Annotated in this window: 37 protein-coding genes, 1 pseudogene and 1 riboswitch (1 of these 39 running past the window's edge); of the genes and pseudogenes, 21 read left to right on the top strand and 17 right to left on the bottom strand. The window is 35.4% G+C overall.

The window, feature by feature from the left end:
• Positions 1–1293, top strand: partial view of a TonB-dependent siderophore receptor gene (locus tag AAYQ05_RS10580; RefSeq protein WP_343543204.1) — the 3' portion only. The gene continues 1143 nt to the left of window position 1, outside the view; only the last 1293 of its 2436 coding nucleotides appear in the window; its start codon lies off the left edge, out of view; its stop codon occupies positions 1291–1293.
• Between the two features lie 334 nt (positions 1294–1627).
• Here the strand turns inward: AAYQ05_RS10580 and AAYQ05_RS10575 are convergent, their stop codons facing one another.
• The 3 genes from AAYQ05_RS10575 to AAYQ05_RS10565 form a co-directional block, all read right to left on the bottom strand.
• Positions 1628–2650: an LLM class flavin-dependent oxidoreductase gene (locus tag AAYQ05_RS10575; RefSeq protein ID WP_343543203.1), complete on the bottom strand. Its 1023-nt coding sequence runs from the start codon at positions 2648–2650 to the stop codon at positions 1628–1630.
• A 158-nt stretch (positions 2651–2808) separates the two neighbouring features.
• Complete coding sequence (locus AAYQ05_RS10570; protein ID WP_343543201.1) at positions 2809–3216, bottom strand: DUF1634 domain-containing protein; 408 nt, start codon at positions 3214–3216, stop codon at positions 2809–2811.
• Positions 3203–4039, bottom strand: a complete 837-nt coding sequence (locus AAYQ05_RS10565; RefSeq protein WP_111376937.1) for a sulfite exporter TauE/SafE family protein — start codon at positions 4037–4039, stop codon at positions 3203–3205. The genes AAYQ05_RS10570 and AAYQ05_RS10565 overlap by 14 nt, the downstream gene beginning before the upstream one ends.
• Positions 4040–4329: 290 nt before the next feature.
• Here AAYQ05_RS10565 and AAYQ05_RS10560 point away from each other — a divergent pair, with 290 nt between their 5' ends.
• Together AAYQ05_RS10560 and AAYQ05_RS10555 are read left to right on the top strand one after the other, a co-directional pair.
• Complete coding sequence (locus AAYQ05_RS10560) at positions 4330–5193, top strand: helix-turn-helix domain-containing protein (RefSeq protein WP_343543197.1); 864 nt, start codon at positions 4330–4332, stop codon at positions 5191–5193.
• Between the two features lie 100 nt (positions 5194–5293).
• Positions 5294–5797: a hypothetical protein gene (locus AAYQ05_RS10555; RefSeq protein ID WP_343543195.1), complete on the top strand. Its 504-nt coding sequence runs from the start codon at positions 5294–5296 to the stop codon at positions 5795–5797.
• 87 nt (positions 5798–5884) lie between these two features.
• Here AAYQ05_RS10555 and AAYQ05_RS10550 read toward each other — a convergent pair whose 3' ends face one another.
• Together AAYQ05_RS10550 and AAYQ05_RS10545 are read right to left on the bottom strand one after the other, a co-directional pair.
• The gene (locus AAYQ05_RS10550; protein ID WP_343543194.1) at positions 5885–6319 is read right to left on the bottom strand and encodes a DoxX family membrane protein; all 435 of its coding nucleotides are present in this window, start codon (positions 6317–6319) and stop codon (positions 5885–5887) included.
• Between the two features lie 7 nt (positions 6320–6326).
• Positions 6327–6884: a GNAT family N-acetyltransferase gene (locus AAYQ05_RS10545; RefSeq protein ID WP_343543193.1), complete on the bottom strand. Its 558-nt coding sequence runs from the start codon at positions 6882–6884 to the stop codon at positions 6327–6329.
• Positions 6885–7141: 257 nt separating this feature from the next.
• On the opposite strand from AAYQ05_RS10545, the gene AAYQ05_RS10540 reads away from it, so the two are divergent.
• From AAYQ05_RS10540 to AAYQ05_RS10510, 7 genes are all read left to right on the top strand, one after another.
• Entirely contained in the window at positions 7142–8155 is a 1014-nt protein-coding gene (locus AAYQ05_RS10540; RefSeq protein ID WP_343543191.1) for a zinc-binding alcohol dehydrogenase family protein, read from the top strand.
• 143 nt (positions 8156–8298) lie between these two features.
• Positions 8299–8685 (top strand): DoxX family protein, encoded by a 387-nt coding sequence (locus AAYQ05_RS10535; protein ID WP_343543189.1) that lies wholly within the window; start codon positions 8299–8301, stop codon positions 8683–8685.
• 128 nt (positions 8686–8813) lie between these two features.
• Positions 8814–11018, top strand: coding sequence for a TonB-dependent receptor (locus AAYQ05_RS10530; protein WP_343543188.1), 2205 nt, complete (start codon positions 8814–8816; stop codon positions 11016–11018).
• Positions 11019–11223: 205 nt separating this feature from the next.
• Positions 11224–11952, top strand: a complete 729-nt coding sequence (locus tag AAYQ05_RS10525; protein ID WP_343543187.1) for a CPBP family intramembrane glutamic endopeptidase — start codon at positions 11224–11226, stop codon at positions 11950–11952.
• A gap of 49 nt (positions 11953–12001) precedes the next feature.
• Positions 12002–13168, top strand: a complete 1167-nt coding sequence (locus AAYQ05_RS10520) for a sensor histidine kinase (RefSeq protein ID WP_343543186.1) — start codon at positions 12002–12004, stop codon at positions 13166–13168.
• The gene (locus AAYQ05_RS10515; RefSeq protein WP_343543185.1) at positions 13168–13875 is read left to right on the top strand and encodes a LytR/AlgR family response regulator transcription factor; all 708 of its coding nucleotides are present in this window, start codon (positions 13168–13170) and stop codon (positions 13873–13875) included. Before AAYQ05_RS10520 ends, AAYQ05_RS10515 begins: the two co-directional genes overlap by 1 nt.
• 612 nt (positions 13876–14487) lie before the next feature.
• Entirely contained in the window at positions 14488–14901 is a 414-nt protein-coding gene (locus tag AAYQ05_RS10510) for a 3-hydroxyacyl-ACP dehydratase FabZ family protein (RefSeq protein ID WP_177209863.1), read from the top strand.
• 290 nt (positions 14902–15191) lie between these two features.
• Here AAYQ05_RS10510 and AAYQ05_RS10505 read toward each other — a convergent pair whose 3' ends face one another.
• From AAYQ05_RS10505 to AAYQ05_RS10480, 6 genes are all read right to left on the bottom strand, one after another.
• A complete protein-coding gene (locus tag AAYQ05_RS10505) occupies positions 15192–17123 on the bottom strand; it encodes an OmpA family protein (RefSeq protein ID WP_343543182.1) in 1932 nt (643 codons plus the stop codon).
• Positions 17124–17135: 12 nt separating this feature from the next.
• Positions 17136–18059, bottom strand: coding sequence for a PorP/SprF family type IX secretion system membrane protein (locus tag AAYQ05_RS10500; protein ID WP_343543180.1), 924 nt, complete (start codon positions 18057–18059; stop codon positions 17136–17138).
• Between the two features lie 55 nt (positions 18060–18114).
• A complete protein-coding gene (locus tag AAYQ05_RS10495) occupies positions 18115–30111 on the bottom strand; it encodes a PKD domain-containing protein (RefSeq protein WP_343543178.1) in 11997 nt (3998 codons plus the stop codon).
• Positions 30112–30524: 413 nt separating this feature from the next.
• Positions 30525–31592 carry a BamA/TamA family outer membrane protein gene (locus AAYQ05_RS10490; protein ID WP_343543176.1) on the bottom strand — a complete coding sequence of 356 codons (1068 nt, stop codon included), beginning with the start codon at positions 31590–31592 and terminating at the stop codon, positions 30525–30527.
• Positions 31593–31714: 122 nt separating this feature from the next.
• A complete protein-coding gene (locus AAYQ05_RS10485) occupies positions 31715–32905 on the bottom strand; it encodes an FAD-dependent oxidoreductase (protein WP_343543175.1) in 1191 nt (396 codons plus the stop codon).
• 30 nt (positions 32906–32935) lie between these two features.
• Positions 32936–33694, bottom strand: a complete 759-nt coding sequence (locus tag AAYQ05_RS10480) for an AraC family transcriptional regulator (protein WP_343543173.1) — start codon at positions 33692–33694, stop codon at positions 32936–32938.
• Positions 33695–34004: 310 nt separating this feature from the next.
• Here AAYQ05_RS10480 and AAYQ05_RS10475 point away from each other — a divergent pair, with 310 nt between their 5' ends.
• Positions 34005–34523 carry a hypothetical protein gene (locus AAYQ05_RS10475; RefSeq protein WP_343543171.1) on the top strand — a complete coding sequence of 173 codons (519 nt, stop codon included), beginning with the start codon at positions 34005–34007 and terminating at the stop codon, positions 34521–34523.
• A 210-nt stretch (positions 34524–34733) separates the two neighbouring features.
• Here AAYQ05_RS10475 and AAYQ05_RS10470 read toward each other — a convergent pair.
• From AAYQ05_RS10470 to AAYQ05_RS10460, 3 genes and pseudogenes are all read right to left on the bottom strand, one after another.
• Positions 34734–35180: pseudogene (locus AAYQ05_RS10470) on the bottom strand (transposase); the annotation flags it as partial.
• A gap of 286 nt (positions 35181–35466) precedes the next feature.
• Complete coding sequence (locus AAYQ05_RS10465) at positions 35467–35844, bottom strand: hypothetical protein (RefSeq protein ID WP_177209854.1); 378 nt, start codon at positions 35842–35844, stop codon at positions 35467–35469.
• A gap of 269 nt (positions 35845–36113) precedes the next feature.
• Positions 36114–36746, bottom strand: coding sequence for a nitroreductase family protein (locus tag AAYQ05_RS10460; RefSeq protein ID WP_343543166.1), 633 nt, complete (start codon positions 36744–36746; stop codon positions 36114–36116).
• A gap of 109 nt (positions 36747–36855) precedes the next feature.
• Here AAYQ05_RS10460 and AAYQ05_RS10455 point away from each other — a divergent pair, with 109 nt between their 5' ends.
• Positions 36856–37212 (top strand): winged helix-turn-helix transcriptional regulator, encoded by a 357-nt coding sequence (locus AAYQ05_RS10455; RefSeq protein ID WP_035690806.1) that lies wholly within the window; start codon positions 36856–36858, stop codon positions 37210–37212.
• Here AAYQ05_RS10455 and AAYQ05_RS10450 read toward each other — a convergent pair.
• From AAYQ05_RS10450 to AAYQ05_RS10440, 3 genes are all read right to left on the bottom strand, one after another.
• Positions 37209–37688 (bottom strand): MarR family winged helix-turn-helix transcriptional regulator, encoded by a 480-nt coding sequence (locus tag AAYQ05_RS10450; RefSeq protein WP_343543163.1) that lies wholly within the window; start codon positions 37686–37688, stop codon positions 37209–37211. The genes AAYQ05_RS10455 and AAYQ05_RS10450 overlap by 4 nt on opposite strands.
• Positions 37689–37690: 2 nt before the next feature.
• A complete protein-coding gene (locus AAYQ05_RS10445; RefSeq protein WP_343543161.1) occupies positions 37691–38176 on the bottom strand; it encodes a GNAT family N-acetyltransferase in 486 nt (161 codons plus the stop codon).
• 126 nt (positions 38177–38302) lie between these two features.
• Entirely contained in the window at positions 38303–38896 is a 594-nt protein-coding gene (locus AAYQ05_RS10440) for a hypothetical protein (protein ID WP_343543160.1), read from the bottom strand.
• A 246-nt stretch (positions 38897–39142) separates the two neighbouring features.
• On the opposite strand from AAYQ05_RS10440, the gene AAYQ05_RS10435 reads away from it, so the two are divergent.
• The 9 genes from AAYQ05_RS10435 to AAYQ05_RS10395 all read left to right on the top strand — a co-directional run bounded on the left by AAYQ05_RS10435 (position 39143) and on the right by AAYQ05_RS10395 (position 57607).
• Positions 39143–40207: an NAD(P)H-dependent flavin oxidoreductase gene (locus AAYQ05_RS10435; RefSeq protein WP_343543159.1), complete on the top strand. Its 1065-nt coding sequence runs from the start codon at positions 39143–39145 to the stop codon at positions 40205–40207.
• A 211-nt stretch (positions 40208–40418) separates the two neighbouring features.
• Positions 40419–41330 carry a YybH family protein gene (locus AAYQ05_RS10430; RefSeq protein WP_343543157.1) on the top strand — a complete coding sequence of 304 codons (912 nt, stop codon included), beginning with the start codon at positions 40419–40421 and terminating at the stop codon, positions 41328–41330.
• A 100-nt stretch (positions 41331–41430) separates the two neighbouring features.
• Positions 41431–43056 (top strand): tetratricopeptide repeat protein, encoded by a 1626-nt coding sequence (locus AAYQ05_RS10425; protein ID WP_343543155.1) that lies wholly within the window; start codon positions 41431–41433, stop codon positions 43054–43056.
• A 413-nt stretch (positions 43057–43469) separates the two neighbouring features.
• Positions 43470–49586 (top strand): M4 family metallopeptidase, encoded by a 6117-nt coding sequence (locus AAYQ05_RS10420; protein WP_343543154.1) that lies wholly within the window; start codon positions 43470–43472, stop codon positions 49584–49586.
• Between the two features lie 64 nt (positions 49587–49650).
• Complete coding sequence (locus AAYQ05_RS10415; RefSeq protein ID WP_343543152.1) at positions 49651–50298, top strand: porin family protein; 648 nt, start codon at positions 49651–49653, stop codon at positions 50296–50298.
• A gap of 105 nt (positions 50299–50403) precedes the next feature.
• A riboswitch (cobalamin riboswitch) is annotated at positions 50404–50607 on the top strand.
• A gap of 110 nt (positions 50608–50717) precedes the next feature.
• Positions 50718–52766: a TonB-dependent receptor gene (locus tag AAYQ05_RS10410; protein WP_343543150.1), complete on the top strand. Its 2049-nt coding sequence runs from the start codon at positions 50718–50720 to the stop codon at positions 52764–52766.
• Entirely contained in the window at positions 52763–53908 is a 1146-nt protein-coding gene (locus AAYQ05_RS10405) for a DUF5074 domain-containing protein (RefSeq protein ID WP_343543149.1), read from the top strand. The genes AAYQ05_RS10410 and AAYQ05_RS10405 overlap by 4 nt, the downstream gene beginning before the upstream one ends.
• 26 nt (positions 53909–53934) lie before the next feature.
• Positions 53935–55134 (top strand): cell surface protein, encoded by a 1200-nt coding sequence (locus AAYQ05_RS10400; protein WP_445709713.1) that lies wholly within the window; start codon positions 53935–53937, stop codon positions 55132–55134.
• A gap of 184 nt (positions 55135–55318) precedes the next feature.
• The gene (locus AAYQ05_RS10395; RefSeq protein ID WP_343543145.1) at positions 55319–57607 is read left to right on the top strand and encodes a T9SS type A sorting domain-containing protein; all 2289 of its coding nucleotides are present in this window, start codon (positions 55319–55321) and stop codon (positions 57605–57607) included.
• Positions 57608–57671: the final 64 nt, after the last annotated feature.

The raw sequence follows: 57671 nt of genomic DNA, 5'->3' as shown, positions 1-57671 counted from the left end.
ACAGCTCAAACGTCTTATTTTAAATATATTCAGCAAGGATACAGCTCTTGGCCAAGTTTAGTTGGACCAGCTGAAATAGATACTGATGGAGACAAAATTCCAGATGTTTTTCTTGATAAAGGAGATATCATTAGAAATGTTGGTATTTGGGATGCGGAAAGTAATATGTATCTAGGACAGATCTTTTTGAATGGAAAATTCAGTACAGGAAATGTTTCTCATAAAGTATTGGGTGGAGTAGATTTAGGAAGTAAAGATTATATGGCAGATTGGGGACAATCTCATGATTTGGATACTTATGCAAATCCGTTTAATGTTTACAATCCAAATTATGGCACGCCATCTAATGGTTTACCGCAATTTGATCACGATACTCCGTTAAGCCAAAGAGCAGTAGGACGTTATGGTTCGAAATACGCGGCTGGATATGTGCAGGATGAACTTGGTTTTTTAGAGAATAAATTGAGATTGACTCTTGCTGCAAGATATACTTGGATTAGCCAAACGAGTAGTTATGATGAGCCACAAGAAGATAGCCATATTACACCTCGTGCGGGTTTAAGTTATTCTATTACTGATGATTTTGCGATTTACGGGTTATATGATCAAGCTTTTACGCCTCAATCGGGTGTAGTAAGAAGTGGTGATGTAAAACCGCTTACAGGAAATAATGTTGAATTTGGACTTAAAAAAGATTGGTTTGATGGTTCTTGGAATACCAGTTTGTCTGTTTATAATATCTTAAAGAAAAATGAGCTAACGGGAGATCCTAATAATCAGCCAAATGAACAATATAAAATAGTTTTGGGTGAAAAAAGAGCTCGCGGTGTTGAATTCGATTTAAGAGGAAAAATATTTGACGGACTAAATCTTATTGCAAATTATGCGTTTACAGAATCAATTGTAACTAAAATTGATCCAGCTGTTTCTGAAGCTAATAAAATTAATGTAGGAGATGTTGTGCCTGGATATGCTAAACATACGGCTAATGCATGGTTGAATTATACGCTTCAAAATGGTAAACTGAAAGGTTTTGGTGCTTCGATCGGTGGAACTTTCCTTGATGGACGCCAGACTGATACTTGGAGTCCAGGGGTTGTAAAACTTCCAACTTACTTTAAACTAGACGGTGGATTGTCTTATGAAACGGGTAAAATTAAAGTTACGGCAAACGTATTCAATATTTTAGACAGATATCTTTACAGCGGTTCGTACTACGAGTGGCTAAGTGCTTATTACTGGCAAACTGAAGCGCCAAGAAACTTTAGAGTTGGTGTGACTTATAAATTTTAAAGGTGCTAAGGTTCTGAGGGACTAAGATTCTAAGGTTTAAGGAACAAAGAGTCAAAGAGTTCAAAGAGTCAAAGAGTTCAAAGAGTCAAAGATTTTGAGATACATACTTCTTTTGAATTGCCTCCAGTTTTAACTGGAGGTAACAAATAAAGATTGAAAAAAGGCTTTAGCCAAACTAGTGATGTTTGGCTAAAGCCTTTAATTTTTTATTTATATTTTCATCCAGCTAAAGCTGGACGCTATTCAATTTCTAAAAAAAATCCTTTAATCTGTGGCTTTAAAAAAGGTTTTGTGTCTTAGCTCCCGATAGCTATCAGGATTGCGAGATTAATTATTATGCCTTGCGTATCAAAGGAATCAATTTTGTACCAATCAATTCAATCGCATTCATTAATTGTTTATGCGTTAATCCAGCATTATCCATTTGGAAAGTAAATCGATCTACACCTCCAAGCGCTTCACTATGGCGAAGAATTTTCTCTGCAGCTCTTTCTGGACCTCCAACAATTAAAACACCCAAATCATCAATTAAACCATCAAATTTGCCTTTTGTTACTGGTGGCCAGCCTCTTTCATATCCTAATTTGGTCCATAATTCGGCATAACCAGGATAATATTCTTCAATTGCTTTTTCAGTTGTGGTGCCAACATATCCAGGTGAATGCAAACCGACTTTTAATTCATTTGGTTTATAGCCCGCAGCTTTTCCAGCTTCACGATATAAATCAACTAAAGGTTTAAAACGATGTGTTTGTCCGCCAATAACAGCAACCATTAACGGAAGTCCAAGTGATCCAGCTCTTATAAATGATTCTGGCGTACCGCCAACTCCAAGCCAAATAGGCAATTTCTCTTGTATTGCTCTCGGATAAACAGGTAAATTATTTATGGCAGGACGAAATTTCCCTTCCCAGTTTACAAACTCGCTGTCACGAATCTGTAAAAGCAAGTCTAGTTTTTCGCTGAAAAGCTTATCATAATCATTCAGATTAAATCCAAAAAGGGGATAAGCTTCAATAGAAGAACCGCGACCCACTACAATTTCTGCTCTTCCTTTTGAAATTAAATCTAAAGTCGCAAAACTTTGATAAACCCTAACAGGATCTGCAGCGCTTAAAACCGAAACAGCACTTGCCAGTCGGATATTTTTTGTTCTTGCTGCTGCTGCACTCAAAATAACAACCGTAGCAGAATCTAAAAACTCTTTTTTATGATGTTCTCCAATTCCGAAAACATCTAGACCAGCTTGATCTGCAAATTCAATTCGCTGTAAAAGCTGTTCCATAGCATCAACACTGCTCAGAGTATTGTTATCGCCATACATTGCCGAAGCAAAACTGTCTATTCCTATTTCCATATTTTTTTTAGCTTTAAGCTTTACGCTATAAGCTGTAAGCATTTTAGAGAGCCTAAAGCTTACGGTTTATAGCTTAAAGCGATATTATTTTTTTGCTTTAGGCAATAAGCTTTAAGCATTTTGAAGCTTATTGCCTAAAGCCTATAGCTTACAGCCAATTAATGTGAGAAACCAAACGAAATACTGATAATTATAATCATGATTACGATCAGCGTAATGCCAACGTACAAGTAGTCTTTTTCCAATAAAAACGAAAATAACGAAAGCAGTACACGTAAAACAGGTGTCATGAACAAGAAAATAATTCCTGTAAATATTAATGATTCTCCGTTTCCTTGAATTGCTCCGTTGTAAATTGCAGCGATTACTTCAAATATATTTCGGTCGTTTTCTTTAAAAACAGAATAATCCTCAATCTGATTTCCGTTATGAAGCAAATAAACAATTCCGCCAATGAAGGCTACCGATAGCGAAATCCAAACTCCGTAACGAAGCAGGTTTCCTATAATTGTCTGAAAATCTTTTTCTCCAAATTTTTCTTCCTGTATCATATTAGATTTTTCCATTTAGTCCGTTATAAATCATATTGATTGCCAAAACAAAAATTAAGCAGGCAAAAAATATTCTCAATTTCTTCGGATTTGTTCGTACCAATATTTTGGCTCCAGCCATAGCTCCAAACAAAACTCCAATTACAACCGGCATACAGATTCCAGGTTCAATATATCCTTTCTGAATATAAATTACAGAACTTGCCATTGCCGTAACACCCATCATAAAATTACTGGTTGTGGTTGAAACTTTAAAAGGAACACGCATAATATTGTCCATTGCAATTACTTTAAAAGCACCAGAACCAATTCCGAGCAATCCAGACATCATTCCGGCAACACCCATCATACTAAAACCGCCAATAACATTTTTGGTTCCGTATTTTACAACTTCGCCGTCATGAGTAGGATAAGTTCCGTCCAATTTTAGCTTTTTAGCCAGCGGACTAGATTCTAGAACGATATGTTCTTCTTTTTTTCGAAGCGAATTAATAGCAGAGAAAATCAGCGTTAAACCAAACAAAACGGCTATAAAAGAAGTAGGCGCAATAGTCGAAAGCAAAGCTCCGCAAACCGCTCCAATTGTAGTGGCTATTTCGAGAAAAATTCCCATTCGCATATTAGTAATTCCTTCTTTTACATAGGCTGCCGCAGAACCCGAAGAAGTGGCGATAACAGAGACTAAAGCAGCTCCAATAGCATAATGAATATCGACACCGAGAATAATGGTGAGAAGCGGAATGATAATAATTCCTCCGCCCAAGCCTGATAATGAACCGATAAAACCAGCTAAAAAAGCTCCTAGAATCATTATAAGCGTAAAGGTAAGTATTGTCATTTAAGATATATTTTTGTATTTGCTAATTTACGAATACATATTTGTTCGAAACAGCTTTATGACCTTAAATATACCTTAAAAATATTTTTAGTGTTCAGTCTCAGTCTCAGTGTTCAGTTTTTAGTTTAAGTTAGTTTGAGAGTCTAGAAGCTTTGTCAAAGTTTCAAATTTTGACAAAGCTAACTGTTCTTACCGCAAAGACTGTAAACTGAGACTGAGACTGAACACTGCGACTGAAAACTAAAAAAAAAGGTATATTTGAAATGATAATGATTACTAAAAAAGCAGTCTTGAAGAATAAAATCCTCACTTATTCCTTAACGCATCATAAGAGTTTGTTTTCTAATGCAGATCAGAAAGAGTATTTCTATATCCAGACAAGCGAGCATCCTTATATCAGCGAACCTTATCGTGCAGAAAGTTATGCAATTGAGTTTCTAAGAAAAGGAAGCATGATCATGCAGACTGGACTCGAGAAGAAAGTAGTTCATGCTCCGGCTCTTATTACTTTGGGACCATCTGTGATTAGGAGTTTTTCTAAAAACGATAATGAAATTTTAATTGATATTATATTTTTTAAACCGCATTTTTTTCTCGAAAATCAGACAAATGTGTTTTTTCTTGCCCAATATGATTTCTTTGAAAACCATCATAGTCATTTGTCTCAACTTGCAAAAACAGATGAAAATAAATTTGAACGCATTTTTAATCTAATTAAAGAAGCATCAGAAAACAGATCTAAGAATCAAGCTTCTATCTTGAGAAGTTATCTGTATATTTTAATTTATGAAATTGATGCTATTCAGGAAGAAAAGAGTATTACAGAAACGCACAATCCTTTATTTGAACAGTTTAAAGAACTGCTATTTAAGGACTTTTTGAATTTTAGAACGGTACAGCATTATGCTGATAAACTAAATGTAAGCCGAAAATATTTGTCTGAAGTCATTAAAAAACACAGCGGAAAGACTGCGAGTGACTGGATTAGCGAAATGGTGATTCTGGAAGCCAAAGTTTTATTGCAGCACAAAAAAATGTCCATCAATCAGATAAGCGATTTGCTCCATTTTACTGATCAATCTGCTTTTGGAAGATTCTTTAAAAACTACGAGGGAATTTCGCCTTTAGAATATCGGAAAAAACAAAACGATTAAAATAAAGTTTCCGACATTTTGCACAATTTTGAAGCCGTATTGCTCTTTTTTTTAACCTATAATCGATAGAATTTTGCTCTTTTATTAAAAAGGAAAAGAAATGAGTAAAATTGCAAAATTTGTTGTCATCATTAATGATAATGTCTCTTGGATGGAAGACAAAGCCGTTCAGTTTTATACCAATTTATTTAGGGAAAAAGGTTTGGGAGAAGAATATGCAGAGCAGTATCTTTCTCAAAAAGAATTGTTTCGAATTCAGAATGATTTTTCGATTGAAATTCTAATGGCATATCTTGGTGAAGCACCACAATCGTATTTAAAATTGGATTCGTCGAGAATATTAAACGAAAATCTAGGAGCGTCAAAAGCAATCAATCTAAGTGAGATTATTTATTTTGATGAAGAAGATTTAAAAGCGCTTATTAAACGTGCCGAAGAGATTGCTTATCAGCGAAAACATGATCTAATTTGGGTGAAAGCTTTTGCCATAGATACTGCTTTGATCGATATATTACGATTATTGAATTACGAAGAATTTGATTTGGAAGAAAAAATAGAAGATCAATTTCCAAAACGAATTTATTTCCGAAAAAATGTGAATTGATTTTTTTGGTTGATAGTTGATAGTTTTGATTGTTAGGAAAAATTTTTACCCCATCAACTATCAACCAAAAACCATCAACCTAAAAAACTATATCCTATTGTCAACAGCGTAAGATGTTTTTCCAATATTAGCCAATAGTAAAGCCGCCGCACAACTTGTCCAAACAGAATAATCAAGAGGCGCTTTTACAGAAACGGAAACCGACATAGCAAAAGCAAAAAAGAACATTAAAAAGGTAGTTCCTAAAGCGGCAAGTCTGGTTTTGAAACCAAATAATAGTAGAAGACTCAGTAAAACTTCAAAGAAAGTGGCAATTCCTGCAAGAATTTCTGCTGTGGCTTTGTTGGCAAAAGAATTTAGGGTTTGTGTGTAGATAACAAAGTTTTCCCAATTTCCCCAAGCGACTGCGTTAGATCCCGGTGCGCCCCAAACTCCAAATCGGTCTGCTACGGCCGAAAGCATTGTGATTCCTAAAACTATTCTTAAAATTAAACCTGCTTCTAATATTGTGATGTTTTTCATTCTATAATTAATTTTTGATTTGAAGATGTTCCAGGTTCTTCTTAACCAAAGTTTTGTTTCCAACTACTTTAAAACCAAGCTTTAAATACAGTTTTTTAGCATTCGGATTGTCTTCTTCAACCAGGAGACCTAAAACCTCTTTATTTTTATGAACGTATTTATCAATCAAAAATTGCAATAATTGAGAACCAATTCCTTTTCCCTGATATTTCGGATTCACTCCTAAAGAGTCAATGTAATACTCTCCATCGCGTGTTTCCAATTCTGGATCAAAGTCAGGATTATGGTGTTTGCGAACGTATTCGATTATCGGCGCGCGCAATTCTTCAATATCTGCACCATTATAAATATTTACTGCGCCAATGATTTCGTTATTTTCTTCTGCCACAAAACAGTTTTGATAAGAATACTGATTGTTATCACTTTCGACAAAATGCTGCAGAAAATCTTTCGCTACAGCGTAATCTTCCTTTGCAATAAATTTATAGATAATGTCTTCCATTGCTAATAATAATATAGGAGCAATATATTTTGAGTCTGATTTTTCGGCTTTTCGTATATTCATAGTGTAGTATTTTTAGCAAATTTAAGGCTTTATTTAAATACATAGTCGCGAAGCTATTGGGACTATATGTTTAATTTCTCAGCAAGCATTAAATAAAATCTGCTTAAAAAACTTAGCCTCTTAGCAACTTAGTCCCGATAGCTATCGGGATAGCATCTTTGAAAAAAATATACAAATATACACTCAATATATACCAATTAAGAGATTTCAAGTCGTCTTATATTTGTAGTATAGTTTTAATTTAAATATTAAAAGAAATGAAAGCAATAGGATTTAAAACATCATTACCCATAGAAAACCCAGAAAGTTTTATCGAATTTGAAGCCGTAAAACCAATTCCAGGGCCACACGATTTATTAGTTAAAATTGATGCGATTTCTGTAAATCCAGTCGATTTTAAAATTCGCCAGAATAGCGCAATAGATACTGTTCTCGAAACTCCCAAAATTATTGGCTGGGATGCTGTCGGAATCGTTCAGGCTGTCGGACAAGATGTTACTTTGTTTGAAGTGGGAGATCCCGTTTATTATGCAGGAGATATTACCAAACAAGGAAGCAATGCCGAATATCAAATTATCGACGAAAGAATTGTGGGCCGAAAACCTAAATCGTTAAGCATCGAAGAAGCTGCTGTAATTCCGCTAACCGCTTTAACTGCTTGGGAAATTTTATTTGACAGAATCAGAATTACGGCAGATAAAGACAAAGGAAAATCGATTCTGATTATTGGCGGAGCAGGAGGAGTAGGTTCTATTGCTATTCAATTGGCTAAAAAAATAGCGGGTTTAACGGTTATTGCAACAGCGTCGCGTCCAGAAACAATTGCTTGGTGCAAACAGCAGGGCGCTGACTTTGTAGTAGATCATAAAGACCTTGTTTCATCTGTTCGAGATGCTGGTTTTGAGTATGTTGACTTTATTTTAGATTTTGTAGATACCAATGCTTATTGGGATACAATGGTCGAATTGATAAAGCCGCAAGGTCATATTGCCTCCATTACCGGAAGCAGCGATCCAGTTGCATTAACCAAATTAAAGAGCAAAAGTGTGTCTTTTTCTTGGGAACTAATGTACACTCGTTCAATGTTCCAAACAGAAGATATGGTAGAACAGCATAATATCTTAAACATCGTGGCTGATTTGTTGGATGATGGTATTTTGAAAACAACTTTAAATACAACCTTAAACGGACTTTCAGCCGAAAATCTTAAGAAAGCGCACGAACTTTTGGAGTCTGGACGAACAATTGGAAAGATTGCCATTAAGTTTTAAAGGTCAAAATGAGCTTTGTGATAGCCTAAAAACGGTTATTTGGAATTGTTTTAAATAATATTGTTTTAAAATAGGAAATTTTTGTATTTTAGTCGGCTTACAAACCCAATTGATATAAATTTTTAACCTAAACAAAATTATTTATGATTTCAAAAAACACAGACCTTGGATTATTGCTATTGCGTTTAAGTACTGGCGGATTAATGCTTTTTCACGGTGTTTCTAAACTGATTCACGGAATTTCGTTCCTTGTAGAAAACATGGGCGCATTTGGCTATGCTGTTTACATTGGCGAAGTTTTAGCTCCAATTGCCATTTTATTAGGATTTAGAACTAGAATTGCGGCTGTTCTTTTAACAATAACGTGTGTGGTAGCAGTTGCAACAGCACATGCTCAGGAGATTTTCTCTATCAGCGATCATGGAGGTTACGCTTTAGAATTATTAGGGCTTTATCTGTTTGGTGCTTTAGCCTTATTCTTTACAGGAGCTGGTAAATATGCCGTTTCTAAAACCAATAAATGGGATTAATTTTCTCAAAGTAAAAGGTTTACTATATAGAAAAGCTCTAAATTTTTGATTTAGAGCTTTTTTTATGGTTATTCTTTTAATTATGCTATTTTTGTGTCCATACTACCCCAATAATTATCAAAATAGCAATGAAGTTCTTATTCTCCTTTACCCTTTTTATTTTTTCTTTTGCAATTAATGCTCAATCTCTAAATGGTATTGTAAACGACGCTGACGGAAAAGCGGCGTCAGAAGTTTTAATTCGAAACCTAAATTCAAAAACACACGCACATACCGATGTAAATGGAAAATTTACCTTAGAAGGCGTTCAGGTAAATGATAGTTTGGTTGTTACCAAAAAGGGATTTTCTACTCAGAAAATAAAACTGGCTTCTTTAGATTTTCTGACTATTTCTTTAGAAGAAAAGCCATTTTTGCTAGAAGAAGTTAAGATTGGCAATAATTTAAAATATCTGAATACGATTTCTAAAATCGATTTTGAAATTCAGCCTATTTCAAATTCTCAGGATTTATTGCGTAAAGTTCCAGGACTTTTCATAGGTCAGCATGCTGGTGGAGGAAAAGCTGAACAGATTTTCTTAAGAGGTTTTGACTGTGATCATGGAACCGATATCAATATTACTGTAGACGGTATGCCAGTAAATATGGTTTCGCACGCACACGGGCAAGGTTATTCTGATTTGCATTTTGTGATTCCAGAAACGGTTGATAATATTGATTTTGATAAAGGGGCTTATTTTGTAGATAAAGGCGATTTTACCACTGCAGGATATGTTGGTTTTAATACCAAAAATGCGTTGCAAAATAGCTCTATTTCTTTTGAGGGCGGACAGTTTGATACTTTTCGTACTGTTGCCATGTTTAATTTATTGAATAAAGAAAACCAATCGGCTTATTTTGCTGGAGAATACATGATGACCGATGGTTATTTTGATGCTCCTCAGAACTTTAACCGAATAAATTTATTTGGAAAATACAATGCTAAAATGGAAAATGGAGATCGTTTGGCTATCTCGGTTTCGCATTTTAAAAGCCAATGGGATGCTAGCGGACAGATTCCGGATCGTGCTGTAAACGATGGAACTATTTCGCATTATGGAGCAATCGATCCAAATGAAGGAGGAAATACCGATAGAACCAATTTTAATTTGCAATATGATGCAAAAATTGACGAAAATACGCATATCAAAAGCAGTGCTTATTTAAGCAAATATGATTTTGAACTGTATTCTAATTTTACTTTTTTCTTAAACGACCCTATAAACGGCGATCAGATCAAACAGAAAGAGAATAGAGCCATTGTAGGTTTTCAGTCCGAATATGATCAGAAATTAAACGAAAAATGGCGTTTTAAATTAGGCGCTGGACTTCGCAACGATAACAATAAAGATGTAGAATTATCGCATACTTTAAACAGAAAAACGGTTTTAGATTATTTGAGTTTAGGAACTGTAAACCAAACTAACTTATTTACGTATTCAAGCCTTGATTTTACATCAGGAAAATGGTTGGTAAACGGAGGTTTGCGTTTAGATTATTTCAAATTTGGGTACGAAGATCAATTGGCGGCAACCTATACGAATCAGACACAGACAAAAGCAATTGTGAGTCCGAAATTGAACTTTTTGTATACTCAAAACGATAAATTAAACTATTTCCTGAAATTAGGAAAAGGGTTTCATAGCAATGATACGCGTGTAGTAGTGGCGCAAAGCGGTCAAAAAATTCTTCCAGAAACCTACGGCGCAGATTTAGGAATTAACTGGAAACCATTTCCACGCATGATTATTAATTCAGCAATTTGGTATTTGTATTTAGCGCAGGAATTTGTTTATGTTGGAGACGAAGCGGTTGTTGAACCAAGCGGAAAAACAGAAAGAAAAGGTTTCGATTTTGGTTTCAGATATCAATTGACCAATTGGCTGTTCTGGAATACCGATTATACGTATACGCACGCAAGAGCAATAGATGAACCTAAAGGAAATGATTATCTGCCATTGGCTCCAAAAAATACTTTAATGAACGGAATTTCGGTTAAAGATTTAAAAGGATTTTCAGGAAGTATAAGAACTCGTTTCTTAGGAGACAGACCAGCAAACGAAGACAATTCGGTTGTGGCAAAAGGCTATTGCATTACCGATTTCTCTGTGAATTACCAGATTAAGAAAGTTTCGATTGGCGTAAACATCGACAATATTTTCAACACCAAATGGAAAGAAACACAATTCTTAACCGAATCAAGACTGGCAAATGAAACGGATCCTGTAGAAGAAATTCATTTTACCGCAGGAACGCCGTTTAATGCGAGATTGATTTTGAAATATGCTTGGTAGAAATTGATCAATGTGCCAATTAGAAAATGTGCCAATTAGATAATTACTCTCATTATCTAATTGGCACATTTTCTAATTATCTAATTCTATTATCGTCTAAAATGACATTTTCACCGAGTAGATTCTTCATTCTACCGATCACAATTTTAATTGATATACTCCCGATATACTTTTGATCAAAATTAAAACCTTAAAAATCAAAATTATGTCATTATTTACACCTCTTCTTTGGATTTTGTTAATCGCTCCGCTTATTGTTATTGCGTATTTCAAATCGGAAAAAACAAACTTAAAGTATTTACTATTTTTCATTTTATATTTCCTTGCCGATGTGTTTTTACAGGCTTCAGGGAAACAATTAATAGATCTTGATTTGAAATTCAATTGGGCAGGAAAAGTTCTGAGTTTAATATTAGGATTGATTATAATCTTTTCGGTTTCAAAAGAAGAAAGAATCAAAATCGGATTTACTTCTAAAACCAATTCGCCAGCAAACTTGAAATTTGGATTACTGGTTTTCTTCGGATTTACTTTGGTTGATATTGTTTTTAAACTGATTTTATTTCCAAAAGGAAATGCCTTCGATCTGGAAACTTTCCTTTTTCAAGCCACAATGCCTGGATTAACAGAAGAAATTCTTTTTAGAGGAATCTCTTTATGGCTTTTAGACAAAGCTTTTGCGCCAAGATGGAACTATCGAGGCATCAAATTTGGCTGGGCGTTTGTTATTGTAACGGTTTTGTTTGGTGTTTCTCACGGAGCAGTTTTAGACCAAGATTTGCATTTGAAATTTGATATTATTACAATGGTCTACTTAACATTAATTTCTTCTTTGAGCGTTGGTATTTTAAGACAGTTTTCAGGAAATCTTATTTATTCTATCTTGGGTCATAACACGATTAATTTGATCAATGCGGTTATCAGAATTTTATAAAACCTGCCAAATTAAAGTTATATTTGAAACTGCTTTACAAATCTATTACATGCCAAATACCACATCAACTTCGGGATATTTTTTAGATAAAATTACTTCGCTGAATTTTGATCACTTTTTTACCAGAAGAAATCGAATTCTACTCCACGTTTTTATGTGGTTAGGTTTTTCCATTTTGCTTTTTTTGAGCTATGTAATTGGCTATAAATTAGTTTGTTTTGATGCTGTTTTGCTAACAATAAGAATGGCATTAGTAAATATGATTGTATTTTATATGCTGTTTTATTTACTATTGCCAAAGATATTCTCAGGAAGCAAAACCCGAATTATAATACTGTTGCTATTGGTTTTTCCAGTTTCAATATTTGTCTGGATGGCGTCAACGTATTTTATTTCGTTGTTTTATTATGCTTTAGGTTTTGAAATTACTTTTGGAGAACTGAAAGGCGTCATTAAAATGAGTGCAAATCAAACTTTTCTGGAAGCGGTTTCTCCAAAACGAATGCTTTCCCAAACTATAATTATTATTTCATTGCTTTCACCTTTTTGTTTTGCTAAAATATTGGTCGAAATCACGAAATTGTATAATAAGAAATTTCAAATTGAAAGAGAAAAAACAGCTTTGGAAATTCAGAATATTCAAATTGAAAAAGACTTTCTAAAAGCGCAGTTAAATCCGCATTTTTTATTTAATACCTTGAATAATCTTTACGGACTAACAGTTAGAAAAGACAATCTGGCTCCAGAATTAATCTTGAATCTTTCTGATATTATGAGCTATACGCTCTATGAATCGAATACCGAAATTGTCCGTTTGGAAAAAGAATTGGATTTTATCAAAAATTATGTCACTTTAGAAAAAATGCGTTATGCAGCTGATACTGATATTCAAGTTAACATTGCAGGGGAAAGAAATACAGCGGGATTTTTTATAGCACCGCTTTTGACCTTTACTTTTATAGAAAATGCATTTAAATATGGTTTAAAAACCAAGAACGCTTTTATAAAACTAGATATTAAGATTGAAAAGAGCGTATTTTGGTTTAGTTTAAAGAACGATTATGAAGAAATGGAACATGATATAGTCTTTGGCGGAATAGGGTTGGAAAACGCTCGTAAACGCTTAGAGTTGCTATATCCTGATAGGTATGAGTTAGAAATTGAAAAACTGGAAAGTTCGTTTAGAGTCGATTTAAAAATAGTTTTAAGGAAATAATGGAAAAATTAAAATGCATTGTCGTTGACGATGAGCCGATTGCAAGAGATATTATTGAATCGTTTATTGCTGAAATTCCGTTTTTGGAACTGAAGGATTCGTTTGCAGAAGCCTCTAAAGCATTATTATTTCTGCAGGAAAATGAAGTTGATATTGTTTTCAGCGACATCGAAATGCCTAAATTTAATGGCTTAGAATTGGCGCAGTCCCTTACCAATGCTCCGGTTATTATTTTTATTACAGCACACCGCAATTTTGCTCTCGAGGGATTTGAAACAGGTGCGGCAGATTATCTCTTAAAACCCGTTCGTTTTGATCGTTTTCTAAAAGCGGTAAATCGCGCTAAAGAATATCTTTTGTTGAAGAAAACAACTTCGGTGCATCAAATTAACTCCGATCGCATTTTTATCAAATCAGAAGGAAAATTGATTAAGATTCTTTTGAATGAAATTCTATATGTCGAAGCGCAAGGCGATTATCTGAAATTCGTCATCAATGGCGCATCATATACAACTTTAGGAACTTTAAAGTCTATGGAAGAAGTGCTGAAGCTTCCGATGTTTTTTCGCATTCAGCGTTCTTTTATTATAAATCTGGAAGCGGTGAGAAGTCTCAACGGAAATTTGGTTGAACTAACTGATGGGAAAACTATTTCGGCAGCTCTAAATAAGAAGGACGAATTGTATCAGTTATTGGGAATACGGTAAGTAGAAAATGCGATGATTAGAAGATTCGATAATTAGAAAATGCGAGTTTTTCATGTGTGAATTTTTGACTGAAAAACTATAAGATTTAAATTGAAAATTATGGATTGAAGAATGTTCTGGCAAAGATTTTTTTTATCTCTTTTTTAGAAATTGATAAATAGATTTTTAAAGTAAAACAATTGTTTTTTAAGTAGATTTTCTATTATAGAGGTTTTCTATTGTAATGGTTTAAATTGTTGGTTATTAGGTTTTAAATTGGTTTAATTAAACAATAAGTTTAACGCTTAAAAGTAATGAGTATTTTATGTGAGGAAGCTAGTTTTTGCTTCTTTTTCTAGTTTTTTAGAAGAAGAAAAAAAATAAAATACCTTTAAAAGACCAATTTATTTACTGATAGATCTGATCATTTTTTTATCTGAATTGATCATTTTTTTAAATTGATTCAGAAGAACAACAAGGTGTCTGTAAATTCAATTTTTATGCTATTAATTAGTTTTAGAAAACCGAACGAAGAGTTCTTAATTTTAACATTTTAACCCGCTTTTAACACAGATGCCATTTTAATATTGTCTATTTCGGTTCAGATTCGTACATTGTTGAAAATTATAAATCATGACTAAAAAAATAGAAGACTTAATTCCGCATCGTGCTCCATTTCTCTTTGTTGATGAAATTATCTCTTATACAACAGACACAATCATTGGTTTAAAGACATTTACAGATAAAGATGCTTGGCTCCAGGGCAGTTTTCCAGATTTTAATTTTGTTCCTGGAACTATTTTGATCGAAGCTATGGCGCAATGTGGTGGTGCAGGAATAAAGCTTTTAGGAATCGCAGATGGAGTTTTTGGCTTAGTTAGCTTAGATAAAGTGGAGTTTTTTGGAGGTGTTGAATTCAATAAACTCGTTAAATTTGTGGTAAAAAACATTCGTACAAGCGAAAAAATCATAAAACAGTCTGGTGAAGCCTTTGATGAGGATAAATTGATTATGAAAGGCGAATGGATGTGTGTGAAGCTTCAGTAGTGTGGGATAGAAGAGAGAGGTTAGAAGCAAGAGGCAAGATTATAGAAGCAAGAGGCAAGACTATAGAAGAAAGAAGCTAGATATAGAATATGCAGTGGATGTATCGAAAAGAGGTTTTTTTAAAGCTTCGGAGAAGCGAAATATTTATAGTTTAGAATAAAGTTTTAGAGTAAAAAGCTCCAGAGGAGCGACATATCTATTTATGAAATATGTCGCTCCTTCGGAGCTTTTTCTATTTATCTTACGGTAATTCTATAAATATTTCACCCCACTGGGGGTTTACATTTTTTTTACATTTTTGTTATGATGAATTCGCTTCGGCGATTGACTTGATGTTGCGCTTCTGTACATGGGACTCCGTTAGAACAATTATTGATTAGCTGGGTTTCGCCGTAGCCAATTGCGCTTTCTATTCGTTCGGGAGCAACTCCTTGAGAAATGAGATAATCTCTTGTGGCTTTTGCTCTTCGATCAGAGAGTTCGAGATTGTACTGGTCGTTGGCGCGGGAGTCGGTATGCGATTCGATTTTGATTACAATGGTGTTATACTGATGCATTAAGAGAACTACTTTATTTAGTTCTATAGCAGCATCATAACGTATATCTGATTTGTCTAAATCAAAGAAAATAATTCCGATTTTTATTTTCAGAACTCCATTTTCCCGTGCAATTAAAGCAGGATCTAAACCTACAAGAGCTTCTGTTTTTCCAGAACTGTTTGCGGTAACAATTGCCTTGTTATTTGCGTTATAATTTTCTTTTGAAACTTCAATGGTATAAGGCGTGTTGCAATTTACATTGTTATTAAAATCGTATTTTCCGTCAAGCTGAGAAACGGTTTCTGCCACTTTTATTCCGTTTGCATTTTTCAGCGTTACCATAGCACCTGCAATTCTGTTGTTTGAAATGGCATCATAAACATAACCGCTAATGGCTTGGTTGCATGATCTTTCAAAAGAGTAAATATCATCATCGCCTTTTCCTGTTTTTCTGTTAGAGCAGACAAAACCTTTGTTGGTGGCTTCGTTAACGATATATCCAAAATCATCTCTATTGCTGTTTAAAGGTGCACCGAGATTGGCTGGTGTGTCAAAAAAGCCATCGTTTAATCGGCTTTCGAATACGTCTAAGCCTCCTAAGCCTAAAAATCCGTCAGAAGAAAAATACAGCGCCTGATCGGTAATGTATGGAAACATTTCACGTCCTGTCGTATTTATTTTTTCGCCTAAATTTTTGGGTTCCGAGAATTGATTATTGCCCAAAATATCAACCACAAAAATATCGGTAGAACCAATTGTTCCAGGCATATCTGAAACGAAATACAGCTTTTTGCCATCTTTGCTTACAGAAGGATGTCCAACTGAATAATTATCGCTGTTAAAAGGGAGTTCTTTAATATCTTTCCAAGAAACTGTACCATTACTGTTCTCTGTTGCTGTAGCAGAAAAGATTTTTAGGTTGTTAATGCCTTTGCTGTCACGTTTCAGTTTTCCGTTATAATTATTTCGCGTAAAATAAATGGTCTTTTCATCTGGAGAAAAAGCGATGCAGGCTTCATGATATTTTGTACTGATATCTTTGCCGAAACGTTCTTTAAAAGTAACATTCGATTGCGTTTCGCTTATTTTTCCCAATTGCATATTCAGATAAGGCTGATCATTCCATCCGTATCTATCTGTTTTCCAATAAGAAGAATCGATTGTAGTGGAGTACACTAGATCGCCTTTGTAGAACATTGGACCAAAATCGGAATAAGCAGAATTAATTTCTAAGTTTTCAAGCAAAAAAGAGGGTTTTATATTTTCAATATCTTCGAGTGTGACATTCTTAAGCGAAAAATTCTTAGCTCTTGTCGCATCGATTGATTTTTCTTTTTCTGCAAAAGCCTTCATCCATTTTTTTGCCAAGTCATAGTTTTGAATTCCTTGCAGCGACTGTGCATAACGAAATAAATATTCGGCTGAAACTTCATTCGGATATTCAGCAATTAGCTTTCCATACCATTTTGAAGCACTAGACATTTTTGTATTGAAATAATAAGCGTCTCCAAGTCGCTGAAGCGTTTCTTTGGAAACATCTCCATTATTAATGGAAAGTTCATACGATTTTGCGGCTTCAACATAATACATCTTATCAAAAAGAGCATCGGCAGTTTTGTTTTTGGTTTGCGAATAAATTAGCTGTAAAACCAATAATGCGAGTATAGTAATTGTTCTTTTCATAGACTATCCGTATTAAAAGAATCTTGGTGATTTTAGTCCTTTTTTGCGTGAAACCAGTTCAAAACGAAGCATAATTTCGTGCGTGCCGCTATTGTAATTCTGCAATGCGGTTGTAGTGTAATCGTAAGCGTAACCTGCCATAATCATTGGCGTAATCTGTATTCCAACCAAACCGCTCACAGAATCAGATGTACGATAGGAAACACCTAGAGTTAGAGCATTGTTGAACATAAAATTGGCAGATATATCGGCAATCATTGGAGCACCAGATACATATTTTAGAAAAACAGCGGGTTTGAATTTGGTATGTGCTGAAAGGTCAAAAACATAACCACCGATAAGATAAACGTGTATTCTCTGATTGACCAAATCTTCGCTGATATCATCATAAGTATAACGTTCGCGGGTCATAAAATTCGGAATCGAAAGTCCGATATAATCTCTTTCTCCATGCCAATACAATCCAGCTCCAATAACAGGCAGGAATTTGTTTGTAATGTTTTCACGAAATTGCACATCTGGATCTTTGTAACTTCCTTTAGACCAATCGATATTGATGACACGTCCGCCTCCTTTTACTCCAAAAGAAAGTTTATGATTTTCTCCCGATTTAATGGTGTAAGAGAAATTGGCATCTAGATATTGCTCATCTGTTGGCCCAATTTCTTCGTTTACGATTGAAATTCCAAGCCCCACATTTTTCCCGACAGGAGTATCTAATGAAAAACTTTGTGTGTCTGGAGCACCTTCAATACCAACCCATTGAGTTCTGTAAATTCCTGTTATAGCTAAATGTCCCAGCGAACCGGCATAAGCCGAGTTTACGGTGAGTGTGTTGTACATATACTGCGTGTATTGCGGGTCTTGCTGTGCAAAGGCTCCATATACCGAGAATAGAGTTATTATCGCGAAAACCTTTTTTATATTTTTAATCATAGCCAATTTTATTTTGGTTAATCCTATTCTTAAATTTTCTTTTTTCTGGATGGTTTTATTTGAGGTAAACCCATCCAGAGGTTTTTTTAGATCCGTCTCCTAAATCAAGGATATAGAAATAGGTTCCTTCAGGAAGCGTTTTAGCAGAACCTTCCGCTTTTCCGTCCCAGGTATTTTTATAGCCTTTTTGGTAGTAAACCAGATTACCCCAGCGGTTAAAAATTTCCAGCTGATTATTTGGATATCTTTCAATACAGTCAATATAGAAGAAATCGTTTTGGCCGTCATCATTTGGTGAAAACTCATTATAAATTTTCAGACAGTTTGGTGAAACGGTAGCGCTATCCTGATTGTTTGCCGAATTGGTGTCTATCTGATCTAATTTAACCAAATGAGCATTATTCAAATAATCATTAAAATCAATAACCTTAACCGTTAGCGTTAATGTTTGGGTAGTTCCCTTATTGATCGTTGGAATGCTCCATATTCCTGTTTTAGAATCATAAGTTCCAGAAGTTGTCGCTGAGTTTACTAATGAATATCCTTTAGGCAGTGCATCTTGAACTTCTACATTTGTAGCGGTTAAATTGCCTAAATTCTCTGCTGTTATGGTAAAGACTACTTGGCTATCCATTGGAACATCTGTTTTATCTACTTCTTTATTGATGGCTATATCAGTAGAAGGGATGTTGATAGACTCAGAATCTTCATCATCTTCGCTCTGGTCTCCGTTATCATTGTTTGGAGTTGAATCTGGATCAAATTGATTGCTGGCTGTTACTTGAGCAATGTTAACATAATCCACACTTTCCAGTCCAAACGGATTGGCTACAGTTGCTTGGTAGGTTAATGTAATACCTCCCACAGGAACAGTTAGATTTACCCATTTTATAATATCCTTACTGAAGATACCTCCATTATTGATATTTGAGATATTCTTGAGTCCAAGCGGTATTAAGTCTTCAACAGCGACACCAGTAGCAACGCTCGGGCCTTCATTGTTAAGCTGTAAAGTGAATGTGACAACTTCGTTTACATTTGCATTTTGGTTGCTAGCTGTTTTCTCTAGACTTAAATCGGCAACGGCAATTTTGATCTGTAAGCTGTCATAATCGTCTTCTGTTGTGACCCCGTTATTTGGAGTCGAATCTGGATCGGGCAGATTACTGGCAATAACCTCGGTGATATTTGTATATTCGCCTGGTATTCCTGACGGCTTATTTACGGTTGTATAAATATCTAGCGACTGATCTGTTCCAGTAGGAATATTTCCGACATTCCAAATACCTGTAATGTAGTTGTACAAACCACTTGTAGGACTGCTGGTCTGATAGGTAAATCCAGGAGGCAGCAAATCTTTAACTCTTACGCCAGAAGCATCCGCTGGTCCATCATTGGTAACAGTAACAGTAAAAATAACTGTTGAACCAACATCATGAACTGCATCTTGGTTAAGTGCTGTTTTTTTAATAGATAAATCTGCCATTACAATTACTGGTGTGACAGAAATACTGTCATAGTCATCTTCAGTCGTAATTCCATTTCCTGGTGTACTGTCCGGATCATGCTGATCTGCAGTCATGATTTCGGCTGTATTTAAGTACTCATCAGGAGTGCCAGTCGGATTTTTTACAAAAACGTTTAAAACCAAAGTATGGCTATTTCCTGGCAGTATAATTCCAGGAGACCATTCACCAGTTGCAGGATTGTAAGCTCCCGAAGTCGAATTATAGAAAATATAATCGTATCCAGAAGGCAATACATCTTTTATGGTAACACCTGTAGAAATACTTGGTCCCGAGTTGGTTACTGTAATAGAGAATGAGATCTGCGATCCTACTGCAGGAGTAAGTATGTTGTTGATTACTTTTTTCTCTATCGAAAGATCGGCTACTGCTGGAACTGGCGTTAATAATACAGAACTCATATCATCTTCACCGCTGACATTATTATTTGGAGTAGAATCAGGATCCAATTCGTTAGAAGCATAAACTTCTGCAATGTTTTGGTAAACACCTGTAGTTTTTACTCTAGCCCCAATTAATAAAGATTCGGAACTACCATTTGGAATTGTTCCAACATCCCAGATTCCGGTTGAATTATGATATTGTCCAGCTGTCGAAGCGTATACAACATATTCGTAACCGCTTGGTAGCATATCTATTACTTTGACACCTGTTGCATTTTGTGGCCCACTGTTTTTTACTGTTATTTCAAAAGTAACGGTAGCACCAAATATAGGATTAAGATTACCGCCGACTATGGCTTTTGTCAATGATAAATCGGCCATAGGAACAACAGGAGTTGTTGCAACTTCAGCATAATCATCTTCTGTTGTGATTCCATTATTCGGAGTCGAATCTGGATCAGGAAGACTGCTGGCAGTAACTTCTGTAGTATTTAAATAATTACCTGTCGCGTTTACAGTAGCAGTTAATTGAAGTGTTTGCGCGTCTCCGCTCGCTAATGAACCAATAATCCATTTTCCATTTGTGTTGGTATAGGTTCCTTTTGTTGCTGTGAAACTACTAAAAGTATAACCAGAAGGAAGTAAATCGGTTACTTCTACGCCTGTTGCATTCTGCGGTCCTTGATTAGTTATGACTATTTCAAAAGTTACAGGTGTTCCAATTAATGGAGTGGCATTGTTAACTGTCTTAGTTAAAGATAAATCGGCTGTTTGTCCTAAAGGAGAAGTAGTTGCTGTACCGTAATCATTTTCGGTTGGAACGCCGTTGCCAGGAGTTGAATTAGGATCTGGTAGGTTACTAGCAGTTACTTCGGCAACGTTCACATAATTTCCTGTTGGATTTACAATAGCAGTTATACGTAATACGTGCGAATCTCCGTTTAAGAATGTGCCAATTGTCCATTTTCCAGTTGTGGAATTGTAAGTTCCTTTTGTAGCACTGTAATTGGCAAAAGTATATCCAGAAGGCAATAAATCGGTAACTTCAACTCCAGTCGTATTCTGAGGGCCATTATTAGTTGCAATTACTTCAAATATTACTGATGACCCTACTAATGGTACCGTATTATTAACTGTTTTAGTTAAAGATAAGTCTGCCGCTTGTGCGTTTGGAGTAACAGTCGCTGTTGCGTAATCGTCTTCTGTGGTAACTCCATTATTTGGCGTTGAGTCTAAATCAGGAGCATCTGCAGCAGTTATTTCTGCAATATTGAGATAATTCCCAGAAGTATTTACGGTAGCTGTAATTTGAAGTGTTTCTGATTTTCCGCTTATTAAATTACCAACATTCCAGATTCCTGTTGTAGGGTTGTAAGTTCCTGTTGATATATTGTAAGAATTGTAAGTGTATCCTGAAGGAAGTAGATCAGTTACTTCTACGCCTGTATTATTACGTGGACCATCATTTTTTACAACGACTTCAAAAACTACCTGAGAACCTACAAGCGGTGAAATAGCATTGACTGTTTTCGTTAATGATAAATCAGAAAATAGTCCTGATCTATCAGGAGTAACGATAGCTGTTGCATAATCATCTTCTGTCGTAACACCATTATTTGGAGTAGAATCTGGATCAGGAAGTGCCGCTGCTGTTATTTCTGCAATATTCTGGTAATCGCCTGTTTCTTTAACAAGCGCTATTACTTGAAGCGTTTCTGATTGGCCCATTGCTAAATTACCAACATTCCACAATCCGTTAGTTGTGTTGTATATTCCTGTTGAATTACTGAAACTGACAAGCGAGTACCCAGAAGGCAGTAAATCAGTTATTTGCACTCCATTGTTATCTTGTGGTCCATTATTGGTCACTACAATTTCAAAAGTTACAAGTGAATCTACTTCGGGAATAGTGTTATTTACTGTTTTGGTCAAAGACAAGTCAGAAGATTGAGATGTCGGGGTAGTTGTCACGGTCGCATAATCGTCTTCTGTAGTAACTCCATTATTTGGCGTTGAGTCTGGATCCTCAAAATCAGCGGCAGTTATTTCTGCAATATTGGTATAATTTCCAGTTGCATTTACGGTCGCTGTAATCTGTAAAGTTTCAGATTTTCCATTTATAATATTGCCAACGTTCCATAAACCTGTTGCAGGTGTATACGTTCCTGTAGAGATTGTATATCCAGTAAGTGTATAACCAGAAGGAAGCAAATCTGTAACTTGAACACCTTTATTATCATCTTTTCCGCTGTTGGTAATGATAACCTCAAAAGTAACTTGTGAGCCAACTAGTGGGGTTAAATTATTTACAGTTTTAGTTAATGATAAGTCAGAAACTGGCGGAGGAGGAGGTATTTCTGCTCTTGTTAGAACAGCTACACTTGCATAGTCATCTTCAGAAATTACTCCATTATTAGGAGTAGAATCTGGATCAGGAAGACCAGCTGTGGTTACTTCTGCGATGTTAACAAAATTTCCAATTGCATTTGCTATTGCTGCAATTTGCAATGTTTCTGATTGATTTTTTGGTAAGTTTCCAATATTCCATAAGCCTGTCGCAGGATCATAAGTTCCTCTTGAAACGGTATATCTGGTAAAGGTAAACGCTGCAGGGAGTAAATCGGTTACCTGGACCCCCGTATTGTCTTCTGGCCCGCTGTTAGTAACAATTATTTCAAATGTAATTTCTGTGTTAACAATCGGAGATGAATTACTAACCGTTTTGGTTAAAGACAAATCTGAAGAAAGTGCTGTTGGGGTAGTCGTTGCTGTTGCATAATCATCTTCTGTTGTAACCCCATTGTTTGGAGTAGAATCTGGGTCGGGCTGATTGCTTGCTGTAATTTCAGCATTATTGGTATAATTTCCTGTTGCATTTACTACTGCTGTGATTTGTAAAGTGTGAGTAGATCCAATTGCTACATTCCCAACTGTCCATAAACCTGTTAACGAATTATAGCTTCCAGCTGTTGCACTATAAGATGCGTAAGTATATCCAGAAGGCAGTAAATCGGTAACGGCAACAACATCTGCATCTTGAGGTCCAGCATTGCTTACCTGAAGACTGAATATTACCTGGGAACCAACAAGTGGAGCAGCATTATTTACGGTTTTAGTTAAAGATAAATCTGCCGATGCTAATACCGGAACTGTTATGGCTTCTGCATAATCATCTTCTGTCGTAACCCCATTGTTTGGAGTAGAATCTGGATCAGGCTGACTGCTTGCTGTAATTTCAGCAGTATTAGTATAATTTCCAGAAGCATTTACTGTAGCTGTGATTTGTAAAGTATAAGAATCTGAAATAGGCATGTTTCCAACTGTCCAAAGACCTGTTGTTGGATTATAACTTCCTGTCGTTGCGCTATACGACACATAGGTATATCCAGAAGGCAGTAAATCGGTAACAGCAACGCCATTAGCCTCTTGTGGTCCAGAATTAGTTATTTCTATACTGAAAGTTACCTGCGAACCAACAAGTGGAGCAGCATTATTTACGGTTTTGGTTAAAGATAAATCTGCCGATGTAGGAATAGGAGTTGTTATGGCTTCTGCATAATCATCTTCTGTTGTAACCCCATTGTTTGGAGTAGAGTCTGGATCTGGAAGATTAGCAGCTGTTACTTCAGCCTTATTAAGATAATCGCCACTCGGATTGACTCTTGCCACAATCTGAAGTGTTTCTGCATCACCCGTTACCAAATTACCCACATTCCATATTCCTGTAGCGGTGTCATAAGTTCCTGTTGAAACGGTAAATCCAGTGAAAGTATATCCAGACGGAAGCAGATCTGTAACTTGTATGCCAAGATTGTCTTGTGGACCATTATTGGTCACAACTACTTCAAAAGTAACTAGTGAACCAACTAATGGAGTTGCATTATTAACAGTTTTAGCTAAAGATAAATCTGAAGACTGCTGAATAGGAGTGGTCGTCGCTGTTCCATAATCGTCTTCTGTTGGCACTCCGTTATTTGGAGTTGAATCTGGATCTGGAGTATCGCTATTAGTAACCTCTGCAATATTTGTATAATCTCCTGTTGGATTCACTATTGCATTAATTTGTAAGGTTTCAGACTCACTGCTTTCTAATATGTCCAGAGTCCATAAACCAGTTGTACTGTCATAAGTTCCACTTGTTGCGTTGAAAGTAGCAAAAGTATACCCAGAAGGCAATAAATCGGTTACTTGGACTTGAGCGGCATCTTGTGGACCGCTGTTTGTAGTGATAATAGTAAATGTTACAAGAGAACCAACTAGAGGAGTAGCGTTACTTACCGTTTTAGTCAATGATAAATCTGCAGATGGAGGTATAGGAGTTACCACAACATTATCTTCGTCATCTTCACTCTGATCTCCATCATCATTATTAGGTGTACTATCAGGATCAGGAAGATTGCTGGCTGTAACTTGTGTTATGTTTTTGTAATCTCCTGAGGGCAATACTTTTGCATCTAGAATAAGAGATTCTGTAACACCAACATCGACTGTACCAACATTCCATATTCCAGTAGTGCTGTCGTATGGTCCTGCAGACGAACTATAATTTACGTATTGAAAGCCAGAAGGCAATAAATCTGTTACTTGCACTCCAGTTGCATTATTTGGACCGTCATTTTTTATTTTAAGTTCAAATGAAACTTGACTTCCAACCACAGGACTTGTATTACCCGTAACTACATTTTTGGTTAACGATAAGTCGGCAGAAGGCCCAATAAATGTAATTTGAGCATCATCTTGATCATCTTCAGAGGCGACATTATTATTTGGTACGCTATCTGGATCTGGCAAATCGCTTGTTATGACTTGAGCAATATTAAGGTAGTTTCCTAAAGGATTAACAAAAGCATTAAAAGTAAGATTGACATTGGAGTTTGCAGGCAATACTAGATTTCTCCATTCTAGTGTCGCCGTTGCAACTTGGTAGGTTCCACCAGCAGATACTGATCCAGGGATAAGCGTATATCCTACTGGAATAACATCTTTTACACCAACGCCAGTAGCATTTCCGGGACCTTTGTTTACTACGTTAATTGTAAAGCTAACTTGGTCTCCAGCCGCGGCAGAAGTTGGCGTTACTGTTTTAGTAAGTTCCAAATCAGCTTGTTTTAGCGAGACAGAAGCGGTTGATATATCATCTTCTGGCAATCCATTTCCTGGAGTACTATCGGGATCGAATTGATGTGCGGTCTGAATTTCTGCCGTATTAAAGTAATCACTCATTGATGTCACGACATTTACCTTTGCTGTAATTTGCAAGGCAAGAGAGTTTCCATTGTTTAGATTACCCACATTCCAAATTCCAGTGGTGTTATTGTATTTTCCACCTCCATTATCGCTCACATACGTAAAACCTGGAGGTAAATGGTCTGAAACTGTAATTCCAGTTGCATTATTAGGCCCGCTGTTGGTAACCCTAATAGTAAACACCACATTATCATTTATGCTAACGGTTGCTGGTGAAACTGTTTTTTGTAATGATAAATCGGCTACATCTAGCACTACTGTTGCACTATCCTGATCATCTTCTGAAGGGTTTTGGTTATTAGGCGTACTGTCTGGATCAAATTGGTCAGATGCGACAACTTCTGCAGTGTTCACGTAAGATCCTCCAGCAAGAATTCTAGCTTTAAAGGATAAATTTAATATACTTCCGCTAGGAATTGTGATACCGCTCCAAGTAATTGTATTGTCTCCAACATTGTATACTCCTCCCGAATTAACCGTTCCGGCAACAAGTGCAAAGCCCATTGGGATAAAATCTCGTATAGCGACATTAGTAGCCGTAGTAGATCCGCCTAACGAATTATTATTAAAAACATTTATATTGAAAGTGACAACGTCGCCAACACTTCCAGTTGCTGGTGATACTGTTTTGGTTAATTCAAGATCTGCAATTGAAAGAATGGTCAGAGTCATGGTATCTGATGAAACTGCACAATTACCATTGCTGACAGTCCATTGTAGTATATATATTCCCGGAACAGTTCCTGTAACAGCTGTAGTGGGAGAAGTAGCATCCATAAAACCTACAGTACTAGGTCCAGAAACCTGAGTCCATTCTCCAGTACCAACTGTTGGGGGAGTTGCATTCATGTTTACTGCTGTAAATTGAGGAACTCTTTGATTTGGACCTGCTTCTGCTGTGGATGGATTTGCATAAATTGTAACTTGAACAGTATCTTCAGAAATACATCCAGTTGTAGTTATTGTCCATTTAAATATGTAAGTTCCAGGGATTAAATTTAACATCAGCGAGTTTGGATTATTTGGAGCCGATATTGTTGCCGTATTAGGTCCAGAAACCTGACTCCATAGTCCGGTGCCAATAATTGGAGTATTAGCAGCCATAGTTGCTGTAGTAACATTACACATTTCTTGATCAGGGCCTGCATTGGCTATGGTTGGTGGATTATCGTTAAAAGTAATATTGACTGTGTCTGAGGTTGGCTGACATAACGAAGGATTGGTAAAAGGGCCATTTGTAACTGTCCATGTTAAGACATAAGTGCCTAAAACATTAATATTGGATAAGGTAGTTACTGGACTGTTTGGATTGTCAATAACAGCATTTCCTCCAGAAGGCTGAGAGGCAAATGTCCATGTTCCAATACCTACTGCTGGAGGTACGGCTGCCGTTTTATAAGTTGTTTGGCAAGCTACCGTATTGTCAGGGCCTGCGTTTGCGGCACTAGGAGGAGCGTTCATTACGATTCTCACAATATCAGATAATGTTCTGCAAGAAGGGCTTTCAAAAACCCATTCCAGAATATATAAACCAGGAACTGTTAGACCTGTTACTGTTGTAAGCGGAGCACTAGGCGTTGTTATTACGGCTACGCTCCCAGCAGGTTGAGATGCAAAACGCCATTCAAAAGTTTTAACATCAGGTGGCGGAACATTTCCTTGCAAAGTTGCAGTTCCGTTAACATCAGATATACACAAAGTTTGATCTGGACCAGCATTAGGCGGTATACTTGCTCCGCTAAATATTTCAACATTTACAGAATCAGAAGATCCTGGACATGTAGATCCACCTGGAAAAGTTGAAGCAGAAGTGGTATAGGTAAAAACATAACTAGTTCCTGGAACAACAGTTGCATTTGCAATATAACTGTTAGGTGGAGATTGGGATATATGAACAGCTGCTGGATTTCCTGATGTGCTGGTAAGTGTCCAGGTTCCAGTTGAATTTTTATTTCCCGTAAGCTGAATACTAGTAACATCACAATAAGTTTGATCAGGTCCTGCATCTGCGGCTGGAGTCACCACTACAACCATATCATCAAAAGTTCCTTGGCATAAGAAAATGCTTTTTGCAGTTATGGTCCATCTAAAAGTGTAAGTTCCCGCTACAAGCCCATTGATTACAGTATTTGGATTAGTAGGATCTACAATATTGGGCTGATTTGGCGCACCAGTTAGTACAGACCATTGTCCAGTTTCAAAAAAGCTGTCGTAAGTACTACCGGCCATGGTAACGCTGGTGTTGGCACAGATGTTTTGATCTGGTCCTGCAACAGCTTGGTGAGGCGGAATACCTATTGTTAAATTAACGTCGTCGAATGCCTGACCGCAGACAGAAGCATCTACTGTCCATCTAAAAATATAATAACCACTATAGATAAAAGTAAAAACAGCATTTGGATCATGAATATCACTTATGGTGTAATCTCCAACACCAGAAATTCTAGTCCAAGTTCCAACTGCTCCACTGCTGGCTGTAGCGGCCATTGTAATAGTAGATCCGCAGATTTCTTGATCAGGACCTGCATTTGCTGCAGGAGGAGTATTGGCAATTGTAACCGAAACACTGCTCTGATTTGGTGCGCATAGCCTTGTAAGAGGCTCTATCGACCAAGTAAACACATAAGTTCCATTTCCTGGAACGGTAACCAACGTATTAGGGTCGCTAGTATCTGCAATAACAACACCCGCTGAAGGTGTTACAGACCAAAGACCCACTTCTAGAAAACTAGGATTATTACCACTAAGATTAAAAGAAGTTGTTCCAGAAGGGTAACAAGCATCAGGACCAGCATCTGATGTTGAAGCTGCTGTCGAATTATTAGTGCTAATTGTAACAGTATCGGACGCAGATGAACTACAAGATGGGCCAGGATGAAGATAAGAAACCGTCCATTGCAATTCGTATTGCGATACATTTGTTGTAAAACCTGTTGCTATCGCATTTGGGTCATTAACATTGGAAAACGAAATTGTAGTTGGTCCCGAGATTTGACTCCATGTGCCAATTTCACCCGGCTGTACTGCTACAGCTCCAAGAAGTACTTGAGAATTGGCACAGACAATCTGATCGGGTCCCGCATCTGGAGTTCCTAAATTAGTATCAGATACATAAATAGTTACTGTCGAAACTGAAAAACCACAGGTTGCACCGCCTCCTTTGGTTATATATTGAAAAACATAAGTTCCAGGAATAAGCCCTGTAACTTGCGTGTCTATAGCAAAATTATCTGCAATTACTGCCTGATTTGGTCCGCTAAGCTGACTCCAAAAATGCATGCCATCTCCAGTTACAACTCCAGAAAGCATAGTGCTTGTATCACCGCAAGGCAAGCTTACATCAGATCCTGCATTAGATGGAGTAGGATCACCAGAAACAAGAATGTTTAGAGTGTCAAAACCATAATCGCAGCCAGCAAGAATTGATCCGTTTTGGCTTCTGATAAATTCAACGGTATATTCTCCTGGTGTAGTAAGGGTTAAAGTCAAAGAATTACCCGCATCTTGCAATGCAGTAGGAAAGGGGCCAAGAGGAGAGCCATCTGGTCCTGTTACAATTCGATACTGATTTACTCCAGTTCCTGTAACGGTAAGAGGTATTGTAAACACAGTTGCATTACAGCTTCCAACCATATCATCGCCATTATTGGCAACAATGGTTCTTGTTGCGCCGTTATACTGTACATGGTAATCTTTAGTAAAAACACAACCTGTGTTGTTATTGGTAAGCGTATATCTAAACGTATATGGATCACCAGCATCAGATATATTTGTAACTAATGTAGTAGGGTTTGTTGGAGAAACAATTACTGCACCAGAATCTCCAGCTATTTGTGTCCATCGAACAGTTTCTCCAGCGTATAAAGGAGTTTGTGCTACTAAAGTTACTTGATTAATAGTATTGTCGCAAAAGAAAATATTTTCATCGCCACCAGGAAGAGTCGTAACATCTTGTGTAGCGGCAGGAACATTAATTACAACTGTATCATTACCAGAAGCACAAGGCCCGGTTACAGTCCATCGAAAAGTGTAAGTTCCTTGAACAAGATTTGAAACTCCTGTATTATTAGCGCTAGGATTGGCAATTGTTGGCGTATTTGGACCACTTACAAAAGTCCACTGACCATTTTGGCCGTTAAGGCCACAACCGCCATAAGTTGCATCAAGATTGGTGCTTTGTGTGGTAGTATAACAATTACTGAGCGTTTGATCTGGCCCTGCTGAAACTGGTTTAACACCTCCATAATTGGTTACAGTTATCTGAGAAGTAGTTCTACAGCGCTGACCTGGAGCGTATTCAGGACCTTCAATAACCCATTGAAGCGTCGTAACACCGCAGCTTGTAGAAGGCAAAGTTATCGTTGAGGTTGGCAGATCTGGAAAATTAATTACTACGCCAGCATTGTTAGCTCCAACGATTTCCCAGCGACCAGTTTCTCCTGTATTTTGAGGGGCATTTGCTGTAATAGATAAATTTCCAGAACTATTTGGACAGCTTGCTATGTTGCCTCCTGCAATTGCGGTAGTAATAGGCTTAACATTTACAACTTTATCCTGATAAGCTGTAATTCCATCGCCGCAGGTCGCGCTATATCTAAAAATATAGGTGTTTCCACCGGTATATCCAGAAACGGTTGTGCTTGAACTTGTTGGTGAATTAATAGTTACTGCTGGACCAGAGATTTGAGTCCATTTGACAGTGCCAATAATTGGACTCGGATTATTTCCAGTTAAAACCATTGCGTCGGTTGCGCAAATGGTTGTATTTAATACTCCGGCGTTTACAGTACAGTTTTGTGCATTTGATTGAAAAGCAGTAAGAAAAATTATCAATGCAGCAAAAACTAGTTTTTTTGATAAAGTGCAAGTTCTCCAAGAAAAATAAAATTGTGCCATAAGCAATCAGGAATGAAAAGGCAGCACAGCAAATTTATAACTACCTTAAATTAATAAATTGATTTTGAGCATTAATCGTAGTTAAGATTTAGAATATATTTTGGGGTTACTTCAAATTTAAAGAAAGATAGTTGTGAAATTTTTTTTTGTATGTTGCAGATTATAAAATGAAACATAAAAAACATATTTTGAAACAATAAAACGCTTTATAATAGCGTCAGTAAGCGTTTACTATAAAAGTGGACTTAGTCTTATTTTTACAAAAAAGTTTAAGCAGTGTGAAATATTTTAATCAAATTTAGTTTTCAAACCGTCAAAAAAGACTTAGTAGAGAGATATAGAATGTTAATTATGATATAAATAAGAAAGGGCTGCCTTTTTAAGACAGCCCTTCGTTATAATCTTTCTGAAAATTAAAAAGCTTCGCCAATTCTAAAATAAACTCCCCAATCTCCTTTACCAACCGCACCGTCTAGACCAACATTGAATTTTGATTTTTTGAATGGATTGTATCGGTATCCAACACCGCCACCAGGGTACATTTTCCAATCAAAGCTTGGAGTGTCAGAACCATAAATTGTTGCAATACCAAAAAAGCCAACCAATCCCATTTTCTGTCCAAAGTTGTATCGGTATTCGCCTTGAATATCCATTAATCCAGCCCCTCTATATTTTCCTTCAGAATATCCGCGAATATCTGTTCCTCCAATTGTGCTTTGCTGTTCAAAAGCGACATTTCCAAGTCCGAATTTGCCAAAAGCACGAACTGCAATGACATCTTTATTATCTCTAGTTGGAATATATCTATTGGCTTGAAAGGATATTCTGTTAGATGCCAGATCATTATCTAAAAAATCGGGATAAGTAGACCAGTCCAATTTAATTTTGTATCCTGTTGTAGGGTAATAAACGGCATCTCTTGTATCATATAATAAGTTTACAACTAAAGCATTGCTATGTGAAACCGACGATGGAGAAATATTATCTTCATATACTGTGTTGTAATGGGAATATGTATACGATAGTCCTCCATAAAATTTACCAACAATTTTTCTTTGTCCACCGATGCCTAAAATAGTTGTTTTGGTTCCATAATCATAAAAATCGGGCTGATCTACATCATCAACATAAAATTGCGAATTCTGATTTCCTGTAAAAAAGAAAAGTTTGAATCGCCATTTGTCTTCTTTCAAATACCATCTATTAAAGAAAGCCAAAACATAAGATTTGTTAGTAGTATAAATGGCCGACATTCCAGACAATGATTTAGGAGAAATAGTATCGGCATGATTAACTTTATACATCGCCATTGGAATAACACCAAACATAAAATCAAGATTTCTGTTATAACTCAAATATGGCATTACCCTTAATTCAATTTTCTTTTCTTTAGGTTTTTCAGTAACAGAATCTTTAATTTTTTGACCGAAACAAGAAGATATAAAAGCTGTAAAAAAGAATAGGAGTAGAAGATGCCTCATTGTATAAATTTGTTTGGTGAAACTTATATTGGCGTATAATTACTTAAAATTACGCTTTTCCGATACTTGTAAATTTAAACAAAAAATGTAAGTGTTTGAAATAAAAATAATTAAGTTTTATTCTATCGGTTAAATATTGCAAGTAATCTTTCTAAAGCATTTTTTGAATGAAGCTCTTCACTGTTGTTTAAAGTATCGGCTAACGCCTTTGATGCTCTTTCCAGCATACGATTTTCAAAATAAGAAATAGCAGTTCTCCTGTCAGAAAAAAGATTGTTCGTTAAGCAATCTGCCAATTCAAAAGCATCAAGCATAGCTAGATTGGCGCCTTTTCCTGCAAAAGGAGGCATTCTATGAGCTGCATCGCCAATAATAGTTAGGTTTTCTTGTGTTTTCCAAGATTGATTAAACGGAAAATAATACTGCGGACGCGGAATAAAATACAACTCTTTACTCATAAATAGCTCGTGCCATTCAGAACTCCAATCTTTGTAAACTTCTTTAAACCATTCAAAAATCCGCAGATTGTCATTAAAATCCAAACCATTTTCGACGATCCAGTTTTCAGGAATTTTGCTGCTGAGTAAAAACATCAGCGAACCATCTCCTTTTGTGCCGTACATAATGGTTTGTTCATTTCCCATGGCAAGAACTTTTCCGCCTTTCGAAAACTTAAAAAGTTTTGGAGCATTTTCTTCGGCGTTATAAATAGTGCCTTCAATCATCGTGATTCCAGAATAAATGGGCTTTTCTGTACTTATATAAGGACGCACTTTAGAATTTGCACCATCTGCGGCAATAACCAGATCGGCATAAACACCTGTTCCGTTTTTGAAATACAATCTCCAGCCTTCATTTTCTTTTTCCATTGAAATAAATTGACTGTCCCAAACAATGGTTTCTGGCAGGAGAGAATTCAATAAAATATTGCGAAGAACCGAACGGTCTATTTCTGGACGCGGTTTTGAAATGTCCTGAAGTGAATCTTGATTGTTTTTTGAATTTGTTTGAGAAACGTTTTTCTGAATAGCATGTTCGTCAAATTTTAATTCGAAATTCTGATTCACAATTCGAGCTTTGCTGGCGCTAGGGCGAATGTTTTTATAAAATTCGTCCAATAAATCGGCATGTTTCATGGCTATCAAACCCGAATCTTCATGCAAATCTAGAGGAGAACCTTGAACACGTACTTCTGAGTTGAGGTCTCTTTCGTAGACTTTCACATTAATATTTTGCAATTGTAAAAGACGAGCTAATAGTAAACCGCCCATTCCGCCGCCAATAATAGCGACTTTCTTATCTTTAAGTAACATAGTTTTGTATTTAAAATCTATGTTGCAAAATTATTGTGATGAAAGAGCCGATAATAGTATAAATCGGTCGTTTTTGTTTTGAAAAAGTTCTTTTGGAAGCGAGCCCGATATTTTTTTGATTTCTTTAATGAAATGTGTTTGGTCAGAAAAATTCTCTTCAGGAAACAATTTCCCTTTTGCAATATGCTCCAATGAAGCGCGAAAACGAAGAATCGAACAATATCCTTTTAATGAAATTCCGAAATACTGATTGAAATACCTGTTAATCTGACGACTGCTCCAGCTAGATTGTTCAGATAACTCTTTTATAGTCATTGCTCCATGAGTTTCATAAATAAGGTGAAATAGCTTTTGCTTTCGGGGATCAACTTCCTTTATTAATAAGGAGTTGATTTTTGAAGTTGCTTTTTCGCAGAACAATTCAAAATTTTCCAGATCACTTTCTTCGAAATCCCAAAAGCCAGATTCGAATATTTTTCCTGAATTTAAAAGATCAGCAATGCTTTCATGAAAAATATATTCAGCAGCAAGAAGTTTAAAACTAATCACAAACGTCAAACTGTTAGCTGGAATTATTCCTTTTTCATACTGTTGTGTTCCTAAACCCAGAAGTCTAATTTGAAAAGGGTTTTCAGCTGTTTTTATAAGCGATAAATCAATTCGACCGTCAGGAAGACCAATTGTTTCCAGTTTTTCATCCGATTTATTTTCCATGCACCAAAAACTATCCACAAAATCTGAAAGGTTTTTGTTGGGTTTAATGTATTGATAAGATAAATCTTGATGCATTTTATCAAATTTTAAAGTGAAATTAAACAAAATGTACTTTATTTCTATTAAAAGAGCCACTTATAGAAAGCTTACAAGAGACTTTCGAATTCAATAAAAAGTGTGATAAAAAACTTGACATTGGGTAAGTTGTTGTTTTTTAGTGTATTAGATGTGGTTTTTTCTTGCAATGAAAAACTTAACATTGGCGAATGTCTTTTTCAATCTATCTTTGTTTATTATTTTTTGATGTTAATTTAATGATTTAATAACATTAAAAATTAGTTTAATTAAAAATAAATTTAATCAATTTCTTAAAATTAACAGAATAATGGCAAAAGAAATACTTGTTGATGAAATCAATCAGGAGGCAGAAGCTGTTTCGGTTATTTCAAATGATGAAATCGAACAAAAAGAGGCTCCAGTTTTAGAATCTGCTGAAACTCCAGAAGCAAAACCAAAACCTAAAAGAGCTCCAAAAAAAGTAGCCGAAAAAGAGGATAATGCAGTAGAGGAAACAGTGCAAGAATCAACACAAATAGAAGAAATTTCATCTGAGGCTGAAGAAGAAACATCTGAAGAAAACGAAAATCAGCCAAAATCTAAAAAGAGTAAAAAAATGAAAGAAAAAGAAAAGGAAAAAGAGAAAAAAGAGAAAAAGAAAAAAGCTGTTGCTAGGAAAAAAGAAAAAGCAAAAGACAAAAAGAAAGAGAAAGCTAAAAAAGCAAAACTAAAAGCTAAAGCTAAAAAGAAAGCAAAAGCTAAAAAAGCTAAGGAAAAAGCAAAAGCAAAAAAGATCGCTAAAAACAAAGCAAAAAGATCTAAAGCTAAAAAGAACAAGAAAAAATAATTGTGAATGGTGAATGGTTGAATTGTGAATTTTCCAAAGCAATCATAATAATAAAATTATTTAGCCACAGATTATAAGATTAACACAGATTTTAAATAATCATTTTAATCTTGTAATCTGTGGCTATTTTTATTTAAGTTTTGCGTTTCACAATTCACCATTCACCATTCACCATTCACATTTCACATCTCACCATCATTCAGTTTTTGCTTTTTTTTTCTGCATGGCAAGTTTATCTATTTTCTGAAGAAATTCGGGGTCAAATTCGGAGTAAGCTCTTAATCGGTATTTCTCATCTCTAATTTTCATTACCAGACGTATTTTCTGAACCATCAGCCAGATCGGCTCGTATCTTTTATGGCCAAGCAAATATTGAATTTTAAGAATCGATATTTTTCTATGCGAAAGCGTCATCAATTCAATGCAGATCATCCAATAACGAATAGGAAGATTAGAGTTTTCCATTACAGTTCCAGATCGAAGACTAGTTCGGCTGCCACATTTTCGACACTGAAATTTTAAATCATTTTGTCTGAAAGAATGTACGTCGTGCCCGCATTTTCTGCACAAAAGTCCGTTTTCTAAACGTTTGTTTTTGAGCTCTTCAATGCAGGTTGCTTCATCAGAATATTTTTCGAAATAAGCGCGTAATTCCATTTATACAGTTCCTTGTTAACATTTCGAAATATAGATTATTTTAAAAGAACCGAATAACAATTTATATAAAAATAGAAAGGTTTTTTGTGATTTCTTGGAGAGATGTGTTTCTAGAAAAAGATTGTTTTTATTTTAGAACATCCTCAGAGAGGCGAAATTTGTATAGAAAGAAATAGCGCAAAGAATATAAAGCTCCAAAAGAGCGACAGGTTTTATAAATAGGTTTAAAAAATAAAAAGGAATATTCAGCTCTTGAATATTCCTTTTTATCAGGGGCAAAATTGTGTTATAATTTAGCTGCAATCTCTTTTTTATACTTATTAAGGATAGATTTTGTCATACCTAAATTAGCTTTAGTTGAGTCTACCGCTAAATAAATAAAGTATTCCTGATTATCAGAAACATCGATAATGTGAATTTGAGAACTTAACGTGATCATGATATTATCAATAACCTGACCCTTTAATCCTAGAGCTTTAATAGCATTCATTTTTGCTTTAACTACTTCAAGGTTGTATGCAGATGCCAATTCTGGATCAAAATCTGCGACAACAGATTGAGAATAATAGGACATACCGCTCGCGATTTCAGCTACCGAAACGGCAATAAAACCTGGGACGTTCTTTTTTAGGTCTTCCCCAAATTGCGTTAAAAAATCAGACATAATGTTAGAATTTTAAATGTTGTAAATAAGATTGAATTGTTTTGGATAAAGGCAAAATTAGGGATACAATATTATTTAATTATCCGTAATATGTACCTTTTTTTATGCAATAATTAAAAAATAACATAAGTGTTCTAAAACCCATTTTTTATTCTTGCAAACTGAATTTGTTTTTGTTTTGAAAATGAAATATTTAAACTGAAAATGCTTCTGAAAAAGCACTGTTGTGCCATTCCAAAAGCATTTTTATTTAAGCAAAAATTAATTTTTTACTTGATTTCTGTTATAAATTCTTCTTGAGCAGTTCTTACTTTTTTAAGATTTACCAACCAGTCATTTGCATCATCTCTATAACCAAGAGGTAAAACTAAAACGCTTTTTAGGCCAAGTTCGCCTAAACCTAAAAGTTTATCTACTTCAGCAGGAATAAATCCTTCCATTGGAGTTGAATCTACTTGCTGTTCGGCAGCAGCAGCGATTGCAATACCAAACGAAATATAAGCTTGTTTTGCAGCGTGGTTAGCATGCCATTCTTGTCCAAGAGGTTCGTACATTCCCCAAAGTCTTTGTTTGTACTCGTCCATTGCATCAGCAGGAATTCCTCTTTCAGCAATTGTTTTGTCAAATACAGCAGAAATTTTCTCTAAATTATAACCATCCCATGCAGCCCAAACCAAAACGTGAGAAGCATCAGTAACTTGGCTTTGGTCGAAACTTACCGCTCTTAGCTTTTCTTTAAGCTCTTGGTTTGTAATAACAAAGATTTTATAAGGCTGTAAACCAGAAGAAGAAGGAGCTAGCTTTGCAGCTTCAAGAATATAATCTACTTTTTCTTGCGGAACCGCTTGTCCGTTCATTTTTTTTGTAGCGTAACGCCACTTTAGTGCATCTATTAAGGCCATTTTTTTTAAATTGATTAAAATTGTATTCAAATGTAAAAAAACTTAAGTGTATTTTTGTCATCAGATTACCAAAAGTAACTGTAACATCGAGGTAACTTACTAACAGGATATGATAAAAGAACCAATACACGATAAAAAATCGTGCAATCAGCATATTATGGCAGTGCATGACGCCATGTATATTTTAAACGGAAGATGGAAAATTTCTATTATAGCATCTTTATGCTTCAATACATTGAGGTTTACCGATCTATTAAGAGAAGTGGAAGGCATTTCTGGAAAAATGCTTAGCAGGGAACTAAAAAATCTAGAAGAAAATCAATTGGTCACCCGGACAGTTTTGAACACGCAACCTGTTACGGTTGAGTATGAGTTAACAGAATACGGACACACCTTAAAAGAAGTGATAGATTCTCTAGCAAAGTGGGGACACAACCATAGAAAGAAAATTACAGGAAAAGATTAGTCTTTGTCTTTTAGTTCAATTGCTTTCTGGAAAAAACTTTGGCGTGTCAGATTTTGTTCTGCTTCTTCAATTGCTCGCAGAAGATTATTTTGCGTATTGGTAATTTCGTTTAAAACTTTTGTCATAATACTCCAAACAGGCTGCATTTTGGCAACCAGTTCTTTTCCTTTTGGTGTTAAAATGATCAATCTCTTGCGTTCGTCTTGCTTGTCTTTTTTAGAACTGATAAGTTTTTCTTTTTCCAGTTCCTTTAGTAAACTGATGGTCGAAGGATGGCTGTAGCCAATTTCGCTGGCAATTTCAACCACACTCAGCATTTCTTTTACATGCAGAGTATAAATTACTGGAAACCATTTTGGTTCAAAATCTATATTAAAATAACTGTAAATCTGTGCGCCGTCTTTGCGTAATTGTTCGCTCAAGCGCTGCAAACGTGTTGATATGGCCAAAATGCCAATTTCGTCAATTATATTCATTGCTATGGATTTAATTTTAAATGACAAAAAACATTATCAGGTTTCATTAACGGAAAATCTACAGGAAGTGCTTCTTTTGGTATGGTAATAAAATTGTTCTTTTCGTAAAAACGTAATGCCGCCTGCAAAATAGAAACCGTTCCTAAGTATAAGTCTTGAATTCCATTTTCTTTACTGTATTTAATCAACTCTTCCAATAAATGCTGTGCAATATTGAACTCTTTTCCTCGAAATTCTTTCTTTACAAACATTTTTCTGATAGCTCCGCCTTCTTTACTAAATTTTACGAGAGCAATAGTACCAACAAGTTTTTCGTCTATAAACGCGCCGAGAAAAATTCCGCCTGGCTTATAGTAAAAGTTTGCAATATCCTGTAAATCGGGCTGATCTTCTAAAGTAATAGGAACATTAAATTCCTTTTGCTGAATGTTTAAAATCAAATCTACGATCTGGTTTTCGTACTCATTTTGTATGGGCTGAATCTGCATGGTATTTCAAAAATTAAATAACAGTACAAAACTACGTAGTTGACTACATATATGCAAGAAAAAAACTGCCGAACTCAGCAGTTTTAAGTGTTTTTTATGATTTATTACAATTTTTTATTTCTGATTTTATTCTTTAACTAATACAATAACAGCTTTATATCCCGTTCCAACATTCCATTCGCTAGACGAAATAACTTGGCCTTTATCATCATACACCTTGAATTCGGCTGTGTTTGGAGAAGCAAAACCTTCGTTTAAAGCTTCAATATCAATTTTATTAATTCCTTTTTCCAAGTTTATTTTGACGCTTTTAAAATCTCCATTTAAAAAGACTTCAGGCTCAATAACTTTATCGTTCAAATATACTTTTACTTTATCGCCGTCTACAAAAGCGGCATCACGGTACATTATAGTAGAAGTTACCGCAGTTGTGTTGAAATTGCCTAAGAATTGATTTCTTCTATAGAATATCCCTTCAACATTAGCTTCTGGCTTATAAAGGTTTGTATTTTTAAATAATTCGTCTGGATTGACCTGTAATGGTGCAGGCTTCTCTATAGGTGCAGGCGGATTTTCTTTTGGAGCAGCTTCTGCTGGCGGAATAACTTCTTTTACTGGAGATTTTTTTGCCGGAATCGATTTGAATTTATTATCAAGTTCTTGAGCAAAACTGTGCAGTGAAAAGGAAGCAAAGGCAATTATAAAAAATATTTTTTTCATGTTTTTGTACTATTAATCTTGTGTGGTATTGACTAAAAAAAATTAGATGCATCATAATCTTTTATATATAAACATTTTATGAAACCAAATATTGCATCGTTAAGATTTTTTTGTCTAAAAATTAACTTCTTTGTGAGCAAAAATCTAATATTTTCTGCCGAAACTGACTTATCTTTATGTTCTCTTGAAATTTTGAAGATCCTACTGTTTTAAAAGGTATCTCTCTTCAAATAAAAATGAAATAACATGGAATGGAAAAATGTTTTGACTGATTTATTTAAAACGGATTATCCGATAATACAAGCGCCAATGTTGGGCGTAACAACTCCAGAAATGGTTGCGGCTGCAAGTAATGCTGGAGCTTTGGGATCGCTGGCATTAGGCGATCTTCCTGCGGAAAAATGTATTGAATTAATTAGGGCTACAAAGAAATTAACCAATAAACCTTTTGCCGTAAATATTTTTGTCCATACAATAGATCCAATTACACCAAAATTGGAAGCTGATTATGCTAAAACGAAAAATCATTTGGAAAAGTTTGCTGAGAAAACGGGGATTAAAGCCGATTTCCCACCTATAAACGAAATCAAACTCACTGATTATCACGATCAGATTGAAGCTATCTTATTGGGAAACTGCAATATTGTGAGTTTTACTTTTGGAAATTTGGATAACGAAAGTATTTTGACTTTAAAAGAAAATAAAGTGCTTTTAATTGGAACTTGTACTTCGGTTCAAGAGGCTATTGCGTTAGAAAATAGTGGTATTGATATTATTTGTGTACAAGGTATTGAAGCAGGAGGCCATCGCGGAAGTTTTTTAGAGGAAACGATTCCGCAGATTGGAGGATTATCGTTGCTTTCTCAAGTAACTGAAACTGTAAATACGCCTGTTATTTATGCTGGCGGAATTTATAACGCAAAAACGTTGCTAGCATCTAAAACTTTGGGCGCAGATGGTTTCCAGATTGGAAGTTTGCTTTTAGGGTCTGCTGAAAGTGCCTTGCAGGATTTTGAAAAGGACCGTCTTAGAAATTTAAAAGAAAATGAAATTGTATTAACCAAAAGTTTTACAGGAAGATACGCGCGCGGAATTCGAAATGCTTTTATAAAAGAAATTGAAAATTCTGAGTTTGTGCTACCGTATCCGTATCAAAATAAACTGACTGCAGAGCTCAGAAAAACAGCAAAAATAGAACAAAAGACTGATTTTGTTAGTATTTGGGCCGGACAGTCAATTGGCAGTTATAGTGAAGTTTCAACTGAAATTATTATCCGAAACTTAATAGAAGAAACAGAAAATTTTATCTGAAATTTCAGTTTAGAAATGGTTCAAAAACGCACTATTTGTCATTTCGACGAAGGAGAAATCTTCAGGAGAAACTCGACAAAGATTTGTGATTTTTTTAAATTATTTAAAGAATGAAAAATAATTAATTGGAGTTTTTTTTGTATCTATTTTTGTTGTAAGTTGTTGAATAATAATATTTTGTATATTAGTTGTTCAATTAAATAAGCCAAATATGAATAGGTTAAGTTTTATCTTTTTCCTTTTTGCATTCAGTGCTTTTGCTCAGGGAAATAAAATCGATTCGGTTATTAAGAAACAGATTGAAGAGTACAATTCTTCATTTGCCAGCGCTTTTATAAAAGGAAGTAGGGGCGATTTGGTAAAAGCTTACACCGATCAAACCGTATTTATGCCAGAGCATAGTAGACAGCGAGTGGGCAGAAAAGCGATTGAAGATTTTTACAAACAATGGCTTACTCAGGCAAAAATTGCTTCTTTCGAAAGAAAAATTCTGGAATTGCAAGATTTTGGGAACTATATTCTGGAAATTGGAACTTTTGATGAAACCTTAAATCTAACCGAACAAAATCCATTCTCATATATTGGAAAATATGCGGTTTTATGGAAAAAACCTTCGCAAAAAAGTCTTCCTGTAACAATTGCTGCCGAAATCTGGGGCTCGTCAAGCAATTTTGATGATAGAAATATTCCTAATATTGATGATTCCTCTGTTCCAGAAACAGAAGTTTACAGCGTCTCAGACAAATTAGCATCTGAAGTTAAAGAACGAAATAAAACCATTAAAGAGTTCGTTCAAAATAGGCAAGGAGCAGAACATGCCAAAATGTTTATGCCAGATGCCATGTACCTAACGTATTACACACCAATTCTTTCTGGTGAAAAAGAAATTACAGACTATTTTATGGAACATGAAAAACCCGGAACATTAAGTATTGACAAGATTTCGATTCTGACTTCGGGAATTATCTATGCTAGAACAGCAATTATAGAATTTGGTTTTTATAGTGTGGATTGGCATGACGGTGAAAATCACGGAAATGTAAAAGGAAAAAGCATGAACGTTTGGAAAAAAGATAATAACGGAACATTACTGCTTTTTCGCCAAATCGTAAATCATGATTAACTTTTGAGTTTATTCAGAATAATGTTTATTTTATCTTTTTGTTGTTAATTGCTGATAATTTTCTATAATTTTGCCCCCATCTTTATCATTTTTACACACGATGGGTCGATTACTTTGCATATTTTTTATTCTTACCACTTTTTATATTTATCCACAATCTTCAACAAAAGAATGGATTGATAGTTTAAATACTATCGATAATCATGAGAAAAAAGTGGATTTAGCGCTCAAAATTGCTTCCAAGCTTCAAGATTCGGATTGGGAAAGAGCTTTAAAATATATTGAATTGGCTGAAGCGGAGGCAAAAAAAACAGAGAAAACCGATTTAACATTAGCGAAAGTTTATGCAAAAGCGGCTAAAATCTACGACGCAAAAGATGTTATAGATATTACTTTGCAGTATTATTTAAAGGCCTATGAGATTTACAAAAGCAATAATCTTGTAGATGAAATTGCTCGAGTAGAAAATAATCTTGCCATTATTTATGCCAAAAGTAATAATGAACAGAAAGCGCTTGAATATTTCCTGAAAGTATATCGTTACCAAAAATCTAAGAATGAGTCTGATAAATTGGTAAAAATCTTAAACAACATTGGTACAACTTACTTGGGTAAAAGTTTAGATTCTTCGCTCTATTACTATCACAAAGCCGATGCGATTGCAAAAACATTGAAGGATAAAACTTTAAAGGTTTACGTTTATACCAATTTGGCTAGAGCTTACGGATTAAAAAAAGATCATAAAAATGCGGATTTTTATTTTGAGAAAGCCTTTTCTTTAACTGATGCTTCTATCAATGAATCGTTAAAAGCTTTTACTTATGAGTCGCTTTCGGAATATAATTTTCAAGAAAAAAAACTAGATGAAGCGATTCTAAATGCCAAAAGGGCCTTAGAATTGTCAAAAGGCAATGAATTTGGTTTTGCTGGGTTAAGAATGAATAAATTGTTGTATCAGGCTTATTTAGGGAAAGAAGATTATAAAAATGCGGTTCATTATTTTCAGAAGTATAATGAGATTAGCGACAGCATTAATATTGAGCAGAAAGCTGTAAATCTGGAAAGAATAAGACTCGAGCAAGATTATAAAGTGCGAAGTCAGATTCGAACTTTAGTCGAGGAGAAAACTAGGTTTAAATATTATGTAGTTGGGTTAATATTGGTAATCGGAATTTTGACTTTGATTCTTTTGCTGATTCGTTATCGAAACCGAAATATTACCAATCAGCTAGAAAAGGAAAAGCTAAAAGCAAAAGAGCAGGAATTGAAGCAAAGTCTAGAGGCTAAGAATATGGTTTTGGTTGGCAAGGCAATGTCAGAAATACATAGAACAGACAATATCAATGAAATCCTGACGGATCTTAAAAAAATCAAACTCAAAACACCGAATAAAGAATTACAGCAGGCAATTGATATTGTGTTAAAGCGTCTTGAAAAAGATTTGAATACCGATATTTGGCAAGAATTTGAAATTAGTTTTGAGCAGGTTCATAAATCATTCTTCGATAAATTGACCATCGATTATCCTTTACTTACTCCAAAAGAGCGTCGACTGTGCGCGCTGCTATATTTAGATTTAACTACAAAAGAAATTTCTCAAATTACAGGACAATCGTTCAAGTCGATAGAAAATGCCCGAACCAGATTGCGTAAAAAGTTCGATTTGACCAACGAAAAAGTAAATCTTTCCACTTATCTAAACTCTTTTAAATCAGAAAACATGTAAATTAAACTTTAATATAACGTTTTGATTTTGTTAAGTTTAAAATGAAATGAGTGTTTTTTTGGTGATACATTTTTACCTACGAGTGTTTTTGCATTAGTCCTTTTTTTTTGAGCCTAACAGTTGCGTTCTACTTTTACCAAACGATTGTAATAAATACGTTTGATGAATACCACAAAAAAAGAAGAACCGAAGAAAAGCCTTGAAGAGCTTTTGGAAGAAACAAAAACAAAAAAGAGCGCGCTCTTAAAAATTTTACAAAAAATAACGAAAGCAAGTTCTAAGAATCAACCGCCGAATTGATTCTAAGAACTTGCTTTTGTGGTTTTCTGCGAACCCTTGTACCTATTAACTCGCAGCCTTAATACTAATTTAAATTTAAAAAAATGAACCAAATTTACTTTAAACCCAGGTATTTGTTTCTAGTCTTAGGTTTCTTGATCTGTTCCGTCGGAATGGCTCAGTCACCCTTGCCAAAAAACAAAACATCGAATGCGCAGACGGCCATACAATCGCCAAATGCCGTTCAGAAAAAGGATCAGGTTTCTCAGAAAACAACTGACCAAAGTACTAATCAGGAAGATGATTCCAATACTCTTTTAACACAAAAAAGTATAAAAGGAACAACACTTTCGCAGCAAGAAAGTGAAGATGTACAGAAGAGATCACAAGCAAGCCAGAAACTTTTTGATAATAGTTCAAGCAGTTCAACAGCTAAAAATCTTCAAAGTGCAGACAGTACAAAAGTGAAATCTTTTGCCAAATCGTCTAATTTGACAGTTAGAAATGTATTTGAAGTTAAAAAGGCAGATTTCGAATTGTCGAATGCAGACAAAATGCTGCTGAAATCGGTTTCAGATAAACACGGCAGAAGTTTGGCCACCTATCAGCAGATGCATAATGCTGTTCCTGTTGAAGGTGCAATTTATAAGGTTAGAGATAATAAAAACAAAATTGAGGCATTTGGAAATATCAGTAAAAAATTGCCTGCAAACAGTAGTTTTAAAGTAAATGCATCGGCGGCTTTACAAAATGCTCTAAATACTGTAAATGCTAAAGAATATGTTTGGCAGAGTAAAAAACTATCAGCTTTAGTTCATAAAAAAATCAGTAAAAAACCAGAGGGGGAATTGGTTTATGTAGGGCCAAATTTCTCTTCTCAATTAACAGAATATCACTTGGCGTGGAAATACGATATTTTCGCAACAAATCCGCAATCGAGCCAGACGATTTATGTAGATGCTAATACTGGAAAAGTAATTTTAAAAATTGATTTAAATAGAGATCTTCGTTCGTCCGTATCGCCTTTTGCTGACGGTAGAGCTGCAATTGGTAAGGGAAAAGCAAGATTTGCTGGGGATGTCACCTTTGGAACCACTCAATATGCAGAAGGTTATAAGTTGGAAGACTTAGTTGGAAAATACAAAGTGCCAATGTATACTTTGAATATGAATCATGCTGAACACGCATCAGACGAAGTATTGACAGAATATATCGACGAAGACAACAACTGGAATGATTTGTACAATAAAGATCATGATGAAGCCGCAATTGATATTCATTGGGGAATTCAAAAGACTTTGAACTATTACGAAGAAAAATTTGATCGCAATAGCGTTGATGATAAAGGAATGACCATTTTTGCATTGGCGCATTTAGGAACCAACGTTCAGAATGCTTCTTGGACAGGAGGATGGGCACAGTTTGGAGATGGACTTGATCAGCCTTTTGTGAGTTTAGGAATTACAGGACATGAAATGACTCACGCTGTAACACAATTCTCTGCTGGATTAATTTATCAAGGAGAATCTGGAGCAATGAACGAATCGTTCAGTGATATTTTTGGAATTTCTATTGAGCTTTATGCTGGAAAAGATACTAAAAATGACATTTGGATGTTGGGTGACGAATTATACTCTCACGGAAGTTTGAGAAGTATGGCTAATCCAAAAGCAGCTGGTCAGCCAGATACTTATGGGGGAGAATTTTGGACAAATCCTGGAAACATCCAGATTGATAATGGTGGTGTGCATCAAAACAGTGGTATTACCAATTACTGGTATTATCTTTTAGTAGAGGGCGGTGAAGGAGTAAATGATCTTGGCAACAACTACAGTGTTAAATCTATTGGTCTTGCTAAAGCAGAAAAAATAGCTTACGTTACACTTACAGAATATTTGACACCATCTTCAAACTTCTCAGACATGCGTCAGGCATCGTTATTAGCGGCAGAAGATTTATATGGTTTAGGATCTGAAGAGTATAAGCAAGTTACAAACGCATGGTATGCTATTGGAGTTGGAGCGGCATATACAGATAAGCAGCTGGTATTAATTAAAGTTGAAAATCCGTCTATACCATGTGGACAGCTAAAAGGAGATGAGCCTTTTTATGTTACGATTAGAAATACAGGAACAGCAGCTATTAAAGCAAATGATGTTTTAAGTTTCAAAATGAGAGCAATGGCAAGTGCTCTAGGAAACCTTATAACGTTTTACACCTATGATGGTACGGTTGTTTTCGATAAAGATTTAGCGATTGGTGAAGAAATTAGAGTTAAAATTCAAGCAAAAATTCCTTATCAAGTAAGTACAACGGCGGTAAATTATATTGAAGTAAAATTAGATCTAAAACCTATTGTAGAGTTTGGAGCAAAAGACGGAATTTCATTTGTTTCAAATATAATAGTTCCGCCAGCAGAGAAAGATTTTGATATTAAAGTAACAGGCTTAGATATGCCTGATTATACTGGAGATCTTTTAACGGCAAGTCACACTCCAAAGATCACGTTTTACAATTTAGGCTGTCAAGATATTCCAGCTGGAACGGTTATAAAAGTAGGATATGCCAATACAAAAGCAGGAAGTACAACAGTTTGGAAAGATGTTACATTGCAGACTGCTTTTAAAGGTAAATCTGAAATGACAGTTACTTTTGATACTACCATTGATTTATCAGCGCCTGGTTTGCATACCTATGAAGGTTATGTGACATTAGCGCAAGATCCAATTACGACCAATAATAGTATCTTAAATGCATCTTATAGCGGAATTGTAACACAATTGCCATATGCTGAAGGTTTTGAAAGAACTCCTGGAGGATGGAATACTAAAGCATTAACAGGTACTCAAAAGTTTATTTTCCAAAATTACCCTTTGTCGTTTAGAGTTACTAAATCGCAATATACTTGGGGAACTGTAGATTTAAAAAGTAATGGTGGTAAAGTGGCTTTAAATTCTGATTTTGTTTTAGAATCTCCAATTTTCGACTTTACAAATTCAGTATCTCCTTACATTGAGTTCGATTTGTATTATCTGCTTCACAAAGGATATGATGGTTTAATTGTTGAATATTCTGAAGATAAAGGTAAAAACTGGAAAAAAATTGAGACTGTTAATTATCCTGAAACAGTACACTATGATGAGTACGAATCATTTGGAGGTCCATGGTTTACAGGAATAAACAACAGTTTGAAAAAAGATCCTTATCAAATTCGTCTAAATGAATTTAAAGGTAAAAAAGTAGCCATTCGTTTCCATATTAAAACAGATGACTATAATGACGGATTTTTAGGTGCGTTTGTTGATAATATTTTGGTGACTGATGCACCATATGATTTAGAAGTTGTATCGGCAAAATTAGATGCAGGAAAATGTGACATAAATAATAATAACGCTTCAGTAGTAGCTAAAATAACTAACAATTTTGTTACATCAAGTGAAGTGGTAAATGTTACGACCAAAATTCTAGATGCGGCAAAAAAGGAAATCTTTTCAAAAACCGAAAAGACAACTTTAAATTTTACTAAGTTTAAAGATACCATAAGTTATGAAGTTACAAATGTTAACTTACAGACTATTGGTGAGCATACTGTAACTGTTTCTGTTTTTCCTGAAGTTATGACACAGGATCTAAAACAAGGTAATAACGCTGTAACATTTACTTATGACAATTGGAAAAATGAAGATATGAAAGTATCTGTACTTCCTTATAAAATGGATTTTGAAGATGATACTAAATATAATGGCTGGAGAACTTATGAAAACAAAGGTGCTGCCGGCTGGAAACATGGAACTCGTCCAGATTTAGGATCGCCAGGATGGTTTATTGCAGATCATACTAAATTTATGGCAGCAAATGATGACAAATGCAACTGTGATGCATCAAACGATATGCTGGTTTCTCCAGTATTTGATTTGACAAATTACAAAGAAGCGCATTTATCGTTTGATGGATACGGAGACTCATTACATCTTTCTGATGGATCTGTAAAAGTAAGTACAGATGGTGGTGAGACTTGGAAGGAAATATTCCATATGCCTTATTACGGCGCTTGGTGGGAATATGAAATAGATTTAACTGCTTATGCTGGAAAATCTTGTGTTCAAGTTGCATTTGTGCATAATGACAATGGATTATTTGCTAGTGGTTTTGCAGTAGATAATATCGAAGTTAAAGAAAAAAAAGATTTCTTAAGATTGTCTAATTTAAGTGCGCCAGAAACGATTTACGAGAATACTCCTTCACATGAATTTTTTGTGGGTGTTAAGAATTTATCTTACGCACCAGTAAACAAAGTTAAGGTTGAGTATCAAATTACGCAAAACGGAACTGCTGTTGGAGATCCGATTGCTTTAGAGAAAAATGATGAAATGTTGGTGGGGCAGACTATTGTTTATACATTAGATAAACTTCCAACGTTGCCAGCTGGAAACTACGAAGTTAATGTAAAAGCAACTGCTTTAGGTGCACCAAGCGCACAAACCATAACGGGAACTTTTCAAGTGGTTGAAAAAGCGTCAGATTTAAGCTCAGAAAACTTTAACGGTTTGACACAAGGTTCAATTTTTGGAACAAAAGGATTTATATCTAATCAGAGTGACGAAAATTATCCATGGAGAGCAGTTCTTACTCCAGATAACACTTATTTAACAATCCCGTTAAAAGATCATGCAGGTATTGCTAATGGAAAAATGTTATACAGCCAATTAGAAGGACCATATTATAACGGTGAAATAATATCGCCAATGTATAAGCTTACAGGAAACACTACTGCTGTAGAGTTTTATTATGCAATGCAGAGTAATGTTAATGATGCTTTAATTGTAGATATTAAACCTGCAGGTGGCGAATGGACTGAAATCTGGAGAAATGCCAGACAAGGAACTTTTGCAGATACTGAATGGCAGAAAACAGCAGTAAACGTAGCAAAATATGCTGGTAAATCTGTGTTATTCCGTTTCAGACACGCAAAATCAGATGGATATTCTTATATGGTTTTGGATGATATAAAAGTGATTACTGAGGCAGTTTCAGATGTTGCATTGCAAATTTTGTCTCCAGTAGACATTTGCGGTAACAGTACGGTAACAGTTAAACTGACAAATGAAGGACAAATGGCAATTAAAGAAAATTCTATCCAATTAGATTTAGAATATGCCAATACATCAGAAAAAATTTCAGAAACTATCGCAGCGGCTATTCCAGTTGGAGAAAGTATTGAATATACTTTTATCAAACAGCCTAAATTAGATGACAGTGGAGATTCTCATATTTTTAATATAAAAGCAAACTTGGAAGGTGATATTATAACACAAAATAATAGTATCAATAACTATGTATACCAAGGTGTCTCTGCAGACTTTAAAATATTCGATTCGTCAGTTATACATGCTTATGCTGGTAAAAGTGTATACCTTGACGCTCAGAGAAACTTTTTGGCAAATGAATTAGAAGCACCTTCATACAAATGGAGTTCTGGTGAGACAACTAATTCTATTGATGTCAATAAAGCGGGAGACTATACTGTAACGGTAATAATGAAAAACGGATGTAGTCTTACTGAAAAAGTAACGGTGGTATTTGATACATTCGAATCTGATCTTCCAAGTGGTGACGTTTGTGGACCAGAAGTAGTTTTAAATCCGGGGAATTATGTTGCTTACGAATGGTTTGATGGTTCAACAGATCCAACTTTCACTGCAACAGAAAGCGGTGAATATTATGTAACAGTTTACAACGAACACGGATTAGGTAAAATTTTTACAACGACAATCAATGTTCTTGAGAATACAGTTCCAGAAATTCAGGCATTAGAAGGAAATAAAATAACAGCTTCTGCTGATGCGGCGGGTTATCAGTGGTATTTGAACGGAAGACCTTTGCCAAATGCAACCGAAAAAATGGTTTCAACTATTTGGGAAGGAAGCTATAGTCTTCAAGTAACAAATGCACACGGTTGTACAAATATGTCGGCTCCAATTGATTCTAAAGGTCTTCTTATTGGAAAACTGACAAACTCTTTCAGAGTGTTCCCAAATCCTGCGGCAGACAATGTAAACATCTTCTTGGCTGAAAAAGCAGAAGGTCAAGCTGAAATGAAAATTTATTCTATGGAAGGTAATGCAGTTTGGAGTAAAACCTATTCTGCTGTTCCGTCAAGCGTAAATGTAAGTCAGCTTACAACTGGAGTTTATATTCTAGATTGTACGGTACAAGGTAAAAAGTACACGGCTAAGATTATTAAAAAGTAACAAATTACAGATAGAAACGGCAGTTCTCGCGCAGAACTGCCCTTCTAAAAAACAAAAACATACGATGAAAAAATCAAAGCTGATAATTTGTGCACTAATGATGTGTGCAGGTGCAATGGCTCAAACCGAAAAGGTTAAACTGGGCGTAAAAGCAGGATTAAATGTTGCGAGCCTTACATTTGATGAAAATGAATTGAACTCATCTGCAAAAACAGGATTTACTGCCGGTTTAATGGCTGAAATTCCTTTGGCAAAAAACTTCGCAGTACAGCCAGAATTATTGTATAGCCAGCAGGGAATGAAATTATCTTATTCAGATCCAGAGGTTCAAAACTCGCATTATAAAAGTACTATTGACTTAAACTATTTAAACATTCCTGTAATGTTGAAATATTATGTTGTAAAAGGTTTAAGTATTCAAGCAGGACCACAAGTTGGAATTTTACTAAAAGCAAACAACAAATATCAGGACAACTTTTTGGGTTATGAGAATAGCGAAAAAATGAATTTGTCAGACTATTCAAATGGAGTAGATGCTTCTGTAAATTTCGGATTAGGGTATCAGTTTAAAGACAGGTTTTATGCAGATGCAAGATATAATTTGTCTTATACCAATGTGTTTAAAGACGTAACAGCAAACACAAATTATATTATAAACAGCGATATGAAGAATAAAGTTTTTCAAATAACAATCGGTTATTTTTTTAATTAGAGTTAGTAACCTTCATCACTGTTAAAAACCACTCTTTTTTAAGAGTGGTTTTTTGTTTTTTGCAAAAAATCAAATTCTAACTTGCAGACACCATACCTGAGTTATATCTTTACCCCAGATTTTGGTCTGCTTTTTCAAACCGAAAAAGCAGTTAAAAGGGAATCAGGTGTAAATCCTGAACAGACCCGCTACTGTAAGTTCTACACAAAGTCTTTAAACATTACCAATGCCATTGTTCCGTTTTGAGGGATGAGAAGGCCGTTTAAAGATAGAATAAGTCAGGAGACCTGCCACAATCACATAGTTTAAAACTTTCGTGGTATGAAGTTGATGACAAGATAATAACCTGCTATTGCATAGCGGGATTACTACTGTTATATAATTACGGCATCACGCAAAGTTTATTTAATTAAATCGTGATGTATAATTTTAGAAAAACGCTTCTTGCAACTTTTGTTTTATTGATTCCTTTTTGTCTTCATTCCCAAGCAGTGACTGATAGTTCTCGGGTTTTGAAAGAATTGGTTTTAAAAGTAAAACCCTATCAGGAAGTCATTCCCGTACAAAGTCTTTCGGGTGTTTTGCTCGAAAATCTTTCCAGTCACAATGTTGCCGATGCGCTTCGTTATTTTGCAGGAACGCAAATCAAAGATTATGGCGGAGTCGGCGGACTCAAAACAGTTGATGTTCGAAATATGGGAACGCACCATGTTGGTGTTTTTTATGACGGAATTCAGCTTGGAAATGCTCAAAACGGAGTAACTGATTTAGGAAAGTATTCGCTTGACGATATGGAATCGCTTACGATGTACAATGGACAGAAAAGCGAAATTTTTCAATCGGCAAAAGACTTTGCGGCTGCTTCTACGATTTATTTGCGAACCAAACGTCCTTCTTTTATTGGCAATAAAAAAACAAATCTGCTGGTTCGTTACAAAACAATGTCCATTAATTATTATGATCCTTCTTTTAGATGGGAGCAAAAGCTGAGCGATAAAGTGAGTTTGAGCGTCAGTTCCGAATACATCAAATCAAACGGACAGTATAAATTTAGATACAAAAGAAAAAATCAAGACGGAAGCATTGCCTATGATACCACAGCTACACGATGGAACAGCGATATAGAAGCATTTCGATTTGAATCTGGTTTGTATGGAAAAATAAATAAAGGAACTTGGGATGCTAAAGTATATTATTATGATTCTGAACGCGGTGCGCCGGGAGCAATTGTAGAAAACAAGTTTAAAGACGGTTTCAGACAATTTGACAAGAATTTTTTCGGACAGTCTTCTTTAACTAAAGATGTTTCAGAAAAATATAAATTCCAGCTAAAAGGAAAATTCGCTTATGACTACACGCATTATATTGCACGAGATACTACCAATGTTTTAGGCGAAACTGTAACCGAAGGCGCACAATCTGATGATAGCTATTACCAGCAGGAAGCTTATTTCTCGGCCGTCAATATGTACAGTATTTTACCCACTTGGGATGTTTCGCTGTCAACCGATTTTCAATACAATAAATTGAATGCAACGAGAAGAGGAATCCAAACACAATTCTCTTTTCCGCAACGTTATACAGCGCTTGTTTCTCTGGCAACTTCGTATCGATATGAAGGTTTTAAAGTTTTAGGAAATGTATTAGGAACCCGTGTAATTGAGGAAGTAGAATACAATACCAAAGCACCCAATAAAACCGAATTTACGCCCGCTATATTTCTAGGTTATACTCCGTTTAAGAAATACGATTTCAATTTAAGAGCATTTGCCAAGCGTATTTTCAGAATGCCAACTTTCAATGATTTGTATTATACCATGATTGGTTCGAGCACTTTGAGGCCAGAATATATGAATCAGTATGATGTTGGTTTTACATATAATTTTCCCGTAAGGGAAAGCTTTTTCGATAAATTTTCTTTTCAGGCAGATGCTTATTATACCAATACAAAAGACAAAATTGTTGCCGCACCGACTGGAAATTTATTTCGCTGGATGATGACCAATATCGGACAAGTAAAAGGAAAAGGAATCGAAACAGTTCTTAATATGGGAACTCATTTTAATAAGTTAAAACTAGATGCTAATCTAACGTACACATATTCTCAAAGTCAAGATTTTACAAAGTTTGTTGGTCTAGAAATGTCCTCTTATGGAGATCAGATTCCGTATACGCCTTGGCATAGCGGATCAGGAATTTTAAACGCCAACTACGAATCTTGGAACTTCAATTACAGCTTCATTTATGTCGGAAAACGTTACAATGGAAATGTCAATAATATTAAAGTAAATGAAGTACAGCCTTGGTACACACACGATTTGGCGGTTCAGAAATCTTTCGCATTTAAAAATTACAAATTAAACGGAACGATTGAAGTCAACAACGCTTTTAATCAGCAATATGAAGTGATTTACAATTATCCGATGCCAGGGCGAACATTCAAATTTATAATCAGTTTTGAGTTATGAAAAAGAGCTTTTTTAAAATAGTACTCGTTTTAGCCGTAACGGTTTTGATGATTTCCTGCCGCGAAGATGAAACAATATTTCTTTCTTCAGATACAGCTGTTGCCGCGCCCAGAAGTGACGGAAATATTGAAGGTTTCTATCTTTTAAATGAAGGAAATATGGGAATGAACCGAGCCAGCCTTGATGTTTTTAATTACAGAACGGGAAATTATACCACAGATGTATATTCTGAGCGAAACCCGAGTGTGGTAAAAGAATTGGGAGATGTTGGAAACGATATTAAAATCTACGGGAATAAGGTTTATGCAGTCATAAATTGCTCCAACAAAGTGGAAGTTTTAGAAAAATGGACGGCAAAACGCATCAAAAAAATAGATATTCCCAATTGCCGTTATGTGGCTTTTTATAAAGACAAAGCCTATGTGAGTTCTTATTCGGGACCTGTTGCCATTAATCCGAATGCAGAAATCGGTTTTGTGGCCGAAATTGACACCACTTCATTAGAAATAAAAAGAAAAGTAACCGTGGGTTATCAGCCAGAACAAATGGTTATTCATAACGGAAAATTATATGTGGCCAATTCTGGCGGTTACAGAGTTCCAAATTACGATAGAACCGTTTCGGTTATTGATCTGGCGACTTTCACAGAAATCAAAAAAATAGATGTGGGCATTAATTTGTACAGCATGCAAATTGACAGCCGCGGTGATATTTACGTGAGTTCACGAGGTGATTACTACAACACGCCATCTAATCTTTTTGTGATTGATACACAAACAGACGAAAAGAAAATGCAACTCGATATTCCTGTTTCTGGAACTTGTCTGGTAGATGATTTATTGTATTACTACAGCGTTTCTTGGAGTTACCTATCAGGCAGTAATAAAGTGAGTTACGGAATCTTGGATACGAAAACTAAAAAAGTAATTACCAATCAGATTATCACGGACGGAACCGATAAAAAAATCATGATTCCGTACGGACTTCAAGTCAATCCAGAAACCAAAGAAATCTACATTACCGATGCGCAAAACTATGTGGTAACGGGCTATATCTACTGTTTTACGCCAGATGGAAAACTAAAATGGAAAACAACCGCAGGAAATATTCCTGCCCATATTGCTTTTATAACTAAAAATTAAAAATTAAAAATTAAAAATTAAAAATGTTGGATAGAAACCTTTTAAAAATCGCTTTGTTTTCAATTCTCTTTTTGGGATTTGTGGCTTGTGATAAGGATAATGACAATGAGGAAAATCTGCTTCCCGCAGAACTGCTGAAGGAAAATTACACGATTGATCGTTTTAAAGTTCTGAATATAGCAACAGATCTTCCAAGTACAGCAAAACTGACTTGGAGCATTAAAGATTCGATTATCTCAGAAAATGCCGATTTAGATTTTATAAGTCCGTACGCAAAGAATTATCCGCTGACTTTAAAAGTAGAAGTTAATGGAGAAATTAAACTTTATAACGCATCAATCAACGTTGTAAAAGAAACAGGAACATACAGTAAATATATTTCTAATGTATTTGATTTTCGTCCTGCAGTTGGACAATTTACAAACGAAATTCCGCTATATACATCAGGAAATACAGAAGCCAATATGATTTCTGCAGCAAAAAATGCAATTGTAGGTTCCAACACCACAATGATTTCGCTGGGCGGTTTTGGTGGTTATGTAGTGTTTGGTTTTGATCATACGATTCCGAACATGGGCGGACGAGATTTTAAAGTTTTAGGAAATGCTTTTTGGGGAAATGAAGCCAACGAAGCGCGTGCAGGATCTTGTGAACCCGGAATTATTATGGTGGCTTACGATAAGAATAAAAATGGAAAACCAGACGAAGACGAATGGTTTGAAATAGCTGGAAGCGAATACTTTAAAAACACTACTACAAAAAATTACTCGATTACTTATTTCAAACCAGATCCAAACAAATTGCCAGTCGGAGGAAACGAATTTTGGCAGGTTGACACCGAATACATTAAATGGCAGGACAATGCTGGAAATTCAGGTTATAAATCGCAAAATGTATTTCATGAACAAAATTATTATCCGCTCTGGATTGCCGATGTGTCTTATACTTTAAAAGGAACGCGAATAGCTGATAATTTTTACGATCAAAGTGGTGAAGGCTCTTATTGGGTAGGCAAATCGTTTGAATTTGGTTATGCCGATAATGCACCAAATAATGATGACGCTTCGAATATAGATATTTCTTGGGCAGTCGATAAAAACGGAAAATACGTAAAACTTCCTGGAATAGACTTCGTAAAGATATACACCGCAATCAATCAGGAAGCGGGCTGGCTTGGAGAAGTTTCTACCGAAGTTTCAGGTGCTTATGATTTGCATCTTAACTAACACAGTAAAATTTCAAACACATAGAGACATAGATTGTAGAAACTTAGAAAGGCGTTTCACTTTGTTTAAAAACACATAGCTATGTGTTGGAAACTAGTTTCTTTTTCTATTCTTTTCAATGACATAAAATCTATGTCTCTATGTGTTAAAGAATAGTAACACAACATTTTAAAACCAAAACAATATGAAGAAAAACTACTTTATAGTAATAATGCTATTTTTTGCATTTCTAACCCACGCACAAATAAAAGTGCAAGGCGTTCCTAGAAATGACATTAAACTAAAAACAGCGACGCAAAAACAACTAACAGCAAAAAGTTCTAATGCAACCACTTTTGATGATATTCAGTTTTGGGTTGGTACAGGTGCCAACAAAGCAGCATTTGCCGTGCAATGGAACGATGGAAAAAATGCAGACGCTTTAATCTGGGGATTTAAATGGGATGGAAATGCAACTGGCGAAGATATGATGAAAGCCATTGCAAAAGCGGATCCTCGTTTTTACACTCTTTTATTGCAGGGAACTCAATTTGGAACTGCAATTGGAGGTTTCGGTTTCGATTTGGACGGAGCCAATACAATCGGATTGTACAAAAGCGGAAACTTAACCTATCCTTACTATCCGGTGAGTGGTATTGTAAATACAACCGTTTATGATTTTGACGAATACACAACAATTGATGCATCCGATCACTGGCAATCGGGCTGGACAACTAAAGGATATTGGTCCTATTGGGTAAGAGATGACGTTAACAATGGTTTTGATTATTCTGGATTAGGCGCATCGAGCCGAGTTTTACAAGATGGTTCTTGGGATGTCTGGAATTTTAATGTTTCGTTTGCAGAAGAACCAATTGCAGCATTTACGCCTGTAACACCGTATTCGAATGCCATAGATTTTACAAAAGGATATTTCATGGTAAACGAAGAATGGTTTGGCCATACCAACGGATCTGTAAATTTTATAACCAATGACGGAAAAATTAATTATAGAGTATATAGCGATGTAAACGAAAATAAAGCTTTTGGCGCTACAACGCAATACGGAACTATTTATGGCGATAAATTTTATTTTGTTTCTAAACAAGCTAAAGATGGAGGCGATACACAATATACTCCTGGCGGAAGGCTAGTTGTTGCCGATGCTTTAACGATGAAAACCCTTGCCGAATTTGATAATGTAGGTGGAGGAGATGGACGTTCTTTTGTTGGAGTTGATGAAAAAACGGGATATATAGGCGCTTCAAACGGAGTTTTTATTTTTGACATTGCCAATATGAAAGTGGGAACTCTCATTACAGGAACAGGAGGCGGAAGTCAGTATGCGGGGCAGATTGGAAACATGATTCGTACTTCTCAATATGTATTTGCAGTAAAACAAAATGGTGGAATTTTGGTCATTGATCCTAAAACAAATAGCGTTGTAAAAACAATTGCTGGTGCGTTTCATTCGGTTACGCAATCTAAGGACGGTAGCATTTGGGGAATCCAGAATAAGAAAATAATTAATATTGACCCCATAACTTTTGCAACTATCGAATATGCCATTCCAACTACTCAATATTTAGGCTCTTGGGGCGCTTGGAACGCTGGTAGTTTTACGTACAGCAATAAAGAAAATGCTTTGTATTGGATGAATTCTGTCAACGCATTTACTTCGGGAGTTCAAATTGTAAAGTTTGATGTGGCAACCAAAAAATTCAATGAGAGCTTTGCAACACTTCCTGGACAAACGGGAACTTTTAAACAAATTCCTTATGGAGCAGCATTGAGAATTGATCCTATTTCAGATCAGATTATTGTAAACACAACCGAAAGCGGTTTTGGGGCACATTACCAAAAAAACTGGATTCATACTTTTGACAATACAGGAAAATTAATCGATACAAAAACGTTAAATGATTATTACTGGTTTCCTGCTATGACGGTATTTCCAGATAATGCAGCTCCAGTTGTTAATGCAATTCTGCCTTCAGAAGTTTCAACGGGAAGCCCAACAATTATTGATTTAAAAACAGTAGTTTCAGATGAAGATAATCTGTCTGCAGCGATTGTAAAAACGATAAAATCAAATAGTGATGAAACTATTGTCTCGGCAGAAATTAATGCAAACGAAGAACTGATTTTAACACCGAAAATAGGAGGAACTGCGACAATTGTAATCAGTTTTAATTCTAATGGAAAAATAGTCGAAAAATCGATTTTGGTTGATACAGCAGTTTTAGGCAGAGACGAATTCACGAAAGTGCAATTATCTATTTACCCAAATCCAGTTTCAGATTATTTGAATATCAGCAGTGAAGACGAAATTACCGATGTTGTGATTTATGATGTTAATGGAAGAACGATCAATACGAGACTAAATAATAATCAAATTGATGTAAGTGATTTTGCGAAAGGTTTTTACATAATCAATATTGTAACTGACAAAGCAAAATACACACAGAAATTTATTAAAAGTGAGTCGTCCTAAAATAGATTGACAGATTTTACAATAAAAATTTATATTAACCAGTCAGGTTTTCTTGGCTGGTTTT

It is taken from the genome of Flavobacterium movens (assembly GCF_039581425.1).
Classification (GTDB): domain Bacteria; phylum Bacteroidota; class Bacteroidia; order Flavobacteriales; family Flavobacteriaceae; genus Flavobacterium; species Flavobacterium luteolum.
This window is presented reverse-complemented; position numbering and strand designations above follow the sequence as displayed.

Bases quoted from the DNA above. Each gene is read 5' to 3' on its own strand.
- AAYQ05_RS10415 (WP_343543152.1), top strand. From the start codon at position 49,651: ATGAAAAAATCAAAGCTGATAATTTGTGCACTAATGATGTGTGCAGGT.
- AAYQ05_RS10550 (WP_343543194.1), bottom strand. From the start codon at position 6,319: ATGAAAAACATCACAATATTAGAAGCAGGTTTAATTTTAAGAATAGTT.
- AAYQ05_RS10515 (WP_343543185.1), top strand. From the start codon at position 13,168: ATGGAAAAATTAAAATGCATTGTCGTTGACGATGAGCCGATTGCAAGA.
- AAYQ05_RS10485 (WP_343543175.1), bottom strand. From the start codon at position 32,905: ATGTTACTTAAAGATAAGAAAGTCGCTATTATTGGCGGCGGAATGGGC.
- AAYQ05_RS10460 (WP_343543166.1), bottom strand. From the start codon at position 36,746: ATGGCCTTAATAGATGCACTAAAGTGGCGTTACGCTACAAAAAAAATG.
- AAYQ05_RS10495 (WP_343543178.1), bottom strand. From the start codon at position 30,111: ATGGCACAATTTTATTTTTCTTGGAGAACTTGCACTTTATCAAAAAAA.
- AAYQ05_RS10505 (WP_343543182.1), bottom strand. From the start codon at position 17,123: ATGAAAAGAACAATTACTATACTCGCATTATTGGTTTTACAGCTAATT.
- AAYQ05_RS10480 (WP_343543173.1), bottom strand. From the start codon at position 33,694: ATGCATCAAGATTTATCTTATCAATACATTAAACCCAACAAAAACCTT.
- AAYQ05_RS10500 (WP_343543180.1), bottom strand. From the start codon at position 18,059: ATGATTAAAAATATAAAAAAGGTTTTCGCGATAATAACTCTATTCTCG.
- AAYQ05_RS10425 (WP_343543155.1), top strand. From the start codon at position 41,431: ATGGGTCGATTACTTTGCATATTTTTTATTCTTACCACTTTTTATATT.
- AAYQ05_RS10555 (WP_343543195.1), top strand. From the start codon at position 5,294: ATGAGTAAAATTGCAAAATTTGTTGTCATCATTAATGATAATGTCTCT.
- AAYQ05_RS10410 (WP_343543150.1), top strand. From the start codon at position 50,718: ATGTATAATTTTAGAAAAACGCTTCTTGCAACTTTTGTTTTATTGATT.
- AAYQ05_RS10530 (WP_343543188.1), top strand. From the start codon at position 8,814: ATGAAGTTCTTATTCTCCTTTACCCTTTTTATTTTTTCTTTTGCAATT.
- AAYQ05_RS10395 (WP_343543145.1), top strand. From the start codon at position 55,319: ATGAAGAAAAACTACTTTATAGTAATAATGCTATTTTTTGCATTTCTA.
- AAYQ05_RS10490 (WP_343543176.1), bottom strand. From the start codon at position 31,592: ATGAGGCATCTTCTACTCCTATTCTTTTTTACAGCTTTTATATCTTCT.
- AAYQ05_RS10570 (WP_343543201.1), bottom strand. From the start codon at position 3,216: ATGGAAAAATCTAATATGATACAGGAAGAAAAATTTGGAGAAAAAGAT.
- AAYQ05_RS10430 (WP_343543157.1), top strand. From the start codon at position 40,419: ATGAATAGGTTAAGTTTTATCTTTTTCCTTTTTGCATTCAGTGCTTTT.
- AAYQ05_RS10455 (WP_035690806.1), top strand. From the start codon at position 36,856: ATGATAAAAGAACCAATACACGATAAAAAATCGTGCAATCAGCATATT.
- AAYQ05_RS10545 (WP_343543193.1), bottom strand. From the start codon at position 6,884: ATGAATATACGAAAAGCCGAAAAATCAGACTCAAAATATATTGCTCCT.
- AAYQ05_RS10450 (WP_343543163.1), bottom strand. From the start codon at position 37,688: ATGAATATAATTGACGAAATTGGCATTTTGGCCATATCAACACGTTTG.
- AAYQ05_RS10565 (WP_111376937.1), bottom strand. From the start codon at position 4,039: ATGACAATACTTACCTTTACGCTTATAATGATTCTAGGAGCTTTTTTA.
- AAYQ05_RS10535 (WP_343543189.1), top strand. From the start codon at position 8,299: ATGATTTCAAAAAACACAGACCTTGGATTATTGCTATTGCGTTTAAGT.
- AAYQ05_RS10440 (WP_343543160.1), bottom strand. From the start codon at position 38,896: ATGAAAAAAATATTTTTTATAATTGCCTTTGCTTCCTTTTCACTGCAC.
- AAYQ05_RS10465 (WP_177209854.1), bottom strand. From the start codon at position 35,844: ATGTCTGATTTTTTAACGCAATTTGGGGAAGACCTAAAAAAGAACGTC.
- AAYQ05_RS10475 (WP_343543171.1), top strand. From the start codon at position 34,005: ATGGCAAAAGAAATACTTGTTGATGAAATCAATCAGGAGGCAGAAGCT.
- AAYQ05_RS10510 (WP_177209863.1), top strand. From the start codon at position 14,488: ATGACTAAAAAAATAGAAGACTTAATTCCGCATCGTGCTCCATTTCTC.
- AAYQ05_RS10405 (WP_343543149.1), top strand. From the start codon at position 52,763: ATGAAAAAGAGCTTTTTTAAAATAGTACTCGTTTTAGCCGTAACGGTT.
- AAYQ05_RS10445 (WP_343543161.1), bottom strand. From the start codon at position 38,176: ATGCAGATTCAGCCCATACAAAATGAGTACGAAAACCAGATCGTAGAT.
- AAYQ05_RS10435 (WP_343543159.1), top strand. From the start codon at position 39,143: ATGGAATGGAAAAATGTTTTGACTGATTTATTTAAAACGGATTATCCG.
- AAYQ05_RS10540 (WP_343543191.1), top strand. From the start codon at position 7,142: ATGAAAGCAATAGGATTTAAAACATCATTACCCATAGAAAACCCAGAA.
- AAYQ05_RS10575 (WP_343543203.1), bottom strand. From the start codon at position 2,650: ATGGAAATAGGAATAGACAGTTTTGCTTCGGCAATGTATGGCGATAAC.
- AAYQ05_RS10525 (WP_343543187.1), top strand. From the start codon at position 11,224: ATGTCATTATTTACACCTCTTCTTTGGATTTTGTTAATCGCTCCGCTT.
- AAYQ05_RS10520 (WP_343543186.1), top strand. From the start codon at position 12,002: ATGCCAAATACCACATCAACTTCGGGATATTTTTTAGATAAAATTACT.